The sequence below is a fragment of the Acinetobacter sp. V89_4 genome (assembly GCF_029967875.1).
Taxonomy (GTDB): domain Bacteria; phylum Pseudomonadota; class Gammaproteobacteria; order Pseudomonadales; family Moraxellaceae; genus Acinetobacter; species Acinetobacter oleivorans.
On record NZ_JASCAI010000001.1, the window covers coordinates 230,687 to 288,357 of the forward strand.

The window sequence follows — 57,671 nt, forward strand, 5'->3', positions numbered from 1 at the left end:
TTGATGGTTTGCTGGTCGAACTGGGTTTTTCTTACGAGTTAATAACCAGTAATCAAAAATAGGTCTTGCAAGTTGAGCAGCAGAACCACCATGACGACCATTTTCCCAAATCACGGCAATCGCAATTTCTGGCTTATCAGCTGGTGCAAATCCAACGAATAAACCATGGTCAAGTTGGCGTTCGCTCAGGGCTGCTTCATTGTAGCGTTTACCCTGTGCAATACTTTTAACCTGTGCAGTTCCTGTCTTTCCTGCAATTTGATAGAGAGGTGTACGAATGCCGCGACCAGTACCTGATTGAATTACATCAATCATTGCATCGCGCATTTGAATCCAGTCTTCATCTGTTCCGTTGAAGTTGATTTTGCCATCAGGTGCATTACGTACAGTAAATGGTTTTGCACCATGCGTTGCACGTAAAACATGAGGGGTGACATGAGAACCATGATTGGCTGTAATTGCAGTCGCCATAGCTAGTTGTAAAGGTGTAGCTGTAAATGCACCTTGACCAATACTCACAGAAATCGTTTCACCTTTCATCCATTTGGCTTTGCGAGTACGCATTTTCCATTCAGGATTTGGGTAAAGACCTTCACTTTCACTTGGTAGATCGACACCTGTTTTTTGACCGAACCCAAATTGACGCATCCATTGGTTCATTTGATCAATACCCATTTGATGGGCAAGAATATAAAAATAGGTGTCACATGACATAATGATGGCTTTATGCATGTTTACAATTCCATGACCAGTTTTTTTCCAGTCGCGGAACTTATGCGAATCGCCAGGTAAGTGGAAATAGCCTGGGTCAGAAATGGCTGTTGACCAGTTTACAATACCGTAGTGTAAACCACCCATTGCTTCCATTGGTTTAATGGTAGAACCTGGAGGATATGCACCTTGTACCGCACGGTTATAAAGCGGTTGATCTAAATTATCACGTAAAGAACTATAATCTTTATGGTTAATACCCGTCACAAATAAATTAGGGTTGAAGCTTGGACTAGATACTAAAGCCAGAATTTCACCAGTACGGGGGTCGATGGCAACAATGGCGCCACGACGGCCTGCGAGCTGTTGAGATGCAACAACCTGTAAACCATAATCTAAAGATAAATAGAGGTCATTGCCGCGAGTAGGATCTTTACGGCCTAAATGGCGCAATATGTTACTGTGAGCATCTGCTTCAACAGATTCGTAACCTGGTGTTCCGTGTAGCAAATCTTCATAACTTTTCTCAACGCCAATCTTTCCAATTAGGTTGGTTCCAGCATATAAATCTTTATCAATACTTTTTAATTCTTTATCGTTAATACGCCCTACATAACCAATCACATGAGCAAATAACTCACCGTGTGGATAGTAACGGGTCATCTGTGTTTCGATTCTTACGCCGGGAAATTTATATTTAGCTTCACTGAACTTGGCAATGTTAGCTTCGGTTAGATTAAGTTTAATTGCGACACGTTCAGTTTTTCGAGCTGTTTTTATACGACTTTTGAAACGGTCAATATCTTCTTGTGTTAAATCTAAAATAGGCTGTAGCTGCTCAACAACACCCTCCACATCTTCTACATCGGTTTTACTTAAAGTTGCTGTAAAAACTGGATAATTATCTGCTAGTAATACACCATTTCGATCATAGATATAACCACGAGCAGGTGGAAGTGGCTGCAAGCGAATTCGGTTTTTATCTGATGCGGTAGAAAATTCGTCGTAGTGAAAAATTTGCAGATAAGCGTATCTGCTAATCAGTACTAATAAGCAAACGATAACAAGACCTACGGCAAAAAAGATTCGTCCTCGATAAATGCGCTTTTCTTGCTGGATATCTTTTAAAGGAAAGTGCTGCTTCATAAGGATCGACTTAATGACATAGGGTGGAAAAATAGCTGCTTATTCTAACGCAAGAGCGTTTAAAATATTGCATAATTTTCAAAGTTTCCGTGCATTTCGATAAGATACGTTTTGACTTTGCAGACAACAAAATTGTAGATACTTGTATATAAGAAGCAAAATAATTCTGTTAAAGTCTCTCATTCAATAGAATAGGGTTGTTCTCACCATACGATTAGGGAAAATGGAGAAAATAATGAGAAAAATTTATCCCTTACTTGCAGTTCTGACGGTAAGCAGTTGGGCTCATGCTCAAGACTATTCGTTTCTTCCGGAAGCAAAATTAGTAGGACATACTGCATCTACGTGGAATGTGGGTGCCGGTTTTACACAAAAACTATTACATTTAAACGGCGAATGGGTAAACCCTTATGGTATCGCGTATGCCAAAGTTGGCGCATTTTTGAATGGTGACAAAACTGCTGGTGGCCAAGTCGGGTTTCGATATCCTTACTATCTTACCGGCACAGATAAAAATGGTTACTATATTGGTTTTTATGCTGGGCATCTCGATAGTAAAGAGGTCGATGGTGATTATAAATCCCGTTTAGGCGCTGGCGTCGATTTGGCCTATGTATTGTTGAATTCAGAAAGAATTAGTACTTTTAGTGTGGGTATTGGCGCGGCGGAAAAACTAACTGACCAGAACGGAGCAGTTGCTGCGGATACTAAACCACAGATTCAATTTTCTTATTCTCTAAGTTTTGGTTTATAAAACAAAGCAGTTTATCTTTAACTCGCCATAAGCAGAGCACAAATAAATACGAGAGTCTTACATGTTAGAGTACGTCAGCGGATTGTGGCAGACCTTTTTACACAGACCTGATTTTTGGGCCGTTTTGAGTATCATTCCAGTCACTGCCTTTGTTACATGGGCACACGTTTGGATGGCTTTGAAAATGGTGTTTTACCCAATTAAATTTTGGGGATTCCATTTAGGTCCATTACCCGTAGGTTGGCAAGGTATTGTGCCACGTAAAGCTGGACGTATCTCGGGTATTATTACCGACAATACATTATCTAAGTTAGGTTCATTGCGTGAATTTTTAGAGGCAATGGACCCTGAAGATATGGCACGCATTATTGGTGAGCAGGTTGGATTTGAACTTGAACATCTGATTGATGAAGTCATGATCGATCGTAATGCTGTTCTTTGGGAAAATTTACCTTATTCAATTAAACGCCGTATTTATGCACAGGCGCATAAACAATTACCCGGTGTATTAAGGGAATTAGTGACTGAGCTGACCATGAATGTCGAGTCACTGGTTAATATGCGTGAAATGGTGGTTAGCCAGATGGAAGGTGACCGCCGTTTAATGGTACGGATGTTCTTAAAAGTTGGGCAAAAAGAAATCAACTTTATTTGGCATATTAGTGCTTTAATTGGAATGTTCTTTGGTATTTTCCAAATGATTGTTTGGTTTGTCGTACCTTGGCACTGGACTGTACCGTTTTGGGCTTCAATTTGGGGCTTTTTAACGAACTGGATTGCGATCTGGATGGTATTTAATCCGATTGAACCACATTATATTCGTTACCCACAGATTTTTAGATTAACAAAAGATCGTAAGTTCCCTTGGATTGTACCCGTTCTTCGAATTGGGACTTATAATTTCCAAGGTGCTTTCATGAAGCGTCAAGAGGAAGTCTCTGATGTGTTTTCAAGCGTAGTAACAGAAGATTTAATTACGTTAAAATCGATTATGACCGAAATGATGTATGGGCCACGTAAAGATAAGACCCGCCGCATTGTGAAACGTCATATTAACGAAATTATGGAAACACCGTTAGTTCGTACATCTTTACAGCTTTCTTTAGGGCCAAGAGAGTACGCAAGATTAAAGACGGACTTGATTGATCGATCAATTGAAATTACGATGGGACCCGTATGTGACCCAGCGCTGAACGCAAGCCGGGCACAGAAGATTTTTCAAATGTTTAAAGAGCGTATTCGCGAACTGACACCAAAAGAGTTTCAGAATTTATTGCGTCCTGCATTTCAGGAGGATGAGTGGATTCTTATTGTACTAGGTGGGGTAACCGGATTTATTGCTGGTACAATACATTTGTTTGTGGCTTTCTTATAATTCGACGTCGGGCAGGATCTATTGAAGATTAACGAGACTTTTTCTGCCGGACTTCATATTCATTGTTTTAAATGAGGATGTTTTTTATGCGCATTATTTTACTCGGACCACCTGGAGCAGGCAAAGGGACTCAGGCTCAGTTGATCTGTAAGCGCTACAATGTCCCACAAATTTCAACCGGTGATATGCTCCGTGCTGCAATTCGTGAAGGTACTGAATTAGGTCTAAAAGCTAAAAGTGTAATGGAATCTGGTGGTTTGGTTTCAGATGAACTTATTATCGGTTTAGTAAAAGAACGTATTGCTCAGCCTGACTGTGTAAATGGCTGCATTTTCGATGGTTTCCCACGTACTATTCCACAAGCTGAAGCTTTGGAAAAAGAAGGGATTAACATTGATCACGTGATTGAAATTGATGTTCCTGACGAAGAAATCGTACAACGTCTTTCTGGTCGTCGTCAGCATCCAGCTTCTGGCCGTGTTTATCATACAGTTTACAATCCACCTAAAGTGGAAGGTAAAGATGATGAAACTGGTGAAGATCTTGTTCAACGTCCAGATGACCAAGAAGAAACAATCCGTAAACGTTTAGCTTCTTATCATACAGAAACTGAGCAATTGGTTGGATTCTATCAAAGCCGTGCTGCATCTGGTGAGAACGCACCGACTTATGACAAGCTTGATGGCTTGCGTACAATTGAAGATGTACAAAAAGATTTGTTCAACATCTTAGACAAATAATTTAATATTGTTTGTGATAATGAGCCCTCTTTGTGAGGGCTCATTTCTTTCATTCAGTGCAGGAGAACAATATGAAAATCATATTGATTTTGGTGATATTGCTAAGTCTGGCACTTGTCATATTTTTAACTTATCAGAGCTATAAAATGCTTAGACAGGTACAAAAACAAGCAAAAGAAGAGCGTAATGAGAAAAAACGTCTAAAGTAAGATTGACTGGGTATATTACCTATACCCAACCATATTTTTAAGCTTCAATATTTTTAATAGCAATTTGCTTTTGTGCACCAAATTCAAAGCGATCAGGCCAGTTGCAAACATCTGCAACTACACATTCAGCACATTTAGGTTTACGGGCAATACAACAATAACGACCGTGCAATATGAGCCAGTGATGTGAATCTAAAATAAATTCTTTAGGAATGACTTTAATTAAGCGGTGCTCAACTTCAAGTACATTTTTACCTACGGCTAAGCCAGTTCGATTTCCCACTCGGAAAATATGGGTATCGACAGCCATAGTCGGTTGTCCAAAAGCTGTATTTAAAACAACATTTGCGGTTTTACGTCCGACGCCTGGTAAAGCTTCTAAGTCTTTTCTGTTGCTTGGAACTTCTCCGTTAAATTGTTCCATTAAAATCTTACAAGTCTTAATCACATTTTCGGCTTTAGCGTTGTAAAGGCCAATTGTTTTAATATATTCCTTTAATCCATCTACGCCTAAGTTGTAGATTTTTTCGGCTGTATTAGCCACAGGGTAAAGTTTATCAGTTGCCTTATTCACACTCACGTCGGTTGCTTGAGCTGACAACATAACTGCAATGAGTAACTCAAAAGAAGATGAGTATTTTAACTCGGTTTGAGGAGAGGGCCGTTGTTCACGAAGGCGTTCAAAGAAAATTTGAATCTGCTTTTTCGTCATATTTTTGACAGCCATTCAGACCTCCTGTAATTGCATGAGTTGCTGTTGTAGTTCTTCGAGTTGAAGACGTTTTTTAGCATCTTCACGTACACCTAGCTGTTTTTCCAGTTTCTTAATTTGTGTACGAATTTTAGCTAACTCAATTGTAGTTTTAGCATCAGTTGGCACAGTCTCTTTAGGTTTCTCAATGATTTCAATTGAAGGTAATTCATCAAGTGCCTGAGAAAACTGCGCAAACAGTTGAGTATCTATTTCAGCACGTACCACAGGCCCTTTACGGTGGCTACGACGCTTTTCTTCACGCTGAATATGAGCGTAATAGCGTTGTCTTAAATCATTTTGTTCTGCGGTACGCTGTTGTTCATTTGGTAAGGCTTGAGTGTCTTCGACCAAATCAATGCAATCTACGGGACATGGTGGAATACATAACTCACAACCTGTACATAAGTCCGTCAAGATAGTGTGCATGAGCTTACCACTGCCAATAATAGCATCTACAGGACAAGCACTAATACATTTGGTGCAGCCAATGCATTCATCTTCACGAATAATTGCTTTCATGCGCTGCGGTCGGCTATCTGTTTGTACGGGCCATACGCTTCTTTCAGCAGTTAATGGAGAGCGATTTAATAGATTTGCGAGTGCATCAGCAACAGGTTGTCCACCTGGAACACATTTATTTGCTTCTTCACCTTCAGCAATCGACTTTGCGTAGGGTAGACATCCATCACGATGTCCACATAGACCACATTGTGTTTGTGGTAATAACGCATCAATCTCGCGTATGAGAGAAATAGATGAATTCATAGTGGGCAAATAGCTTGGTTAAAACGATGCGATAATGAAGAAAAAGCTAAGTAAGGTCAATGGATTTTAACGAATTTATCGGGTTTTTAATTGACCTAAAATGTCGCTAATTCTGCACAATAATAGATCAATAAAAGTGAAAAGTTAAATGACTATTTCTTATCTTTAAGTAGTTTTTCTAAAAATAAGTTTTTGATAATTAAGGTTAATAAAATAATTTAAAATAACTATTGTTAAAATTGATGGAAAGGGATTTAATATTTTGCTGCTAAATGATGCATTTAATAATGTATTGCACCAATTTAATTCATTACTATGCTGAGGACCGTGCATTGAAATATAACAACCTGAATGAATTCCTGAATTACGTGCAAGCGCGTGATCCGCATCAACCTGAGTTCTTACAAGCTGTCGAAGAAGTCATGACGAGTTTGTGGCCATTTATTGAAAAAAATCCGGAATATGCAGAGCAGGGTTTGTTAGAACGCTTAGTTGAACCTGAGCGTGTGATTCAATTTCGTGTTTCATGGATGGATGATCAAGGTCAGACTCAAGTTAACCGAGCTTTCCGTGTTCAATACAATTCAGCAATTGGTCCATTCAAAGGGGGAATGCGTTTCCACCCATCGGTCAATCTATCAATTTTAAAATTTTTAGGTTTTGAGCAGACTTTTAAAAACTCACTTACCACTTTACCAATGGGTGGGGGGAAAGGTGGTTCAGATTTTAACCCTAAAGGTAAATCTGATGCTGAAATTATGCGATTCTGTCAGGCATTAATCATTGAGCTTTATCGCCATTTAGGACCAAATACTGATATTCCTGCGGGAGATATTGGTGTGGGTGCACGTGAAGTCGGTTATATGGCAGGCATGATGAAAAAGCTGAGTAATGACACCGCTTGTGTCTTTACTGGTAAGGGAATTTCATTTGGTGGTAGCTTAATGCGCCCTGAAGCAACTGGCTATGGCACGGTTTATTTTGCAGAGGAAATGCTCAAAGCGCGTGGACAATCTTTTGCTGGTAAAACAGTATCTGTTTCTGGCTCTGGTAACGTTGCACAATATGCAGCAGAGAAGGCCATGTTCTTAGGGGCAAAAGTTGTTACTTTGTCTGACTCTAACGGCACGGTTTATGTAAAAAATGGTTTTACAGATGAGTTGCTTGTTGAAGTCATGAATCTTAAAAACGTTAAGCGTGGTCGTATTTCCGAGTTTGCTTCTACACATGGTTTTGAATATTTTGAAGGAAAAACGCCTTGGCATATTCCTGTGGATATTGCTTTACCATGTGCTACGCAAAATGAATTAACAGGTGAAGATGCTAAAACGCTTATTGCAAATGGTGTAATTTGTGTGGCTGAAGGCGCTAATATGCCATCTACACTTGAGGCAGTTGAACACTTCATCGAAGCTAAAATTTTGTATGCGCCAGGAAAAGCATCTAATGCGGGTGGGGTAGCAACATCTGGTTTAGAAATGTCTCAAAATGCAATTCGTTTAAGCTGGACACATGCTGAGGTCGATGAGCGTCTACATGCAATTATGAAAGACATTCATGCCAATTGCGTAAGATACGGTAGTAAAGAAGATGGTACTGTTAACTATGTTGATGGTGCCAATATTGCAGGTTTTGTAAAAGTGGCTGATGCAATGCTTGCTCAAGGTATTTTCTAAAAATAGAAATAAAAAATCCGATGCAAAAGCATCGGATTTTTTTAGTCTAAAAACTTATTTTTTAGGTTTTTTAACTAATTCTTGCTCAACAACCATATCTAATACATCAGCTTGACTAGATTGGTCTGCTGCTGGGTTTTTCACTTCAAAACGTTTTACACGTAAAATTACGCGTTGATCTGGATTGTGCTCAAAACCTTCAATTTGGCCATAATATAATGACCAGTTTTTGTCAGCGTAAGTTTTAACGCCTTTGTCATCATATTTAATTTCACGAACTTGCATACAAGTTTGTGGTGCAACACCAGTACATGATTTAGTTTGTGGAGCAACTTCTAGGAAAACAGTCTTTCCTTCAGATTGATATTTTGCTTCAGGTGTCATTTTACCAGTAAAGGTATATTTTTGACCTTGAGCATCAGATACCGTTAGTGTTGGTTGATCAACGTTTGTGGTATTGAGTTCAAACGGAACCGCACGTTTTTGGAAAAGGCTGCTAGAAAATTGTTCCTGTTTCATTAAAGCAGGTTCACACGCCATCATTGTTGACATTACATCAGCAGTTACGATGGTGTTGTTTTCAACTTTCCAAGTTGTTCCTTGGCGGTTACAACCCGTTGCGATCGATAAACGGTCGTTGGTAAAGTTAAGAACGATAGGTTTTTTTGTATTTTCAGGCTGATAAGACCAAGAGTAGTCTGTTAAAGCTTGAGTATTCACTGCTTTTTGACCTTGGAAAATATGCTTTTGACCAGTTTTGTCTGTCACGCTTAAAATCACCTGACCATTATTGTTGCTAATTTCGATTGGTAATTTTGCGTCACTAAAGATGCTATTCGACAATTGTTCTTGTTTCATTAAATCATCTTGGCAAGCCATCATTGTTGAAACAAGGTTAGAAGTAACAAGTTGGTTACCTTCAACTTTCCAAGTACCGCCTTGGCCATTACAACCTGTATTGATTGCTAATTTGCCATCTGCATTAAAGTTAAGGATAAGTGGTTTAGAAGCTTTTACATTTTGATAAGTCCAAGCATATTCACCTAAAGTGGCTGCAAGGTTTTGTTGTTGCTCAGATACAATTGGAGCAGGAGTATGGGTAACTGTTTGACACGCCATCAAAGAAAAAGGTAATAACGCAAGAATTAAATATTTAATTTTCATTTAAAAAAACTTCAAGTAAAAAAACAACAGCAATAAGCTTAAAACATTCTTAAAAAAAGAAAATGTAAACATTTGATTGTTTCGGTTTTTAAAATGTATAAGTTTGTAAGTTATTCTAATTTTCAACAAGAATGATGATATACCCCGCAAAACGGGGTATTTGCTAATAATTAATCAAAACGATAGATATCCATGCCTAGCGAGCCCATTGTGAAGCTGCTGTGAACAATCGTAAAACGATTGCCTGTACCCATAGCAAAAAACAACGGGGCAAAATGTTCAAGGGTCGGATGATTACGTTTTACATAGGGCAATGATTGCCAGTCTAGTACACCATCATAATCTTGATGGGTAAGTTTATTCACAACAGCATTTCTAAACGTTGAGGCCCATTCTGGAACTTTAGAGTTATCTCCTTGCCAAGATAACTCTGCAAGATTATGAGTGATACTACCTGAACCAATGAGTAAAATCTGTTTGTCACGTAAAGGCGCGAGTGTTTGTCCTATGCGATAAATTTCTTGTGCGCTTAAATTGGTTGGCAAAGAAATCTCGACGACAGGAATGTCAGCATCAGGATACATATGCAATAGAGGCATCCATACGCCATGGTCACGAGGACGCGTACTATTCGCATGTGCAACTAAATGAGCATCTGCCAGTAATTTTAAGATTTCTTCAGCAAGTTCTGGTTGCCCAGGGGCGCTGTAGCGAATTTCATATAACTCTTTAGGAAAGCCGCGGAAGTCATGCCATGTTTCAGGACGAGTCGAAATACTCACTTCAAGTGCTTTACTTTCCCAATGCGCAGACATCACAATGATTGCCTTTGGTGCTGGAAGATTAGCACCTAAGCGGTGTAGAGCAGGGCCTACTTGTTCTGGATCAAGTGCAAGCATGGGTGAACCATGTGAAATAAACAGTCCGGGAAGGGTTTGTAGTTCCATTGCATTACACCTGAGTTAAAAAGCAGAATAATAGTTATTATGCCAAAATCAGGACATGTTAAAAGTATCCTGATTTCAACGGATTGTTCCTAAAATGAAACGGTTGTTGTTTTTATGCACGGTGATAGGGATGATTATGATTAATAGTCATTGCCCGATACAGTTGCTCAATGAGTAAAACACGTACCAAAGGATGGGGCATTGTAAGTTTTGAAAGTGACCAATGCCATGCGGCAGCTTTACGTACTTGATCTGATAAACCATCTGGTCCACCAATAGCGAGTGCTACATCATTGCCTTCAAGCATCCACTGTTTCATGGTGTCAGCCAGTTTCTCTGTGCTGAGTTCTCGGCCACCAACCTCTAGAGCAATTAAAGTTTCATTTGGTTTTAAAGCATTTAGAATACTTTCACCTTCAATTTGACAATATTTTAAAATATCCGCTTCTGAATCATTCTTACCACGTTTGGCCATAGGAAGTTCAATGACTTGAGTTTGCACAAAAGGCTGAATACGTTTGAAGTAATCTTCAAAACCAGTGAGAACCCAAGCAGGCATTTTTTGACCAATGGTCAGAATACGAATTTTCATATTGTCTATTCATTTAAAACAGCTGGCGCATTATACCTGAGGAAGAGATAAGTTCGTGGTAGTAAAATAGGCATAAAAAACGCAGTCCAAAAAACGGTGTTGGACTGCGATCAAATGATCATCTGTCTGGAGTTCAGATGATCATAGAGAATAAAACAAGGCTATCTATAAAATAATAGATAACGAAGAATACTTAATTTAATTAAATACTCTTAATACCTATTATGAGGATGGTTGGATATTTTTCAATCAAATTGTGTAACAAAAAAAAGAGAGCCGAAGCTCTCTTTTTTCACACTTTAATTAGTGACGTGCTGCTTTTGAACCTTCCACCGGTTTTACAATCGGTGTTTTAGGTAAAGGCTTTGGCATCGAAACTAATGCTAAAGGTAAGATGTCATCAATACTTTTCACAGCTTTGATTTCTAAACCTTCTTTAACATTGGCTGGAATTTCTGCCAAATCACGAACGTTATCTTGTGGAATAAATACAAGTTTAATTCCACCACGGTGTGCTGCAAGAAGTTTTTCTTTTAAGCCACCAATACGCATTGCACGACCACCTAAGCTTGTTTCACCAGTCATTGCAATATCAGGACGAATCGCAATACCTGTAAATGCTGATACAAGCGCAGTTGTTAATGCTAAACCAGCAGATGGACCATCTTTTGGTGTTGCACCTTCTGGTAAGTGAACGTGTACATCAGTTTCTTCAAAACGAGAAGCTTCAATACCTAGTTCATCGGCACGCGTGCGTACTAAAGTCATTGCTGTAGTAATAGATTCTTTCATTACATCACCAAGTGAACCGGTTGTAATGAATTTACCTTTACCTTTGACAGCTGCAACTTCAATGGTAAGTAACTCACCACCTACAGATGTCCAAGCTAGACCATTTACGCGGCCTACTTGCGCTTCATCTTCTGCAATACCAAAGTCAAACTTGTGTGGACCTAAGTATTCTGGAAGATTGGCAGAAGTCACATCAAGTTGTAAGTTTTTAGACTTTTTACTTACTGCTTCTTTTACCACTTTACGCGCAATTTTAGACACTTCACGTTCTAAACTACGTACACCCGCTTCACGTGTATAGCGCTGAACAATATCACGAATCGCTTCTTCATGAATTGTTAACTCTTTTGCACGCAGACCATTATTCTTAATCGCTTTTGGAACAAGGTAACGTTCAGCAATGTTAACTTTTTCATCTTCGGTATAACCCGGTAGACGAATAACTTCCATACGGTCAAGCAATGCCTCAGGAATATTCATGCTGTTTGCAGTACAGATGAACATCACTTCAGATAGGTCAAGATCAAGATCTAAATAGTGATCGTTGAACTTACTGTTTTGTGATGGATCTAATACTTCAAGCAATGCAGAAGCAGGATCACCACGGTAGTCTTGTGCCATCTTGTCAATTTCGTCGAGTAAGAACAGTGGGTTCTTCACACCAACTTTTGTTAAAGACTGCACGATTTTACCTGGCATCGCACCAATATAAGTACGACGGTGACCACGAATTTCAGCTTCGTCACGTACGCCACCGAGTGCCATACGAACAAACTCACGACCTGTTGCTTTCGCGACAGACTCACCAAGCGAAGTTTTACCTACACCAGGAGGGCCTACTAAACATAGGATCGGGCCTTTGAGTTTTTTAACACGCGACTGAACAGCTAAGTATTCAACAATACGATCTTTAACGTCATCTAAGCCGTAGTGATCTGTATCAAGAATCTCTTGAGCTTTCGCAAGGTTAATGCTGACTTTGCTCGCTTTATTCCACGGTGTATCTAAAATTACTTCTAGATAGTTACGTACAACAGCCGCTTCACTAGATGCAGGTTGCATTGCTTTAAGCTTACGGAACTCAGCTTCAGCTTTTTTACGTACGTGTTCAGGTAAATCAGCTTCAGTAAGACGTTTTTCTATTTCAGCAACGTCATCTTCAGCGCCACCATTCATGTCAGAAAGTTCACGTTGAATGACTTTCATTTTTTCATTTAGAAAGTATTCACGTTGGTTTTTTTCCATTTGGCGTTTTACGCTGTCATGCAAAGTTTGTTCAATTTGCTGTTCGGCAGATTGATTAACCAAGTAGCTCATAAGTTCTTGCAAATGTGCTTCAAATTCATCGTGCTCTAAAAACTTCTGTTTAATTTCAATATTTAGAGGTACACGTGTTGCCACGAAGAACATAAGCTGTAGCAAGTCTTCAATTTTATTAGCAGCTGCAACGAGTTCACGTGCATTACGTAATTTTGCTTCAGCATATTGAGCAAATAAATTACGCAACTCTTGTAAACGAGTTTCTTGAGTAGCTTTATCTACGTTAATTGTCATTGGACTTAAGCTATGTTCAGCAGTCAAATGACTATCTTCATCGATAATTTTTTCAAGCTTAGAGCGCTGTAACCCTTCAATAAGTACTTTAATGCAGTTTTCATCATTCTCATGATTTACAACTTGAACAATCTTAGCGACAGTTCCGTACTGATAAAGGTTATCGTGATCAATATCTTCTGTAAGCGAATCTTTTTGCGCAACTACAAATACTAAATTGTCACTGTTACGAGCCACATCAACTGCATTGATCGATTTTTCACGACCCACGAATAACGCAATTTGCATGTGTGGGTAGACCACTACATCACGTAACGCTAAAAGTGGTAATACACTTGGAACCTGAGGCTCTAAGTCAGTTTTTTCATTCATAATAAGTTCAGACATGGGCACTCCTAATGAGTGACAACGAGGTTGCCATGTTTTTTATAGTGATGTGTATTTCAAAAATTACAAGGGCCTCTCTATAGAAAATGTGGAAAAAATGACTAATTTAGTCAACTTTTTTATTAAAATATTATGAATCAACGGATTAATTCTTAAGAAGAATAAAATTTTGTAGAAAGGATAGGTAATTTAGCTTAATAATTATGAAATATTCATATAGTAAAAAAGACGTTTGGATGGAAAATAACCATTTTCTTATGTCGTTTATCGGCATTGTATAATTAACAATAATGCAAAACTTATTTAATATTGAACATTAAATAGCCGTGTTACTATAAGTTGGTAAAACGGTCTGTCACGTAGAAGTAACCATCCTTAGGGTGGTTACTTTTATGATTTTAGGGGCATTAAAAACTTAAGACTAATTTTAATTTTCATATAGATATTATCTTTTAAAATAATAAATATGTTGAGGGGTGAGTAAAGCATCTAAGGGTTGATCCCAACTTTGACGTTTTAAAGTATGTTCAATAAATTGAAATTGATGCGCCATTCCCAAACGATAAGGTCTATGTTTTGCACTAGCCAATGTACGGTCATAATAGCCGCCACCCATACCAATACGCGTACCGTAGTGATCACAAGCTAAAAGTGGCATTAACAGTAAATCAAGTTTTGATACATGTTTTCCTCTTGTTGCCATGGGTTCTTTCATACCCAATGGATGATGGGAAAAACGTCGATTTAAATATTGGTTTCTAGATATTTTTACCCAAGCTAAATGTTGATTCATAGAACAAATCATAGGTAAATAAACTTGTTTATTTTTTTTAAAACATAATTTTATGATCAGATCTGTATGAACTTCTCCGAAGGCATGCAGATATAAACCAATTTTTTTTGATGAATGAAAAATAGCAAGACTGTTTAAATGATGCAGAACATTAAGCTGAGCTTTTTTTTGCTCTAAGGGGGACAAAGAGCGTCTTTTAGATCTTAAATTTTTTCTAATAAAACTAAGTTCATTCATGCGTAAATCTAACAAAGATTTGAGATCAGTCGAGCAAAATTATACCTATTTTTCTTAAGATTTATGGAAATAGAGAACTAATTAAGAAATAACATTAAATTTACTTGATGCGAGGTATGTTCTTTAGCGATAAAAAATTCTATTTCTTTACGTATTACCAGTATTTATTTACATTTAATCAGATAAGAATATTTAAAAGGATGAATGTGAAATTGTTAAGCCTATGAAGTTAAAAATTTTAACCATTACAATAAGCGCCGTATTGATGCTAGGCGGGTGTACAAAACAAACAGAACCTGAAGCTGCTGAAGTTGACTATAAAGCTCAATTTGAAGAGTCTGACCGTAAAATTGGAGAGTTTTTAGATCAACTGGATAATCCGAATACGCCACAAGAAGTTAAAGTCAAAATCTTGTGCCATGATTATCCTGAGGTTTATAAGACCCAATATATGCCTGCATTAATTAAAATTTCACCTAAACCTTATACCGAAGAAAAATTATTGTCAGATTTGAAGAGTGCAACTGATTACTACAAAGATGCCTTTGCGATTCGGTGTAACCAATAATTAATTGATGTTTTAACTCTCAAAAAATCCGATAAGTGTGAATTGATTGGCATTATTAAGTTGTGGTAAATTTCATTTTGTCTTTATAGTTGCTAATTTAGGGGGTTCTAGATATGGAAATCTTGAAATTCTTACAGAGTTTTAATACGGTTGGTACATACTTAACGATTGCTTCAACTGTTTTAGCTGGGCTTATTATTTATTTTTACGTGATTAATCCAGCGTGATCTTTTAAAAAGAAATAGTAAGAAATCTTCTATTTCTTTTTTTATAATTAAATTTTGTTATAAATTTCAAACTATAAAAATAAGGTAGGGTCATGAAGTTTAAATTATTTTTTCTTAGTTTTTTAGCTTTAGGATGTCATGCCGACAACAATGTAAGTGATCCTGATATTTGTAATGTAGTAAAAAAAGTCGCTTATACTGTCATGGAAGCACGTCAAAAAAAAGTTCCATCTCAAGACTTGCAACAGATAGCGAATGGTCTTGAAGACCCAAAAGCCAAACAACTTTACCAAGATTTAATTAATTCAGCTTACTCTGCCAAAGTATTTAGAACCAGTTTCTTTAAACGAAAGGCAATAGAAGACTTTCAAACAGGCTGGTATGAAGAGTGTCTGAGTAGAAATAAGAAATAATATTAGAGAAGGTGGAGTAGATTAATCAGCTAAGCTGCAATTTAATGTTTAAAAAGAAAATTTTAGACTGAAAGGTCTGTATGGAAAGCTAAATTAAAATAAATATTTTGAATTTTTCTTAAAGTTAAAACTGAATGCTCCGAAGATGCCGCTGCATGTGTCGTTACCCTGAACCCGATGAGTTCAAGGTGGACGCGACGTATACTTGCTGGGTTTCCTACACGAAGGTAGGCATACACTCTAAATATACAGAACACATCCATAAGTTTAAGTATCGGCAGGGGAATAGACCCGCTGGCGAACATCCCAGAGACAGTTTAAGTATAACCGATCTGACCATGTTGGCAATCACCTAAACCTCTGGAACTGTAAACTTAGTTTGCGTTTGATGAAGCTTTGTACATTAACAGGCATAAAGTAATTTCAATTACGCTTAATAGTGCCAATAAAAAACGCCTTGCATCTATTATTCATAGAGCAAGGCGTTTTTGTATGGATAATTTATTTAAACAATTTGTTCAACATCATCCAATATTGTTTGCAGTAAACGTTCACAATGAGTGTATTCTTGCAAAGACTTATTAAGGCTTAGTACTTCTTGAGTCAATTGTAGAGCAACCATAATGACTAGTTTGTTGTGCTCAACACGTGGAGCACTACGACGCATCTCATTAAATTTCTCATTGAGAAGTTCTGCTGCACGTTCAAGTTCATCTTTTTTGTCTAAAGTAGTCGCGAGTCTAAAGGTCTGCTCAATCAGCCTAAGCTCTACCATGACTTGTTCACTCATGATTGGGTCTCCTCACCAGTTTCAGCATTAGGATGGGCAAGCTGCTGAATTTCTTGAGCATGCTGATCTTGAGCAGTGCCTAAAATTCCTAAACGTTGAATAATCGCTTCAACTTTTGATTTAGCAAGCTCATTTTTTTGTAACAAACGATCACGATCTTGTTGTAAATCATGGAGCTCTTGTTGGGTTTGACGCTGGTGGGCTTGTAACTTTTCTTTTGCAACACGTAATTCATTGCGCTCGGCAAGAATTTCTTGAAAACGATTTTTTAAATCAGTCGTACTTTTTTCTAATCGGCTATAACGTTCAGCAAGTGTGTTAGCATCCTGATTCAACTGTTGAAATTGACCTTTTAACTGAGATAGTTGCTCAGTTACTGACTCAATTTCCTCTTGTTTTTTAGTGATAATACTATTTTTTTGCACAACTTGTGCGTGATGCTCTGTTTCAGCCAGTTCTTTAGCTTCTGAGAGTGCCGCATGTTCACTCTCTAAATGATGTAAGCGTGTTTTTAATACGCTAATATGCGCTTGTAGCCGCTGTAATTGTTCTAACATAACGAGGTCGCACAGAATTGCAATCAAAGGTAATATATACAAAGTATAGAGATTGGATAAACGAATGCAAGACGATATTTCAGGCTGGACAGATTGGAACGCTCATTTTGAAGGAATTGAAGAAATTTCAAGCCCTAGTGAGTTACATGGTCTATTAACAGGTATTGTTTGTGTGACAGAAGCGCCAACGCGTGAACAATGGTCACAAATTTTAACAACCCTTAATGTGCCAGAGTTAAGTGAAGATGCTCTAACGCTTTTAACTGATGAAGCAGAAGATGTTATTCATGCGTTATCTGAAGATGAATTAGATTATTTACCTATGCTTCCTGACGATGACCATCTACTTCAAGAGCGTGTACAAGCTTTATCAGATTGGTGTGCAGGCGTTGTATTAGGTTTTGGATTGGCATCGGGTCATATTCGTCCAGATGAACTTGAGTTGATTGAGAACCTTCAAGATATTGCAGCAGTCGAATTTGAAGACTCTGACAATGATGAAGAAGGTGAAAGCAGCTACGAAGAGTTATATGAATTTGTACGCTTAATCCCTGTAAGTTTGTCTATTGGCAGAAAAAAAATTACTGTAGCTGAAAGTTCTTTATTGAAAAAATTTCATGCAAAAAGTAAATCTGCTGCTGTAGACACAGAACAAAATATTGTAGAAATGTTTACTCCACATCGCCCAAGCTAATTGAGGCGATGTGTTATTGGTTGTATTTTATTTTTTGACTTTAAAATTCTAAATTAAGTAGATCATTATGAAATTGCCTCAAGCTGATTTTCGACATCGTAGAGACCGTCTGGCAGAAAAAATGGGTCCAAACAGCATTGCAATTATTGCAACACGTGAGGAAATGTACCGTAATCGTGATGCGGATTATAAATTCCGTGCCGATAGTAGTTTTTTCTATTTGACGGGCTTCGCTGAGCCTGAGGCAGTTGCTGTTATTGAAACCTTCGAAGATGAAGACTATAGCTATAGTCTTTTTTGCCGTGAACGTAATCGCGAGATGGAAATCTGGAATGGTTTCCGTGCCGGAGTTGATGGTGCAGTTGAAGACTACGATGCTGATGAAGCATATGTAATTGATTTACTTGATGAAGAAATTATTGAAAAATTATTAAATAAAGAGCGTCTTTATTATCGGATTGGGCACGATGCTGAGTTTGACGCGCGCGTGAGCCAGTGGATTAAAAAAGCAGATGCCGAGCACCGACATGAAAACGCTCCCGCTCAATTGCTACAGCTTGACCGTATTGTTGATGAAATGCGTTTAGTTAAGTCACCACAAGAACTTGAGCTAATGCAAATTGCTGCAAATATTAGTGCTGAAGCGCATACGCGTGCGATGCAAACGGTACACCCAGAAATGATGGAATATGCTCTTGAAGCTGAACTCAATTATATTTTTGGGAAAAATGGCTGTGTTCCGTCTTATAACAGTATTGTAGGCGGTGGAGCTAATGCTTGTGTTTTACATTATGTTGAAAATAACAAGCCACTCAAAGATGGTGATTTAGTCTTAATTGATGCTGCATGTGAATATGAATTCTATGCTTCGGATATTACCCGTACTTTTCCGGTCAATGGTAAATTTAGTGCTGAGCAAAAAGCATTATATGAAGTTGTATTGGCTGCCCAATATGCAGCGATTGACGCAGTTCGTATTGGTAATTCATATCGTGAACCTCATGAAATAGCAGTTAAAATTTTAACTGAGGGTTTAGTTAATTTAGGTTTGCTCAAAGGTGATGTTAACGAACTCATCGAAACCGAAGCATACCGTCAGTTTTATATGCACGGCACAGGTCATTGGCTAGGTATGGATGTACACGATGTCGGGTCTTACAAAAAAGGTGAAGACTGGCGTCAATATGAAGAGGGTATGGTGATTACAGTTGAACCTGGTTTATACATTGCACCAGATGATGAAACTGTAGATGAAAAATGGCGTGGTATTGGTATTCGTATTGAAGATGATGTGGTCGCAACCTCGAAAGGACCACGAGTTTTAACTGCTAATGTGGTTAAAGATATTGCAGATATTGAACATTTAATGGCGCAAGCTAAAGCATAATTAAACGTATTCGCCAAAGGAGCAAAACTCGATGCAACAACAAGTGATTATTGTAGGTGGGGGAATGGTGGGTTTGAGCCTTTCACTCATGCTTGCGAAGGCTAATATTGCGGTAAAGCTATTAGAAGCTGTGAAATACCCAAACTATGATGATCACAATGTTGCTCCTTACCATTCGAGTTTTGATGCGCGTAATACGGCTTTATCGCGTCGTAGCGTACAGATTTATCAGAAGCTAGGGTTATGGGATGCATTACAGCAATATGCGACCCCAATTTTGCAAGTCCACATTACTGAGCAAGGTAGTTTTGGTAAAGCACGTTTAATTGCAGAACAAGAGAAAGTCGAAAGCTTTGGTCAGGTAATTGAAAATGCTTGGCTTGGGCGTGTGCTTTTAACTCAAGTGCGTCAACAACCTTTGATTGAACTCATTGATGGTGTACAGGTTACCGCTTTAACTCAAGATGCCGAGCAAGTACATATTGAAGCTTTGCGTGGTGAGGAAACCTTAAAACTTGAGTCAAAATTATTAATTGCGGCTGATGGACGCGATTCTTTTTGTCGTCAGGCAATTGGTGTGGGTGTTGATGTTCACGACTATGATCAGGTTGCAATTGTGACTACGGTTCAGACATCAAAACCTCATGAACAGGTAGGTTTTGAACGGTTTAGCGCATTAGGTCCTTTAGCCTTATTACCTTTACCAGGTGAGTACCGCCGCTCAGTGGTGTGGCCTGTTAAAAAAGGCACCGAAAATGAATGGTTGGGCGATGAAAATGACCAGCATTTCTTAAGTGCTTTACAACAAACTTACGGTGACCGAGCAGGTAAATTTGAAAAAACGGGTAAACGTTTTAGTTATTCGCTTTCGCAAGTGCTTGCACATAAACAAGCTGTTGGTCGCGTTATTCTAATGGGCAATGCAGCGCATACAATTCATCCGGTTGCAGGGCAAGGTTTTAATTTATGCCTACGTGATGCAGATGTTTTAGTACGTTATTTAGTGAACCAATTAACTACTTCTGATGATTTAGGTAACCCTGATAACTTACTTGCCTATGAGCAAGCTCGTTTATCAGATCAGCAGCGCGTAATTAAGTTCTGTGACACTGTAGTTCGTGGTTTTAGTAACCAAAATCCATTATTAAAATTAATTCGTAATACAGGATTAATTGCGTTTGATGTCATTCCAGGTGTAAAACCATTGGTGGCTAACTATGCAATGGGGTTAAAAGCATGAGTGAAGTGTTGGATGTCGTCATTGTTGGTGGTGGATTGGTTGGTGGTTTAACTGCTTTATTACTTGCGCAAGGCGGGGTACAACCCACAGTGCTTGATGCAGCTCCTGTGCTTGATGTTGAGAAAACATTAAGCGTGATGAATCCACGTGTTTTAGCACTTAGCCAAGCGACCATTCATTTGCTTAAAACGGTAAATGTTTGGGATGATCTTGCACGCCAAATGCCTTATACAGGCATGCAGGTCTGGAATCTTAATGGCTATGGTGAAATTAATTTTGGTCAAGACTCTGCACGTCAGCCTTTAGCTGAGCAAGCCTTGGGTTCAATGGTGGAACCCAGTGTACTGAACGTTGCTATTCAGCAAAAAATGTTGCAGCAGCTTACAGATTACCGTACTCAAGTGCGTGTTACGCGTATTGAGCAGGGTGTTGGATGTTGGCATATTCAATTAGCAGATGGTACTACACTTAAAACTAAACTGCTTATTGGTGCAGATGGTGCGAATTCATTTGTGCGCGAACAGGCTTTTATTGACCTTGATGTACTAGATTACAAACAAGCAGCCATTAGCTGTGCAATCAGAACAGCAAAGCCTCATCATTATGTTGCCCGCCAAATTTTCCTACCTACAGGACCTTTGGCATATTTACCAATGGCAAGTCTTGAAGAAACGGAAAATGGATATTGGCAATCGATTGTCTGGACACTACCAGATGATTATGCCGATGAATATTCAGCTTTAAACGATACCGCCTTTATGCAGCTTTTAACTCAAGAAAGCCAACACATGTTGGGTGAGGTGTTAGAGGTTCGTTCAAGAGCACAATTTCCACTCAAAGCTCGTGCTGCAAAACAATATGTAAAAGCAGGTTTAGCTTTGATTGGTGATGCGGCACATGTGATTCATCCACTTGCTGGGCAAGGGGTAAATATTGGCTGTCTTGATGCCGCAGTACTGTGTGATGTTTTGCTTCACGATTTAAACCGTGGTGTATGGGCACATGAGCAAACTTTATTGCGCTATGAACATCACCGTAAAGGTCAGAATGATGCAATGATGCATAGCATGTCGGCAATTGGTTGGCTTGAAAGCAGTGAGTTATTTCCAGTCGTGTGGGCTCGCAATATGGGGCTTAAGCAAGTTGAGCTGACACCGGTTTTAAAAGACCGATTTATGCAACAAGCAAATGGTTTAGGGGCTTTACAAAGTACCCGCTATAAGCATTAAAATATTTACTGGGTCTATACTCTACTGAGTGAATTAAATACCAGTAGATATTTTTTGAACAATCATTTATATATCATTACCAATTTGGTCATAAAAGATACGGAATTGACCAAATTGGCTCTTTGCTAAATGCAAAGAGGTTGCTAAATTTCTGAGGTCTTGGGACCATAGCAATGATGCAATAAAATCATTCTGGGGAGTGTGAAATGTCAGATATCAATGATTATGAAGATGCAGAAGATTCTGCTGTAGATGAAGATGAAGCGAAAGCAGCCGAAAGCGGTGCAGCTGATGAAGAAGCAGGCAGTTTGAGTGATACAGACCTTGCCGAAGCAGAAACGCTGACTGTAACGGCTAAACAGAAACAGCGCCAAGCGTTGGAAGATGAAGTTGCCGCATTTTTAGCTCGAGGTGGTAGAATTACCGAAGTTCCTCCTGATGAACATAGCGACCATTAATCTTAAAAAAGCATCACATGAGTGGTGCTTTTTTATTTGTATGAATTTATCAAAATAGGTTTAAGGCGAGCTTTGTAGTTCTTTTAAAATTCCACACTCATCCACTGTTCGATTGGTAGAGCAGTGCTGTTTTAAATCAATTAAAGATTCTTTTAAAAGTAATAATCGTTCAATTTTTTCAGTTACTTCATTTAAGTATTTATCTACTAAATTATCAATTTTCGTACATGCCTGTTTAGGTTGAGTTTTCATTTCTTTTAACGTTTTAATATCACTGAGTGATATATCTAATTCGCGGCAATGCTTAATAAACAATAGATCGTTGAGGGTCTGCTCGGTATAAACACGATAATTATTTTCTGAACGTTGAATACGGTCCAACACACCTACTTTTTCGTAATAACGGATCGTATCAATTGGAACATCCGCTTTTTTTGATAATTGACCAATAGAAAGACTCATAAGGCTTGACTCTGGAGCTACTCAAGGGTTTTTAATCACTATAAAAGAGTTCTTGAGGAAATAAAATGGCTGGATGTGGTTGTGCTTCAACATGTTCTCCTTCAAAGAAAGTGAGTCCACGTTTTAGAAAAGCGTTATGGATTGCTCTTGTGATCAATGCTTTGATGTTTGTGGTAGAAATATTGGGCGGTTATAAGGCTCAATCTGTTTCGCTATGGGCCGATGCATTAGATTTTGCCGGAGATGCAGCAAATTATGCATTATCTTTAGTTGTGCTTTCGATGAGTTTATATTGGCGCGCAACAGCTGCATTACTTAAAGGAATAACGATGGCCGCTTTCGGTATTTTTGTTATTGCAAAAGTGGTTTGGTCTTATTTTTATGGTGTTTCACCTGAACCAATGGTCATGGGAGCAATTGGCGTGATGGCTTTAATTGCTAACGTTTCAGTCGCACTTATGCTCTATGCGTACCGTGATGGAGATGCCAATATGCGTTCTGTTTGGTTGTGTAGCAGAAACGATTCTATTGCCAATATTGCTGTGATTTTAGCGGCCGTTGGCGTATTTGGAACAGGTAGTGTATTTCCAGATTTATTTGTTGCCTTTGTAATTGCGTACTTGGGTGTGTCTTCTGGTTACGCTGTCATAAAACAGTCTCAGCAAGAAAGAAAACAGTCAAAACTGGTGTTGGGTTCTCAAGCATAATTTTGACCGCATAAAAAGTACCATTCGGACATGGTACTTTTTACTGTTTGAATGCATTAGATGAGAAGCGATATTGCGATACTCCACATAACACAACCAATAATGAAATCTAAGATTTTCCATGCTTTAGGATTGATAAATAATGGTTTTAATAATCTTGCGCCATAACCTAAACTGAAAAAGAAAATCCAAGATGCAACAATGCTGCCTAAAGCAAAACTAATTTTGTCTTCTAGCTGAGTTGCAACTGAACCAATCAGAACAATGGTATCTAAATAGACATGTGGGTTAAGCCAAGTAAAGGCAAGACAGGTCACTAGTGCTTGAGTTAAAGTCTGTTTCTGGCTGCTATCAAGCTCCATACTCTGGGTGGTTTTTAAGGCAGCATAGAATGCTTTCGCACCGTAGACCAATAAAAACGTTGCCCCTAAATATTTAGCGACCGTAATTAAGATGGGTGATGCTGTCATGATTTCGGCAAAACCTAATACACCAAAAGCGATTAAAATCGAGTCGGACAGCGCACAAATTAAACATAGCCAAAATACGTATTGCTGTTTGAGTCCTTGTTTTAGAACAAAAGCATTTTGAGCTCCAATTGCTACAATAAGCCCGCTACCAATACCGAATCCTTTAAAAAATATACTAAGAGAGAACATAACAATAAGGTGGAAAAATCAGATGTGGGAATTATCTGACTTTTTCTTAAGAAATAAGTAAAATTAAGAATATTTAGGTTTGGCTAAAAAATATTTAGGTTCTATATGTTAGATAGCAAACAGTGTGAAGCTTTTCTTGCAGTAGCAGAAGTGGGTAGTTTTGATGCAGCAGGTGAACATTTATATATTACGCCCTCGGCAGTGTCCTTACGTGTGCAAGCTTTGGAAAAGTATTTAGGCCAAATTTTAATTATCCGTGGGCGCCCATGTGTACTCACACAAGCAGGGCAAACATTATTGCAACATTTACGTCATACGAGATTAATGGAGCAAAACTTATTACAAGGTTTGATGGGGAAATCATCTGAATCGGAATTCTATAAAATTGCTCTAGCGTCCAATGCAGATTCGCTAGCGACTTGGCTTTTACCGAGCATTCAGCAAACACTTTTTAAAGAAAAAATAGTCTTAGAACTAAAAATTGATGATCAATCGCATACGCATACTTTATTAGAAACAGGACAAGTCAACGCATGTATCTCGGCAGAAGAGCAGGTCATGTCAGGCTGTTTAGCTCAACCACTTGGGAAAATGCGTTATAAAATGTTGGCTTCTGCTGAATTTGCAGCTGACTGGTTTAAATATGGCGTAAACCGCGAAACTTTAAGAAATGCACCAGCTGTAATTTTCAACCATAAAGATCTTATGCATTCAGAGGTATTACTGAAATATTATGGTTTGCCTTTGCAGAGTTATCCTTATAGTTTTATTCCTGCTACAGATGCCTTTGTGAAAGCGATTCAATTAGGTTTGGGATATGGCATGGTACCCGAGCTTCAGGTTCAATCTTTGTTAACCAATGGAACTTTAGTGGATGTTATACCTGAGGCTGAGCTCGACATTCCGTTATATTGGCACCATTGGAAAAGGCAGTCTAAACAGTTAGATGCACTAGCAGAGACTATTGTGGAGTCAGCAAAACATATATTGAGATAGATTTTACACATTTCTTTTTAAATGACGATTGGAAATATGCTGAATATAAAACTCTATATCATGTGCTGAGTAACCTAAAAGTTGTCCAATTCTTCGTTCAAGCTCTATGCGTTTTTCAAAATTAGTTTCTTTAAATAAAGTTTCAATACACATCATGAGTTCATTTAAATCTGCTAAAGCTGCATCTTTATAGATCAGCATAATTGAAAAGGGTAAAGGTAGAGAAGTTTCAATATCTTTACTCAGCATTGATAAAGTACCTCGTTCGAGATGCTTTAAAAAACTGACAGGTAATAGATCGTAAAATAGAGCTATAGGTTTTTTGCCTGAAAGTAATAATTCTAGCTCTTGTCCTTCATGAGGACCAAGTTTGCCCATTTGTTCAGTCACATTAGTACTCTTATTCTTATATTTTATTATGCAAAATTAACAGATAGTGATGACAAAGAGTCTGTGTCATCACCATATCTAATTAAAAAAATTAAGATTGTGTTAACTCGAGCGCACGTTGATAAGCGACTTTCTTCTTAATTCCTGTTAAATCGGCAGCGAGTTGAGATGCTGCTTTAACAGATAAGTCTTGAAGTAAACGCTTTAAAAGTTCATCTAGTTTTTCTTGTTCTAGATCTGTTTTTGCAGCTGCACCACCCACAACCACTACAATTTCACCTTTTTCTTGGTTGTGGTCGTTTTCAATGAAGCTGACCAAATCTTTTAAGGTCATTTTTTTGATGGTTTCAAAGGTTTTGGTAATTTCACGTGCAAACCCTACTGGACGGTCTTCACCAAATACCTGAGCCATATCTTTAATAGACTCTAAAATACGATGGGGTGCTTCATAGAAAATTAAGGTCTGGGTTTCATTCTTAAGTTTTTCTAATTGAGAAATACGTTGTGAAGCTCTAGATGGTAAAAATCCTTCAAAGCTAAAACGATCACTCGGTAAACCTACTGCACTTAAAGCAGCAATAGCAGCACATGCGCCTGGCACTGGAACAACTTTAATACCGTTCTCTTGAGCAGCACGGACTAATTTAAAGCCTGGATCACTGATGAGTGGTGTACCTGCATCGCTAATTAAAGCAACGCTATCGCCCGCAAGTAATTTTTGAACTAACTGCTCAATTTTATTGCTTTCATTGTGGTCATGGCATGCAGTAAGTTGAGTCGATATATTATAGTGCTTAAATAATTGTGCTGATTGGCGAGTATCTTCGGCAGCTACAATAGAAACTGATTTTAAAATATCAATTGCACGGAAAGTCATATCATCTAAGTGCCCGATTGGGGTGGCTACAACAAATAACTGAGCACTCATTTGGTCTTACTCCGTACAGATAAACAATTTTAATCGGGTAGTTTACCCGAAATTATGATTTGGGCGTGAACAATGTCTGCTAGCTTGGGCTTTTCGAAAATGATCTGATTTTCATTTGTTCGATTTAGTTCTGATATGTCAGATGAATTTCAGAAAATAACTTACGTATAAAAACATCTAGAGATGCTTTTCATTGGGGAAAATAAAAATGTTATTAGCGCAGCAGTTGGGGAAATGGGCAGAGCAAACTGCTTTAAACCTTTTACAAGCACAAAACTATGTATGGGTCACAAGTAATTACCATTCACGCCGTGGTGAAGTGGATTTAATCGTCAAAAGAGGGCAAGAGTTAGTTTTTGTTGAAGTAAAAGCACGCACTATAGGAAATTATGGACAAGCTTGTGAAATGGTAACGTGGACAAAACAAAAGAAAATTATCAAAACTGCGATGCGTTTTTTACAGCGCTATCCATCTTATCAGGATTTTTATTGTCGTTTTGATGTGATTTGTTTTGATTTTCCACAGAAAATTGCAAAAACAGTACAGCATGACTTTTCAAAATTCCATTATGATCTGCAATGGATCGAAAATGCATTTACTTTGGATTAAGAGTTCATTACTCTTTTGAGCAAATTTAAGTCTGATGCTTTATGATCAAGCCAAGAAATTGATAGGAGTCTGGTGGAGTGTTAAACCGTATTGCTGTAACAATGCTTTGTGTCGCAAGTTTATCAGGTTGCGCAAGTTTTATTTCTGGTGGAACAGGCACAGCTCCAGTGGGCACAGATAGCGGTGTCCGCAGTCTAGGCCAAGTATTCATTGACTCTTCAATTAAACGTACAGCCAATATCAACATTTATAAACTTGATCAACGTTTCAAGCAGTCACGTATTAATATCGAAAGCTTCCATAGTACAGTTTTATTAACTGGCCAAGTGCCAGACCCGTACTTGAAACAATTGGCAGAAGACAATCTTAAAGCCATGAGTGATGTGAAAGCTGTACATAACTATATTACGGTGGGTAACAAAGTTAGCTATAACACCATCATGCAAGATGCGGGTGTAACAGCAAATACGCGTGCTCTTTTAATGAAGGCACCTGTAGTTTCTGATAGTAAGGTTCTGGTACATACCGAAGACGGTGTACTTTATGTAATGGGACGTTTAAATACAGCTGAAATTAATGATTTAAATAACGTCTTACAAAACGTCGGTAACGTTACCAAAATTGTCACTTTAATTGATAACGTTGATTTGGCGCCTGCACCAGCTGCAAGTACGGGTAGTGCAACAACTACACCGATTATTAATAACGTCATTGCTCAACCAACAGTTCAAACACCTGTTGCAATTGATCCTGACCAAACAGATCCTGCTTCGACTGCACAGTAATATATGAATCTGATTGAACAACTACAAAGCAAAATTGAACAGGCGCGAACTCTCTATAAAGAGTTCCGCCTGTATGATTTGGGGAGTTTTGCTTTAAACCGCTTTACGCCAAAAGATGGTTTTGAACAGGTTCCAAATGTTCGTTATGGCCTAAAGCCTCGCCACCGTTTGGATGTTTACCGGTCTGTTAAAAAGCTAACTCATCAGCCTCTCATTGTTTTTGTGCATGGCGGGGCTTGGCAACATGGTAATAAACGAGATTATCTTTTTATTGGTGAGACATTTGCCAAAGAAGGTTATGACGTTGCTGTTATTAACTACCAGTTAGCACCTAAAAATATTTTCCCAAGTTTTGTTGATGACTTAACTCAGGCATTGAATTATTTGCATCAAAATCAGGGAAAACTGGAAATTTCTACAGAAAATATTGTACTTATGGGGCATTCGGCAGGGGCATTTAATGTGATGTCTGCTGTTTATCACCCTGATTCAACTAAAATTGAGTGTTTAGGGAAAATTAAGGCAATAATCGGTTTAGCTGGCCCATATCATTTTGACTATAAAGGTGATCCACTGGCCGAAGATGCTTTTGATCAAAGCACCTCTTATAAAGAAGTCATGCCATATTATTTCGTTAATCAAAATAATATTAAACATTACCTTTTAATGGCTGAAAACGATCAGATTGTAAAAAAACACAATACTTTAGATATGGATCAAGCGCTTAGAGAGAAGGGTAATCACAGCCATATCGCCGTGATTCCTAAAACTGGACATATTACAATTTTGGCCAGCCTTTCTAGTTTTATTAGTCATTATTTCAGGACTAAAAGAACGATCTTACATTTTCTTGAAGAAGTGTTTTAAACGATATTCTCGTTTAAAACACAACAGATTACCCAGCTTGGGTAATCTGCATAATCATTGAATGAGCAATACTACCTTTAAATGGAATTTCAGGTAATTGATCAATTTTGAAGAATTGTGCATCTGCAATTTCTTCTTCTTGCAGCTTAATTTCACCAGACTCATATTCTGCTCGAAACGCAACCATAAGGTTACTCGGGAAAGGCCAAGGCTGACTTGACATATATTGAATATTTTTGAGTCTTAGGCCTACTTCTTCAAAAGCTTCACGTTGTACCGCTTCTTCAAGCGTCTCACCAACTTCAACAAAACCTGCAATCAAACCATACATATTGGTTTTATTGTGGACTGACTTCGCCAGCAAGATTTCATCATCACCTCGAGTAATGACGGTAATTATGCATGGGTTTACGCGAGGATATTGATGATAGCGACAAGATGGGCACACCATTGCATATTCAGTTGGATGAACTTCTGTCGGGTGTCCGCAGTGACTACAAAACTTATGATTGCGTCGCCATTCAAGTAACTGTACAGCACGGCTCGCTTGCAAAAACTGTTCTTTCGACCAACTTGTAATGAGTTGGCGAATTGGAACCAGTTGTAAGCCTTCTGGTATAGCTTCCTCAGCAAGCAAGTCACGTGCAATGACCTGCTCATCATGAGTGAAAAGTAAATCACTTGCTAACTTTTCGACTTTGGGTAGTTGAAGGTTTTGATCAACCAGTAATTGTTGATGATGGAAAATATAAGCAAGTGATAATTCAGACATTAAGCTGCCTTTTTTTGAAGTTGTTGACTACTCGACAATGCTACATTAAACATGGATTGTAGAACAGGTTGTTTATTTTTTAAATTGTCAACCAACATGTCAAGGCCTGCTAATACGTTAAAAATACAGTGAATTTGGTCTGTATTAAACGGCTGGTTTTGTTCAAGTTGTTGTTGAACAAATTGAGCAGTTTGAAGTAAAGCATCTTGTTGAATTGTGCTTCCTAGAAATTCGGCTGCGCCAGCTAGCTCTTTTAATGAACCTGCAATTGCTTCAATATTTTGTGTCTGATCATTTGCATACAACGTAAGACTCTGACAAATGAAATCAATTAAATTTTTTGTCTCGGTGAGTAAGGCTTGATGTGCCTCATCAAGGCGATCTAAAGAAATATTTGTATTGTTCACATTAAGCTGTAAACGACTAGACGTATATTGGCGTACCAAAATACCAATTGAGTTCATGGCAGACAAAATGCTGTCCATAAGCTGCTGAGCATAGTTTTCATTACTTAATATATTGAGCTGACTTAAACTATTTGCCTGTTGAGATAGTTCAGATGCAGCTTCATCAAGATTAAGCAGTTTAAATGTATAGGCTAATTGCAAAAGGCTCGTTTGTAATTGTTGTGCTTTTTCAGTCGACATATTTTGATAGTTATATTCAATATCGTTACGCACTTTGTTCATTTCGCTCAATATTAATTGGCTGACTGTGTGCATGGTGTCAAAGTCAGGCCCATAAAGATGACGGCTTAAAACGAGCAATTGAGTGTCTGTAGGTATTTCTTCACCGATATGGAGTTGGTTGCGAATATGGTGAGCAACCTCATCTTCTTGAGCGATAACTATACTTAAAATATCTGCAAGTGCAGCCAAATCAGGCTTAAAAGTTTCAGGACTTGTTAAAAACTGACCAATATAACTTTCAATATTAATGAGTACACGTAGGCGTGAATCATTTAAAAGCAGGTTATCAATATGGCCGAAAGCATAATTTACGAGTTGCCAATATTGTTGGCTTGGCTGATGGTTTGCCATGCTGACCAAATAGGTACCAATAAGTTTAAAAGCTTGAAAATTATGATTAGCTTCTGTCTTGTTTAAAAATTGATGTAGAGATAGCTTATAGAGTTGATGAATAAACTGAGTTGTTTCATTAATCAATACTTCTGGTAATGGGAGTTCAAGTGCAGTATTTGCAAGTAAAGGAGCAATCGCTTGTCCAGAAGATGTCAGTGGTTTATTTAAAGCTAATTCTAAATTGTTTAATGTATTAAGAAGAAACTGAGGTACTTGTAATTCACGCAAACAGATAAACTCAATATACCGTTTTACCATGGTCGTGCCTTCACTCAGTGCAACCACATCATTGGTGTTAATTTGTGTTGGCTTCGCAATAATTTTTTGCATCAGCTCAGTTGAATATTGAGTGATTTTTGCAAGATAGGGGATATCAATTAAACGGAGGACTTGAGTGCATTGCTTAAATTGTTCTAATGCATCATCAATACCGAAAGGGAGTGTTTGTTCTTCAATTAAAGTACTTACTGCGCCTTCAACCAGTTTTATTGAACGATCAATTTCATGTTTAATGATGAGTAAAGCTGTTGGATCGAAATGAATCGAAGTATGCTCAGACATAAACGTTCCCCTTTGCAAAAAAATCAATTGTTATATTCGTAGTGCTCAGTAATTTGAGCTAAAAATCTATGTGACTAATATAACTTAACTTACAAAGGGGAAAAGCTAAAAACGCTAAAGAATCAAAAATTTATTTTGCAAAAAGGCAAGGTTCTCCATGCTTTTTCTCAAATTCTTTGACCCAAGTCTCATGTCTATTTAGCTCTTCTTCGGAAGGAAGAATAACTGGTAGTTCAATTTGAACTCTGGTTTTATTTGCTGTGTTCAGGCTATTTTCACTTTGAGATAAGGCATCTATATCAAAAGAAACTTGCCCACCTGTCATTGCTAGGTAAACATCTGAAAGAATTTCAGCATCGAGTAATGCACCGTGGAAAGTACGGTCACGTGCTGGAATTTCATAACGTCTTACAAGGGCGTCAAGCGAGTTTTTTTGTCCGGGATGTTTGCTTTTCGCTAAAGCTAGAGTATCTGTTACCTCACATACTTCGGAAAGCGCAGGAAGGCCTGCGCGTCTAAACTCCATATCAAGGAAGTTCATATCGAAGGTTGCGTTATGGGCAATAATCTCTGCGCCTTTTAGATAATCAAAAAGCGTATCGGCAATTTCTGCATAGAGCGGTTTATCTTTTAAGAAATTATCACTGATACCATGGATATTTTCTGAGTCACCCACTGGTTTTTGCGGGTTAATATAAATATGAATTGAGCTACCGGTAAGTTTCCGGTTAATCATTTCAATAGCGCCCACCTCAATAATTCGGTCGCCATCTTGGAAATAAAAACCAGTGGTTTCCGTATCGAGAATCAGTTGTCGAGGCCCTTGTAATTGTAGTTTGGCTTCGGTCACAACAATTTGAGGATGAATATTATTAACGGGTTGCTTACTTTCTGGCTCAGCAGCTTCAACTTCAATAACTTCTTCTTCCACAATAATCATCTCAACTTCTTCGGGCTGTTCAAGATCAATATTATCTTCTTCGGCTACTTCTGCCATATCAAACCCAAAAGGGTCATCAAGCAACCAATCCTCTTCAGGCTTTTTTATATCTTGCAGGGCAGTCGCTTGAACTGTTTTTTTTTGAAGTGCGGTTTGATCGGCTCCGATATTTGCAAGCTCATCGGCCATTTCGTTGCCTGCATGTCCAGCATGGCCTTTAATCCAGTTCCACTCAATATTTCTACCTGCACATACAGCATCTAATTTTTGCCAAAGGTCAGGATTTTTTACATCTTTCCAGTTTTTCTTTTTCCAGCCATGAATCCATTCAGTAATGCCTTGCTTCACATAATTTGAATCTGTCCAGATAATTAAGTGAGCATCGGGTGGGCAAAATGAAACACCCTCAATCGCAGCAGTAAGCTCCATACGGTTATTGGTTGTCTCAGGTTCACCGCCAAATAATTTATGCTCACCCTGCTCGGTAATGACATATGCGCCCCAACCACCTAAACCCGGATTGCCACGACATGCACCATCAACATACAGTGTGATTGTTTGAGACATAAATCGAAACCTAAACTAAAAGAAAAAGAACTGAATATGGTGTATTGTATACGCAAAAAGTTCGGTTCCATCGTTACAAAGCAAGGTTTTTTTAATTTCTTGTAACATTTCCATGCAAATGACATCAAATTATTGCCTTGTCTATCTTGCACGCTTTACTACAATGGCATCGAAGACCTAGGGTTTGTGGCCAGACCCCAAAAAAATATTACGCGAGTTGTTTGGAAGTTTTTATGTATAAACCAACCACATTTGTGTGGCAGCCATCTGCGGCATCATTGTTCAAAATTACCGTACTTAGCTCTGCTTTAGCTGCGTTGGGTATTACAACAGGCTGTTCATCGACTCCGCAATCTGCAAAAACCTCAAAATCGAAACAGGTCAGTGGTGCAGGTTATTTAGATGCGAGTAGTCTTGACTCTTTGGAAGACTTACTTTCAGCAACCGATATGCGCGCTGTAGAAGGCGATCGTCTGCTTATTTTGAAGCATGGTGATGTCTGGAAGCGTATGTCTGTTGGTTTCAAAATGGACTTGAATCATTGGGATTCACGTATTGAAGCTCAGCGTAGCTGGTTTATTTCTCGTCAGCCTTACCTTGATCGCTTGAGTGCTCGTGCCAGTCGTTATTTGTACCATACTGTGAAAGAAGCTGAACGCCGTGGCTTACCGACAGAACTTGCATTATTACCTGTAATTGAAAGTTCTTATGACCCAGCTGCAACAAGTAGTGCAGCGGCAGCGGGGCTATGGCAGTTTATTCCAAGTACTGGTCGTATTTATGGCTTAAAGCAAACGGGTATGTATGATGGGCGCCGAGATGTGGTTGAATCGACTCGCGCAGCTTATGAGTTTTTAGGAAGCCTCTATAACCAATTTGGTTCTTGGGAACTTGCATTAGCTGCCTATAATGCTGGCCCTGGACGTATTCAGCAAGCGATTAACCGCAACCAAGCTGCTGGTTTGCCAACCGATTATTGGTCATTAAAATTGCCTCAAGAGACAATGAACTATGTTCCACGTTTCTTAGCTGTTGCTCAAATTATTAAAAATCCAAAGGCTTATGGTGTAGAATTACCGCCTATTGCAAATAGACCCCATTTCCGTGAAGTGACTTTATCAGCACCTTTAACGTTAAATGAAATTGCTTCTACAGCAGGATTAAGTCGTGCAGAACTTTATGCATTAAACCCAGGATATCGTGGTGAAGCAGTAGACCCTGCGAGTCCAATGCGTATTTTGATTCCAGCAGATTTAAGTCCTTCAATTGATAATAAATTAAAAGGCAAAAAAACGAGTGGTAGCTCAGGTTGGTGGGCAAATGCAACTTCACCGTCTACACCGACAACTGTTAGTCCTTCTACTACAGTGACAACAAGAACAACACCAACAACACAAGTTCAGCCAGTTAAACCTTCTTCACCAGTGAAGAATACTTCAACGATTTCAAAATCTACACCACGTGGTTCAGATGCGTTAGCTGCCTTTGCAGCATCAGCGGATGTACCAAGTGCGCCGCGTATTCCTGTAGCTGTGACCAATGCAGCTAACATTACGAAGCCTGTTAAGATGGAGCCACCAATTTCAGCTGCAGAGCGTGAGAAGATTTTAGCGGCAGTACGAGCTGAAGGTGAGAAAGAAACAGTTCAACAAGCTTTAGAGCCGCAACCCACACAAGCTGAAAAAGATCAAGTCGTTGCTGAATTAAAAGCAATCGCGCCTAAAGGAACCGAAATTGTCGATCCGTATGATGGCAAAATTAGGTTAACCGCAATTCAGACGAGCCAGTCAGTTGCAGAGCAACAAGGTAAAGAGGTCAGTAGAGGTTTTGCTTATCCAAAAACTTTAGCTGAAGACGTGACTGTAGCTAACTCTGAAGACGGACAGCGCAATAAAGATAAACCTTACATCAAGACTGATACTGATGTAGTGGTTGTACAGCCTAAAGGTAAGCGTAGTACTTATACCGTTTTACCGGGTGATACGTTGGCCGTTATTGCAATGAAAAATGGCGTAAACTGGCGCGATGTTGCGAAGTGGAACCAGATTGACCCTGAAAAGACGTTATATGTAGGTTCAACGCTTTACCTCTATGATGCTAAACCACAAGAAACTCAAACAACATCTAAAAGTACAGCTAAACCAGATGTATATGTAGTTGAAGCTAACGACAGTTTAAGCGGTGTTGCTAATCAGTTTAATTTGTCAGTAAGACAATTGGCTGAATATAACGATTTATCAGTAACAGATGGTCTATTTGTTGGGCAAAAACTACTGTTAAAAGAGCCGAAGAATAGTCGCTCAAGTGCTAAAGTCGAGCCGAAAGCAGTTCAAGCAAATGCAAAGCGTATAGCAACGAAAAGTTATACTGTGAAGCGCGGTGAATACCTTAAATTAATTGCAGATCGTTATGCGCTCTCTAATCAAGAACTTGCTGAATTAACGCCAGGTTTATCTGCGGGTAGTAACTTGATGGTTGGCCAAAAAATTAATGTGCCTACACAAGATATTTCTGTAGATGAAGTTGCTGAAACTAAAACTTCTAGTAAATCTGAGAAGGCTGCTGCTAATATTTCTTATAAAACAGAAGGCTATAAAATACAGCGCGGTGATACTTTATCGAGTATTGCAACGAAATCAAAAATTAGCCTAGCTGAGTTAGCCGAGTTAAATAACTTAAAAGCAAATAGCCATGTACAGCTTGGTCAAACGATAAAAGTACCAGCAGGGTTAAGTGTTCCAGAACAATACGTTGTAAAGTCGGGTGATAGTTTAAATGCGATTGCGAGTAAATATAACTTGCAAACAGGTTATTTGGCTGACTTAAATGGTTTGTCTCGTACTGCTGGGTTACGTGCTGGTCAACGTTTAAAACTCACAGGTACAGTTGAAGAAGAAGCACCAACTAAGCCTTCTAAAAATACTAAAGAAGAAACACCCGAAACTTATACAGTCAAATCTGGTGATAGCTTAGGTAATATCGCTAACCGTTATCACTTACAGTTGGACTATCTTGCTTCATTAAATGGTCTTTCACGTACCAGTAGCGTTCGTGTAGGGCAACGTTTAAAGCTAACAGGTGATGTACCTACAGTAGAAACAGCTAAAGTAGATACTAAGTCTTCAACTAAAACAGTTGCGGCTGGTAAAAACACTGAAAGATATACTGTGAAATCTGGCGAGTCTTTAAATAGTATTGCGAGCCGTGCAGGCATTTCAGTGCGTGAACTTGCTGAAATGAATGCATTAAAAGCGAGTGCTAATTTACAGCGTGGCCAAAATATTGTAATTCCAAAAACTGTTGTGGAATACAAAGTGAAGCGTGGTGATACATTAATTGGCCTTGCTAGCAAATATGGTTTAGAAACCAATTTCTTGGCTGAGCTAAATAATTTGACACCTTCTACTCAGCTTCGCATTGGTGATGTTATTAAAGTGCCTAATTTATAAAATAATTAGCAACTTATGCATAAATCATCTTTTCAACTGAGCCTGCTAGTCGGGCTCAGTGTCGTTTCACATACAGTTTTTTCTGCACAGCAAACCACTTCATATATAGCGATTCATTCCAAACCTAAATATTTAGGAATGAAGGCTATGCCATATGCAAACCCGAATGCCCCTAAAGGTGGTCTGTTAAGTCAGGCCGCTCAAGGAACTTTTGATAACCTCAATAGTATGAATGGTAAGGGGAATGCTACGGAGGGAGTTAATTATCTTTTTGATACTTTAATGACTCAATCGTTAGATGAGGTCGGAGTTTTATATCCGCTTTTAGCTGAGAAAGTGAGTTATGACCCAGAAAAAACGCAGTCTGTTACTTTCTATTTAAATCCTAAAGCGCGTTTTAGTAATGGACAGCCAGTCACTGCGGAAGATGTTAAATTTAGTTTTGATGCCTATCAGACGAAGTCTAATTTAGGTTTACAGATGTACCTTGCTGATTTGGCAAAAACAGAAGTCATCAATGCTCATCAAGTAAAGTTTAGTTTTAAGTCTAACCATAATCCTAAAATGCCATTCATTTTGGCAACCTTACCGATTTATTCAAAAGCGGATTGGCAAAAAAAAGATTTTAGCCGAATTACCCTACAGCCGATTGTTGGTTCGGGGCCATATGTAGTTGAACGAGTTGATGCAGGTAGAAGCATTAGTTATAAAAGAAACCCAAATTATTGGGCAAAAGATTTGTCTATTAACAAGGGACGTTATAATTTTGACCGATTAAAATATGTCTATTATCGAAATTGGGATATTGCTTTTGAAGGATTTAAATCTGGGCAATACACTTTGCATGAAGAAACTAATCCTAAAAAATGGGTAACAGATTATCGTTTTCCTGCCGTAAAAGAAGGGCTGGTTACTCAATATAAATTTCGTCACCATAACCCGATTGCCACCGAAAGCTATGTGTTTAACACTAGGCGAAAACCTTTAAATGATATCCGTTTTAGACAAGCCTTAACCTATGCCTATGACTTTGAATGGCAAAATAAAGCTTTGTTTTATGGTCAATATCAACGTCTTCAAAGTTATTTTGAAAATAGTGAATTAGCAGCAACAGGTCGACCTTCAAAAACTGAATTAGACTTGTTAAAACCGTTATTGCCTAAGTTATCTCCACTCATGCAACAAGGTGTTTTAGCAAACTGGAAATATCCAGTGTCGGATGCAAGTGGGTTCAATCGTCAGAACTTGTTAACTGCACGGCAATTACTCATACAGGCTGGCTATAAAGTTAAAGAAGGGCAGCTATTTACACCAGAAGGAAAAAAAGTTCAGCTTGAGTTTTTAATTCAGCAAGATGGTAAACAACGAACACTTTTACCTTTTATTCGTAACCTAAAAAAGTTAGGCATTGCAGTTAATTTGCGTCAGGTCGATGCTCCGCAATATTTAGAAAGGACTCGTCGTTACGATTTTGATATGACCACAATGAATCTGCCGCAATCTCTAAACCCGGGCAATGAACAAACACAGTTTTGGGGAAGTATCGCCGCAGCGCAGGATGGAAATTACAATTATGCGGGTATTCGCAACCCCGTAATTGATCAAGTGACTTCAAAACTTGTTGCAAGTAAAAGCCGTGAACAACAGATTATTTATACTCGCATTCTCGATCGGTTGCTGAGAGCTGGTTATTATCAAATTCCGACCTATGGTAAAGGTGAAAACTGGTATGCTTATTGGAATATGTATCAACAACCTAAAATTAAACCAGCACTTTCTTCTGGAATAGAATATTGGTGGAGTGATGCAAATAAAGCCAAAAAAGTTGCCAAATATTTACATCAACAATAAAAAGCACCTGCCATAAAGGAAATCCTGTTATATGGGTTCATATATTCTCAAGCGACTTCTTTTAATGATTCCCACATTGTTTGTCATTTTATTGATTAACTTTGTGGTTGTGCAAATTGCACCGGGTGGGCCAGTTGAGCAAGCAATACATCAGGCACAAAGCGATTTGGGAATTGGTCGTGCATTGAGTGCAGAAACTTATTATCAGGGTGCTCAAGGTTTAAGCCCTGAAATGGTTGAGCAAATTAAGGCTCAGTACGGCTTTGATCGTTCTGCCCCTGAACGATTTTTTCTAATGTTAAAAGGCTATTTAACTTTAGATTTTGGACAAAGTTTCTTTAAAGATAAACCAGTCGTGCAATTGTTGTGGGAAAAAATACCTGTTTCTATTTCGCTTGGGCTGGTGAGCACTTTTCTGATTTATTTAATTTCTATTCCACTTGGGATTAAGAAAGCAAGACAGCAAGGTTCATGGTTTGATCGGTCCACCTCGTTAGCTCTTGTGGTGGGATATGCTGTACCGAGTTTTGTATTTGCCATTTTGTTAGTTGTTTTTTTTGCAGGCGGCTCTTATTTTCAATGGTTTCCATTACAAAATTTAGTATCAGATAACTTTCATCAACTTAGTCTTTGGGGCAAAGTTACCGATTATTTATGGCATATGACTTTGCCACTGATTACCATGGTATTAGGCGGTTTTGCCAGTTTAACCTATTTAACTAAATACTCATTTTTAGAAGAACTCAATAAACCCTACGTTTTGGCAGCCTATGCAAAAGGGTTGAATGGCCAACAGGTCTTATATAAGCATGTTTTTCGTAATGCCATTTTAGTTGTGCTCGCAGGATTACCAGAAGTGTTAGCGGGCATTTTCTTTGTGGGTAACCTGTTTGTAGAAATTATTTTTCATTTAGATGGGGTGGGTTTGTTGGGCTTTGAAGCAATTGTCCAGCGTGACTATCCTGTCATTTTTGGGGTTTTATTTTTCTTTACTTTATTTAGCCTAATTTTACGTCTCATATGTGATGTGTTGTACCAATGGATTGATCCACGAATTCACTTTGATGCACAAGGAGGCAAGTAATGTCTCTGATTGTGCGTACACGATTACAGCGTTTTAGACAGCATAAATTGGGCTGGGCCAGCTTCATTTTATTTAATCTGATTTTGATTTTGTCATTAGCGGCGGAGTTGATTGCTAACGATAAACCGCTGTTAGTGAAGTATGAAGATTCTTACTATTTACCTGTGTTAAAAACTTATCCTGAAACTGCGTTTGGTGGGGTGTTTGAAACAGAAGCTGATTATAAAGACCCCGCCGTACAAGCGCTTATTGAGGCTAAAGGATGGGCAGTTTGGCCGCTTATTCAATTTTCATATCAAACTCCCAATTTAGACTTGGCCGTTCCTGTACCGTCACCACCCTCCAAGCAAAACTGGTTGGGAACAGATGATCAGGGAAGGGATGTTTTTGCCCGCATTCTTTATGGCTTAAGAGTATCGTTACTTTTCGGTTTAGCCTTAACATTTTGTTCTGCTTTATTTGGAATTACCGTAGGTGCCATTCAAGGTTACTATGGCGGTTGGGTAGATTTATTAGGACAACGTTTGGTTGAGGTCTGGAATGGCTTACCCATGCTTTTTATGGTCATGATTTTAGTCAGTATGTTTGTTCCAAATGTATATTGGCTCTTTTTCATTATGTTGTTTTTTGGCTGGACCGTTTTGGTGGGTATTGTTAGAGCAGAATTTTTAAAAGCTCGCCAGCTTGATTATGTTCGTGCAGCCCAAGTTTTGGGAGTGACCGATCGCGCTATTATTTTTAGGCATATTTTGCCCAATGCGATCAGTTCGAGTTTGTCTCAGTTACCTTTTATTTTAACCACTAATATTAGTGCGTTAACCGCTCTTGATTTTTTAGGGTATGGGCTGCCACCCGATGCAGCTTCATTAGGCGAGTTATTGTTGCAAGGTAAAAATAATTTAGATGCGCCATGGCTAGCAATTTCAGGCTTTTTTAGTCTGGCTATTGTTCTTTCACTTTTAATTTATATTGGGGAGGCGGCCCGTGATGCGTTTGACCCAAGAAAATAATTTAAATACCGCCTCAACGTTATTGAAGGTAGAACATCTTTCAATTCAAACCAAAGACCAAAAGATTTTATTGGAAGATCTAAATTTTTACTTAAGTGAAGGTGAAACACTCGCTATTGTGGGCGAGAGTGGTTCAGGTAAATCGATGAGTTGCTTAGCAATAATGGGATTGCTGCAAGAAAAATTAGAAGTAACAGGTCAGGTCTGGATTGGCTCACAAAACATGCTTGGGTTAGATGAGAGAGCTCAATCATATTTACGTGGTCGACAAATCGCTATGATTTTTCAAGAACCTGCTACTGCGTTAAATCCGCTACATCGGGTTGAAAAAATTGTAGGAGAAAGTCTTCTTTTATCAGGTTTTTCAAAACTTGAAGTTCGACAACAAATAGTTGAGCTACTAAAAGATGTGGGAATTGTTGAACCCGAACAAATTTTAAAACGCTATCCACATGAGCTCTCTGGTGGACAAAAACAACGTGTCATGATCGCGATGACATTGGCACTTCAGCCTAAAGTTTTGATTGCTGATGAGCCTACGACTGCGTTAGATGTGGTCTTACAGATACAGATTTTAGAGCTATTAAAATCTTTACAAGCAAAATATGGAATGGCACTTATTTTAATTAGCCATGACCTAAATTTAGTACATCGCTATGCTGAGAAACTGATTGTATTGCAAAGTGGGCGTGTAGTAGAGCAAGGTGAACTGAGCCAAATCTTTGCAAGCCCTAAAACAAGTTATACAGCACAATTATTAGATCATGATTTGGGAAGTTTAGAGTCTAGACCCGCTCAGCAGAACGTTTTATCAGTTCGACAGCTCAGCGTGCAATTCCCGATAAGAAAAGGAATTTTAAATTGCATTCAAGGATATTTCACTGCAATAGAAGATTTGAGTTTCGATCTTGCTCAAGGTGAATCACTTGGGGTGGTTGGTGAAAGTGGTGCAGGTAAGTCATCTTTAGCCCTTGCTTTGGTTCAGCTTATTCAGAGTAACGGGCAAATTGTTTTTCTAGGGCAAGATTTGAATCAGTTACAGCCAAAAGTGCTGCGGTTGATGAGATCAGATTTTCAACTTGTATTCCAAGACCCATTTGGCAGTTTAAACCCGCGTATGACAGTAGGGCAGATTATTGCTGAAGGATTAAAGCTAAAAGCTGTGAATGAAAAAGAGGTAATCCAGCAAGTTGAATCTGCCTTGATAAAAGTTGAGTTGGCTAAAGATTTTCAACATCGTTATCCTCATGAGCTTTCAGGTGGCCAACGTCAACGTGTGGCCTTAGCTAGAGCTTTGGTGGTTCAGCCGAAACTTTTAATTTTGGATGAGCCTACATCGGCCTTAGATCGGACCACGCAAAAAGCCATGATTAAGTTGTTGCGACAATTACAGCAAACTGAGCAGTTAAGTTATATTTTTATTAGTCATGATCTAAATATAGTGAAATCACTGTGCCATAAAGTGATGGTATTACGTGATGCTAAAGTTGTTGAATATCAGGAAACTGAACTTCTATTTTCTAAACCGAAAACTGAATATACCAGACAGTTAATTAGAGCATCTCTTTAAGATATTTTATTTTAATTATTTGTTTTTTAATAGAATAAATTTAATTTTTAACTTATGCAAAAAGTTGCATATTTTTATATTCTTTAAAATTGACATGTGCTATTGTCAGTTATCGATTATGTCTTGACACACCGAATAACTCATTTAAATTAGAGTAATTGCTCTATAATTCAAAAAAAGAGGTTAACCATGAACCAGATTGCTCAACCCATCACAATTCGTAATACCACCTTTAAAAACCGAATTATTAAAGGTGCGATGAGTGAGGCGCTTGCAAATTATGAAGGCCAACCAAATGATTTACATTTGGGCTTATATGGTGCTTGGGCAAAAGGTGAACTTGGCTGTGCTATTACGGGCAATGTCATGGTAAATGCTGGAGCAAAAAATGAACCAGGTGTTGTGGTTATTGAAACTGAACGTGACCTTGATCGCTTAAAAGAGTGGGCGGCCTTAGGTAAAAAATATGGCATGGTGCAATTGATTCAATTGTCGCACCCAGGTCGTCAGTGTCCAAAAGGTTTAAATAAAGAAACCGTTGCACCATCGGCAGTACCTTTTAGCCCAGCTTTAGCAACCATGTTTGGAACGCCACGTGAACTTACTCATGATGAAATTCTAGATATTATTAATCGTTTTGCGAAAGCAGCTCAGATCTGTGAAAAAGCAGGTTTCGAAGGCGTGCAATTGCACGGCGCACATGGTTATTTAATTAGTCAGTTTTTATCGCCATTAACCAATAAGCGCACAGATCAATGGGGCGGTTCAGTTGAAAATCGTAGCCGTTTTTTATTAGAGGTTTATAAAGCGGTACGTGAAGCAACCTCAGAAAATTTTATTATTTCCGTGAAGCTTAACTCGGCTGACTTCCAGCGTGGCGGTATTAGCGAAGAAGATGTGATTTCAGTGTTTAAAGCAGTAGATGAAGCTGGTATCGATTTAATTGAAATTTCAGGCGGTACTTACGAGGCACCAGCAATGGCTGGAGCTAAGGCGGATAAGCGTAAAGCAAGCACGATTGCGCGTGAAGCATACTTTTTAGATTTTGCTGAGAAAATCCGCCAGCATGTTAAATGTAAGCTCATGGTAACAGGTGGGTTCCGTACTGTAGCGGGCATGAATGCTGCACTCGCAAGTGGCGCATGTGACTTTATTGGTATTGCTCGCCCATTTGCCGTGGAAACCGATTTAACAGAACGTTTAATTGCAGGGCAAGACGTGCGTTATGCCGTAAAACCGATTAAAACAGGTTTACCTTTTGTTGATAAAATGGCAATTATGGAAATTATTTGGTATGCCGCTCAATTTAAAACCATTGGCAAGGGTAAAAAACCAAATCCAAAACTTTCACCACTTGTGGTGTTTTTAAATTATGCCAAAGGCAATATTAAAGCGGTGATTCAAGGACAAGTGAATTCGCGTAAGTCTGCATAATTTCATTACCATGCAGTGGTCCAGTAAGCGTTAAATGTAGAAGCAGACCATTGGCCTTTAATTAAAGCATTGTTAAAGGCAGGTCTGTTTTCTATTTGGGCAAGATAACGGTGTATATGTTTAAACTGACTATAATTTTGTGAGCAAGCTAGTAATGGAAACCACATCAAAATATCAGCAATAGTAAACTGATCTCCGGCAAACCATGCATGTTGCTCTAAATGTTCATCAATCATTCTCATTTGTTGTTGTAGTGATTGATTGAGATAGCCTTGATCGAATCCATATTTTAAAAGTTTAGGAATGAAACGGATCGGAAAAGGTGTGCGCTCTGCAATTTGGTGAAAGATTTGTTTGAGTACTAAATCGGGAATGAATGTTACCTCACAATAATTTTTCCAATAATAAAAATTTAGGAGTTGTTGGTTTGATAGGCTGTTCGGTCCCAATTGTGGGTGTAAATGAGATAGGTAATCTAAAATTGCTGAGGTTTCGGCTAAGACTGAAGTCTTTTCTTGTTCAATAATTTCGAGAGTTGGAAATTTTGATAATTGATGAGGTGAGTTTTTATCTTTGCTTATAACTGAATGATCTTTAATAGTGAGCTCATAGTTGAGTTCTAATTCTTCTAAAAACCAAATGATACGTTGAGAGCGCGAATTTTTTAAGTGAAATAATCGAATTTGCATGTCATGTCTAAATTATAGTTTTGATCTATGTTGAGTATAGAACATAATTTAATTATAAAAATATTTATAAATCAGTAAATTATATTTTTTATATGAAAGTAGCTTAATAAAAAGCCACTGCCTTAAAAATGGAGTGGCTTTTTAGTGTTTGATATCCCTAACGAGATCTGACCTACAAGTTTGTCACCTTGAAGAGACTACCGTATATCAGATCTTTTTATAGTTCAGTTTAGAACGTATAGCTCATACCCAATTGAACCGTACGTGATTCACCCGGATAAGCATATAAATTGAAAGCACTTTCATCATAAACTTTATCAAAAATATTCTTCACATCTAAGTTAAGACGAACTTTTGGTGTCGCTTGATAGTAAGAAACCAAATCTGTAACCGCATAACCTTTCATGGTGTAAGTACTATTTGCTGTTTGTCCTGCACGCTTATCAATATATTTTTGATTAATTCCTAGACCTAAACCTTGTAAAGGGCCATCTTGGAACTCATAGATATTTAAAAGATTAAAACTATTCTTTGGAATATTGGCTAAAGCGGTTCCTTTTTTCAAAGTATTGTCTTTGCTGACTTCGGCATCTGTATAGGCATAGCCACCAATAATTTTCCAAGCCGGGGTAATTTGCCCTGCAACATTTAGCTCAATACCTTGGCTACGAACTTCGCCAGCAGCAACTTTATAGGCTGAATCTACAGGATCGAGTGTTAAGACATTTTCTTTTTTTGCATAAAAAATAGCAGAGTCAACCGACAACATATTGTTGAGTGCTTGCCATTTAAAGCCTAACTCGTAAGCCATGCCTTCTTCTGGGTCAAAACCTTCTCCATTACGGCTAGCACCAGTGTTTGGTTTAAAAGATTTTGCAGCATTGCTATAGATTGAAAAGTCATCACGAGCTTTAAAAACCAAACCTAAACGTGGAATAAATGCATTATGACTGGTATTCCAGTTTACCATATTCGGTAATAGGTTTTTGTAATCATGTTCGTAGTGCTCAAAACGTAAGCCGAATAGTGCACTTAAACGTTCATTTAAATCGATTTGGTCTTGTACAAAAAGGGCAGTTGTTTTTAAATTTTCGCGGTCATGGGTCGTAATATTTTTAAGCTCAGGTAGAGGTTGTCCTAAAACTGGATCATAAATATTGATCGGGTAATTATTTGACTTAGCATCTGAACGAATAATATATGACTTATAATCATATTTTTCATATTCAAGCCCAGTCACTAAAGTATGAGCTAGACCTAAAAGTTGGAAATTACCTGCTAGATTAATTTGGGCATCGGTATCTTGCCATTTTAATTCGCGATAATTGTAATTTCGGTTTAAAGTTTGGCCGTCATTTTGAATACCATTTGCCTCTACCGCATAGCCATACAATTTGCCGTTTAAATATTGCACACCAGCATTCAGCTTCCATTCATTTCCAAGGTCGTGCTCGACTCGTAATTGAGTCATATCGTTATCATTGTAAAGCCGGTTGTTGTATTTACCCGTTTCCCACAAATAAGTGTCTGGTGAGCTATTAAAAGATTTCTGTGTTAGATAGCGTGTATGACCACGATCAAGCGGATGCTGGTTTCTTAAAATATCGGCTTCAAAAGTAACTTTGGTTGCATCGGAAGCTTGCCATTGAATGACTGGTGCAATGCCATAACGTTTAGACTCGACATGATCACGATAACTATCGCCACCTTCTGCAATCACATTTAGACGATAACCAATGTTCTCTGCATTAGGTACAGTTCCTGTCGTGTCTACCGTGGTGCGGTATAAACCTTCACTGTTAAGCTGTGCGCCCAAAGTGGTTTGTTGCTCAGACTTTGGTGTTTTAGAAATTAAGTTAAACGTACCACCCGGGTCACCACGGCCATACAAGCTAGAAGAGGGACCACGTAAAACGTCTACGCGTTCAATCGTGTTGCTATCTGGAGCGTTCGGATAACCACGGTTAATTGGGAATCCATTACGGTAAAACTCACCGCTAGTGAAACCACGAAGGTTAAACCCTGTTAAGCCTTGACCCCCAAAGTTATTAGCACGAGTAACGCCGCCAGCTAAATCAAGCGCTTCGATTAAACGTGTTGCTCCAATATCTTCAATTACTTTTTGAGTCACCACACTGACAGATTGCGGTGTATCTTTTAATGCAACTTCACTACGTGTTGCACTACTTGAACTATCAACTTTGTAGGTTTGGTCAGCTGTCTGTTGGGCTTTAATTTTAATGGTAGCAAGCGTAGTTGAAGATTGATCTGTTTCTGCGAAAGCTGTTGAAATACAACAGAGTTGAGCAATGCTCAGGGAGAGGAGGCGAAGCTTAAGATCCATTTAAAACCTTGTTGATAATAAATATCAATATAAAAATAAGAATTATTATATTGTAAATCTATGTAAAGAAAATACTGGATCAGTGATATTTAAATATAAATGTATTTTATTTAGAAATAAGAGAGGTTAAAGCAATAAATAGAATGTTAAGAAAATAAAAAAGAAATTTTATAAGAATAGAATAATGGCGTCCCTACGGGGATTCGAACCCCGGTTACCGCCGTGAAAGGGCGATGTCCTAGGCCTCTAGACGATAGGGACGTTGAGGATGGCGGTATCTTAAGAAGCCGCCACCAAACTGTCAAGTAGGTAAGGAGACAGTTTGTTCAAAATATAGCAAAACAGTTCAGCAGTCTTCTGAGTATCGTATAAAGCAGAGTGTGCTTCTTTACCATCGAACTCAATTCCAGCTTGAATGCAGGCTTTAGCAAGGACGGTTTGTCCAAACATAACAGCACTTAAAGTAACTGTATCCATGACTGAAAAACTATGAAAAGGGTTCTGGTTTTTTGTGCTTGTACGTGCAATTGCAGCTTGAACAAAACCAAGATCAAAGTGAGCGTTATGACCGACCAATACTGCATGCGTACAGTGTTGCTGTTTGCGAACTTCATTGACTGATTTAAAAATACGGCGTAATGCAGTCCGTTCATCTTCAGCCATTGCTATACGCATTGGATTGAATGGATCAATACCAATAAAGTCTAGCGAACGACGGTCGAGGTTAGCCCCTTCAAACGGGTTAATGTGCGCATGAAATGCTGGACCAGGGACAAATTGTCCCTGAGCATCATACACAATTGGAATGCACGCAATTTCTAGCAATGCATCTGTCTGGGCATTAAAACCTGCCGTTTCAACGTCAACAACAACAGGTAAGAAGCCACGAAAACGTTGGCCAATGACCGGGACAGAGGTTTCTTGTGTCACACTTTTCTCCATTGCAGCGTTTTCCCGGCATGCAGCGGGATAATTTTTTGATCATCTAAATAATCAAAAGATTCTGGGACAAGGTTATCTTCTTTTACCAATGTAATGGTAGAAGTATTACGTGGTAGACCGTAGAAGTCTGCGCCAAAATGGCTAGCAAAACCTTCTAAGCGCTCTAGTTTACCCACTTGGTCAAATGCTTGGGCATAAAGCTCAATTGCATTAGGTGCACTATAACAGCCCGCACAGCCACACGCATTTTCTTTTGCATTTTGTGAGTGAGGAGCGCTATCTGTACCCAAGAAAAATTTAGGGTTACCACTCGTTGCAACTTCAAGCAAAGTTGTTTGATGTGTTTGGCGCTTTAAAATTGGCAAACAGTAAAAATGCGGTTTAATACCACCAACCAACATATCATTACGGTTAAATAATAAATGCTGAGGAGTGATTGTTGCCGCAACATTACGATCATGCTCTAAAACAAAATGAGCCGCATCGCTTGTTGTAATGTGTTCAAGTACCACTTTAAGTTTTGGAAACTGTTTTAAGAGTGGGTTGAGTACTTCGTCAAGGAAACGTTTTTCACGGTCAAAAATATCGACATGGTTATGAGTTACTTCACCATGAAGTAATAATGGAACTTGATGTTCTTCTAATTGTTCAATAACTGCATAAACCTTACGGATATCACTCACACCATTATCAGAATTGGTGGTTGCGCCCGCTGGGTAAAGTTTAATTGCATTTACATGTCCAGATTCTTTAATTTTACGAACTTCATCTGGTGAGGTGAAGTCAGTAAAATAAAGCACCATACGCGGGTCAAAATTGAGACCTTCTGGAACATGAGCAAGAATACGTTCACGGTAAGCCAGTGCTTCTTCCACAGTTTTTACAGGTGGAACAAGGTTTGGCATACAGATCGCACGAGCAAACTGTTTAGCCAAATCAGGTACAGTACGTTTTAATGCTAAACCATCACGTAAATGTGCATGCCAGTCATCTGGCTGGAGCAGGGTAATAGAGTCCAAGGCAGTTCAAACTTCGAAATAAAACAAATGATAATCGATAAAGTGTGAAAATGGTAACGAGAATTACGGACAAATGGCAAAATAAAGCGCAAGAGGCCTCAAAAAATAATGTTATATTTTGTTAATGTGTAAGAGGTAGGAATCGGGTAGTGGTAAATAGGGGAAATGTACAGGAATTACTCAAAGCAAAAGAAGAAATAGAATATCTGGTAACTTTACATACCCATCGTTATGCCAATACACCTTTGCCTCATCAATTAGAAAAAAAGTTCTGGTGTTTAAATCTTGAACGAACTAAACAAAATATCTCCAAATTTTTAGCAAGTGGCGTTCTCACCTACCTCATTTTTATTTTATTAGCGCTCCCTACAGACTACTTAGTGATTGGCGTACCTTACATTACTTGGGACTTTATTTACTGCTTACTGAGTGCAATTAATATTGCTTGTGCGCTACTGCTATTTTGGGTTTTTGCCAAGTTTAAAAAACTCACTGAATATTTTTATATTGCTGCGTGCGGGATTGTATTTTTTACCATTATTTTCAATGCAATGTTGCTGCTGAGTGTAGGAAATATCGCTCTAAAAAATCAGTCAATGTTGCTACTTTCTTTTTTATATATGCTCGGTTTTATTTTGAGCGGTATAAAGCCTCTACATATGCTTTATGTGGGTTTAACAGCAGCAATTTTTGTTTTTTCTTCATTGATTTTATTGCAAGCGAACTGTGACTATATTGCTTTGGGGCGCGCATTGTTTGGTAGCTGTATTTTAGGTTTTTCAATTAGTACGATGCTTACGTCTAGAGAAAGAAGTCTTTTTTTAAATAATCAGCTTGCTGAGCTTAATGAAAAGATTTTGCGTATTGAGGCATCTGAGTTGCTTCATTTAAGTCAGCAAGATGCACTCACTAAAATTTCTAATCGACGTACTTTCGATGAGATGTTCGACTTTTTTTACTATCGGGCAAAACAAGAGCAACGCCCATTGGCCGTTTTATTTATTGATATCGATTTTTTTAAGAACTATAACGATTTTTATGGGCACCAGATGGGGGACAAGGTCATCTCGTCTATTGCCTCTGCAATTAAGAATTCGATTCGTCATGTGGATTTTGTTGCCCGATATGGCGGAGAAGAGTTTGTGGTTCTTTTGCCAAAAACACCTGCTCAAGGTGCTTATGCTGTGGCTGCCAATATTTATAAAGCGATTGAGCGCCAAGCGATTCCTCATGCTGCATCTTTGGTCTCTACGCATGTAACGATTAGTTTGGGTTTTACTGTCTATACAGAAGGCTTAAAAGTCACACAGGAAAATTTAATTCATGCTGCCGATCAAGCTTTATATCGGGCTAAGCAGCTTGGGCGTAACCAGATTTATTATCAGCCTTTACAAGTCGCCGAAATTGCCTAAATAAATTATTAAAAATAAAAAGGCCACCTTAATAGGTGGCCTTTTTTTGACGCTATAAGAAAATTATTTTTTCTTACTGTCTAATTGAGGAATAGCAGAACCTTGACCGATTGAAAGTAAACCAGCATCTGTATAGATACCAAGTTTTGCACGTGTATCGGTAATGTCGAGGTTACGCATAGTCAACTGACCAATACGGTCCATAGGCGAGAACATTGAATCGCCTTTTTCCATTGTTAAGCGTTCAGCTTCGTACGTTAAGTTTGGAGATTCAGTGTTCATGATGGTGTAGTCATTACCACGACGAAGTTCAAGTGTAACTTCACCTGTAACAGCTTTAGCAACCCAACGCTGAGCCGTTTCACGCAACATAAGCGCTTGAGAGTCGAACCAACGACCTTGGTAAAGTAAACGACCTAAACGTAAACCGTTAATGCGGTATTGTTCGATTGTATCTTCGTTATGAATACCAGTAACCAAACGCTCGTAAGCAATATGAAGAAGAGCCATACCCGGTGCTTCATAAATACCACGAGATTTCGCTTCGATAATACGGTTTTCGATTTGGTCAGACATACCTAAACCATGACGACCACCAATACGGTTTGCTTCAAGAATAAGCTCAACTGGATTGTTAAAAGTTTGACCGTTTAACGCAACAGGTACACCTTCTTCAAAACGTACAGTTACTTCTTCTGGTTTGATTTCAACTTCTTCTTTCCAGAAAGCAACGCCCATAATTGGGTCAACGATTTTGATACCAGCATTTAAGTATTCAAGATCTTTTGCTTCGTGAGTTGCACCCAACATGTTTGAGTCAGTTGAATACGCTTTTTCTTTTGACATTTTATAGTCAAAACCGTTGTCGATCAGGAACTGTGACATTTCTGCACGACCACCGAGTTCATCGATGAAGTTTTGATCTAACCAAGGCTTATAAATTTTAAGATTCGGGTTGGTCAACAAACCATAACGATAGAAACGTTCAATATCGTTACCTTTATAAGTTGAACCGTCACCCCAGATGTTTACGTCATCTTCTTTCATTGCAGTAACTAACATTGTACCTGTTACTGCACGACCTAATGGAGTCGTATTGAAATAAGGAATACCACCTGTACTGATATGGAACGCACCACACTGAATTGCAGCAATACCTTCAAGCGCAAGTTGTAAGCGGCAGTCAATTAAGCGAGCTTTTACAGCGCCGTATTGTTCTGCTTTCTTTGGAATTGCATCGTAGTCATCTTCATCAGGCTGGCCTAAGTTTGCAGTATATGCATAAGGCTCTGCACCCTTTTGTTTCATCCATAATAAAGCAGCTGAAGTGTCTAGGCCTCCGGAGAAGGCAATCCCAACTTTTTTGCCTACTGGTACATGCTGCAAGATAGTTGCATTATCAGTCATTGCTAATCCTAACATTTATAAAAAAGACCCCGTTGAGGTGGTCTCGAGAATTCTGAATGGCGGCTATTGTAGCACTATTCATGGTGCTTTTTTTGGCAAAAAAATCATTAATTCACTTGTTCTGATTGGTATTTATTATTTGAAGAAAATATGGGATTGTCTTCTTTATATATAGATTGACCATAATCTCGAATAAAAAATAATTCTGGGTCATCCAAAATTATCAAAAAAGTATTAAAGTACTATGCAACAAGTTGCAAAAAATTATTGGGACGCAGCATGACAAGTTACGCCAATTTATTAAAACCATTACATTTAGGCTTTACCACCATTAAAAACCGTGTGGTGATGGGATCCATGCATACGGGACTTGAAGACCGTTTTTTTAACTACCCAAAACTGGCAGCTTATTTTGAAGAGCGTGCAAAAGGTGGGGTTGGCCTGATTGTGACAGGTGGTATTTCTCCGAACCGTCAGGGATGGTTGGCACCTGCGGGTGGAACCATGAACAGTCTCTTTGATGTTCCTCAGCACCGTTTGGTAACCCATGCTGTTCATAAACATGGCTCTAAAATCTTAATGCAGATTTTGCACGCTGGCCGATATGGTTACCAACCATTTGTTGTGTCTTCAACGGCAATTAAATCTCCAATTTCACCATTTAAACCGCGTCAGCTTTCTGAAAAAAATATTCTCAGCACAATAGAAGATTACGCTCAGTGCGCTGACATTGCCAAAAAAGCAGGTTATGACGGTGTCGAAATTATGGGCTCGGAAGGTTATTTAATTAACCAGTTTTTAAGTAGCCACGTTAACCAGCGTACTGACCGTTGGGGTGGTGAAATTGAAAACCGGATGCGTTTTCCAGTCGAGATTGTGAAAGCGATTCGTGCCAAAGTTGGTGAGAAGTTTATTATTTGTTTCCGCTTGTCTCTACTCGACCTTGTGCATGATGGGAACACCATGCAAGAAGTAGTTACTGTTGCAAAAGCTTTAGAAAAGGCAGGTGTGACTTTATTAAATACTGGCATTGGCTGGCATGAAGCGCGTGTACCGACCATTGTAACATCTGTGCCTCGAGCCGCTTTTGTCGATTACACGGCACATGTAAAACAACATATTTCTATTCCAATTATTGCGTCAAACCGTATTAACATGCCTGAAACTGCCGAAGAGATTTTGGCAACTGGCAAAGCTGATATGGTTCAAATGGCACGCCCTTTATTGGCCGATGCATTTTGGGTAAATAAGACTGCGACTAACCGTGTTGATGAAATTAATACCTGTATTGCTTGTAACCAAGCCTGTTTAGACCATGCTTTTAAAAATAAGCGCGTGTCTTGTTTAGTGAACCCACGTGCAGGCCATGAAACAGAACTGGTTTATTTAAAAACTAAGCAACCTAAACGTATTGCTGTTGTAGGCGGTGGTGTAGCAGGTATGTCCGCGGCAACTGTTGCGGCAAGCCGTGGCCATGCAGTAACGCTATTTGAAGCAACTTCAGATGTAGGTGGTCAATTTAACTTTGCCAAAGTTGTACCAGGTAAAGAAGAATTCCACGAAACGATTCGCTACTTCAAAGTACAACTCGAAAAAACAGGAGTGGATGTACGTTTAAATACTCGCGTGAATCGCGAGCAGCTTGAACGTGAAGGTTTTGATGAAGTAATTGTTGCAACAGGTGTAATCCCTCGCGCATTAAAAATTGAAGGAAGCAATGCGCCACAAGTTCTTTCTTATGCTCAAGTTTTAAAAGGTGCAGAAGTTGGGCAAAAAGTAGCAGTGATTGGTGCAGGCGGTATTGGTTTTGATGTATCTGAGTTTTTACTTAAACCTCCACATCAACCACAGCCTCAACCTTTAGCGGAGTGGCAACGTGAATGGGGTGTAGACCCAGATCCGAATTATGTTTCTGAAGGTGGTATGCAGCCACCAGTGGTTGAACCAGCAATACGCGAGATTTATTTACTACAACGTAAAACTACACCTCTCGGTATTGGCCTTGGCAAGACTTCAGGTTGGGTACACCGCGCACAGCTTAAAAAGCATGGCGTGCGTATGTTACGTGGTGTGCAATATAAAGCAGTCACTGATGAAGGGCTTTGGATTGAGCACAATGGTCAAGACCAGCTTTTACGCGTAGACACTGTTGTAGTGTGTGCAGGTCAAGAGTCGGTAAAAGACTTAATGCCAAAAGAAGGTGAATCGACTATAGCGAACTACCATATTATTGGTGGAGCAAAGCTCGCAGCAGAGCTAGATGCGAAGCGTGCGATCAAAGAAGGAGCAGAATTAGCTGCTCGATTGTAAAATTGATGAAACAATATGCACTTGAACACAAAGCGATGATATTTTTCTTGAATAAAATGAATAAGCTTTGTATTCTTACGCACATGGAAGCGTGGCAGAGCGGTTTAATGCACCGGTCTTGAAAACCGACGAGGGTGTGAGTCCTCCGTGAGTTCGAATCTCACCGCTTCCGCCAAATTCGAAAAGCCCCTGTTAAAAGCAGGGGCTTTTTTTATGTCTATATTTTCAATATTGATTAAATATAAATTGGTCAATATAAAACTTGAATATGACTCTCTTCAGCAAATAGTTCTCTTTAATGAATCTGTAATTGTTAGAAGAAAGATCGAAAGAAAACCTTCTTCTACCTATGAGTGATTCACTAGATTATTTTGAACAATGAAATTATCTATATGTAGTTAATGTAAGAGAAGAAGGGCTAATGATGGATTAATGAATAATCGGATAATTTGTAATCTTTTTATTATGAAAAAATTAATATTATAAATAACTGCATTCATCATATTTTTAGCAAAATTTTTTAGTTTTATTTAATGATTTTGTGATTTTAAGTGTATGAGTATCGAAGAAATTTTTAAAATTGATAATGTAAATTTTATTTATTAGCAAAAAAAATTATAAAAGTTAGCTAAATTTTATTTTTTTCGAATTATAAAATATGCAGCGATTTGCCAATGCTACCAATAAAATCTAAATGTTATATTTATTTTAGACTCTAGATCATTTGGTTTCTAAATTTTCCTTTATTTATTAGAATTTTGAACTATGAAGATATATTAATTTTTATTAAAAATCTGCTTTATAACTTTTATAGACTTATTTAATACTTAATGTTGTGAAGTTTTTACCTCCATGATCTAAAAGAGTTTTTAGAAGCAATATTATCTCCAAAATGGTTATTTTTGTTAAGTTTACGCAATAGCCATTTACCTGCCAAAAATATGTAAGTAATAGGATAAAAATGTTAGAAACTGATGTTTTAATTGTTGGAAGTGGTCCAGCTGGTTCTTCTGCTGCACTTATGTTAAGTAGTTATGGAATTAGAAATATCATAATAACTAAATATAGATGGCTGGCAAACAGCCCTCGTGCTCATTATATCAGTCAAAGAACTATGGAAATTGTTCGAGATTTAGGAATATCTGATGAAGTAATAGCAAAAGCAGCACCAAAAGAAGTTATGGGAGATGTTGTTTATTGCACATCTTTAACGGGTGATGAAATTGGACGCTTTCCTTATGGAATGAATCATCCAGAAAGAATGTCAGAGTATGCTAAAGCGAGCCCCTGTGAACAGTGTGATCTTCCTCAACAACTATTTGAACCTATTTTACTTTCAAATGCAGCATCACGAGGGAGTCATCCAAGATTTGATACGGAATACTTATCTCATGTACAAGATGAGAACGGCGTAACAGTCACTGTTTTAGACAGATTAACTAAACAAACATATTTAATCCGATGTAAGTATTTAATCGGAGCTGATGGTGCAAGTAGCCAAGTCGTAAAAGATTTAGATTTACCTATGGCAGGTAAAATGGGGAAAAGTGGCAGTATCAGCATTATTTTTAAAGCTGATTTAACCAAATACGTTTCACATCGACCTGGTTACCTCTGGTGGATTATACAACCTGGAGCAAACATTGGTGGGATCGGGTTAGGGTTGTTGCGTATGGTCAGACCTTGGAATGAATGGCAGATTGTTTGGGGGTATGACATTGAAAAAGAAGAACCCTCTCTTACCGATGATGAGGCAATTGCAATTTGCAAACAGCTTATTGGCGATAACGACATTGAAATAAACATAAGTAGTAAGTCGTTATGGACAGTAAATGAAATGTATGCAGAACAATACTCGAAAGGTCGAGTTTTCTGTATTGGCGATGCTGTCCATCGTCATCCTCCTTCGAATGGATTAGGTTCAAACTCATCTATACAAGACGCTTATAACTTATGTTGGAAATTAGCATTTGTATTAAATGGCAAAGCCGGTAGTGGTTTATTAGACAGTTTTAATGAAGAAAGAGCACCTGTTGGTGAGCGAATTGTTAAACGAGCAAATCAAAGTGTTAGAGAGTTCTCTACAATATTTTCTGCTTTAGAGTTAGATGGAAAGTACAGTACAGAGACGATGCAGGGAAGCATAAATGCCTTAAGCGAAGGTAATGAAAAAGGTGCTGTTAAACGCCGTGATTTAAGATCTGCAATTGAATATAAAGCTTATGAATTTGCTGCCTTAGGCGTAGAAACTAACGTAAGGTATCATTCATCTGCAATTGTTGGAGCAGAGTCTGCTATTGAAAATAAAATAGATTCTAGTAGAGATGAAGATCTTCATTATTATCCCTCATTTACCTCTGGTCATAAACTTCCTCATATATGGCTAGTCAAAAATTATAAAAAAATATCAACCTTAGACTTAATCGGAAATGGAAAGTTTACGCTTTTCTGTTGGCTACAAGGCGATAAATGGAAACTTGCTGTAGACAACCTGAATAAACAGCTCAACTTGGATATTAACGTTATACAGGTAGGTCCAAAAAGAGACGTTGAAGACTCTTATGGAGAACTGTCTCGCTCTTGGGGTAATGATGAAAATGCTTGCATCATGATCAGACCAGACGGCTATATTGCTTGGCAAAGCAACAAAATTGAATCGGCGGACAATGAGTTGCACAAAGCTATGTCATCAATACTTAGTTTGAATTAGGATTTCACCGATTCACCAAATTCGAAAAGCCTCTGTTAAAAGCAGGGGCTTTTTTTATGTGAATGTTTTAATGCTTAGAAACCTATATAAAAATTTGGGTTGAGTTGAGCAGATTTTGATTTCAGTTTAATTTTATATTTTGTAGTTAATCGCATCCTCATAATGGTCAATATCTTGTCATTGTTTGAAGAATTCTTTCGAGTCAACTATTGCTGCTATATGTATAATTATAGGCGGAATAGCTCCTTATAATATAAACCCCTTTGCATCACTAACTTGTAAAGTAAAATCGCCTGTTATGTACCAAATTTAAATTAAGAGATATGGATAATTCATGAATTTAATAAAACCTAGTAGTAAGTTCTTTCTTGCAATTTTTCTTATGATGAATCTTTCAAATACATATGCAGCAAAAATACAGGCTGTAGATGCTGAAGTACAAGAGAGTGCTGTAGATGTAATGGAAGCTGCTGGAGCAGAAGCTGTAGGTGGGCAAGAGGATATGTGCCGTTGCATCTGCTGTTTCTGAGGATGAAATGTACGGTGGGATTCAACAAGAATATGTCGTAAAAGGTTGTAAGGTAACAATCTACAACGATGGGCCTGTGAAAATGGTCAATGTAAAGACGGATCAACCATGTGATGCTCCACTTCCTAAAGACCATAAATTTTCTAGATAGACTCTGTGAGCCTATAAATTATTTTGAGTACCTTTAAAAAAGTTTTAGTACTTAGCAACTCATATGGAAATTTGGATTGAGTTAAGCAGATTGAGATTTCAGCTTAACTTTATATTTCATCGTGTCTTGGGACTGAATCCTCGTTTTCTACTATTTAATCTTTAGCATGTTGTTTTTTCTCAAAATCGTGAACCATTCGAATACGCTCTTCTGTTGCAGGATGAGAGGATAAAGTATCAAGCACAGCTGTAGATAGTTTATTCGCTGAAGATTCTTCTTGAGAAGTTGATGGGTTGGACTGATTTTTTTTATCGATACCTTCTTCTGTTGTATCGCTTAAGCGTTGTAAGAAATTTGCGAAGTGAGAGACTTCTATATGCTTCCTATCCATCAGTTGTAAAGCATATAAATCGGCTTCGGACTCAAATTTACGTGAGTAATTTGCACCTATCATAGCCGCAGGTAATGACGTAAATAAGTCTGAATTATCTCCGGTCATTGCAATGTATAATATACTTAGGCCTAAACTAGTTAACCCTTGTTGCAAACTATGGCGATAAACCAAATGGCCTTGTTCATGGGCTAATACGCCTAAAACTTCCTGATTAGTATGGGCCATTTTGATCAGTTCATCTGTGACGATAATTGTATTATTGGGTAGCGCTACAGCATTAGCCCCTAATTGATCGCCTTGACGGAAGACTAATTTGGCTGGTCTGTTTTCAGCAATAGTATTCAAATATTGTTTAGTAATTTGGTCTTTTTGAGTTTGTGTTAATTGGCTGGGTGTAGTCCAATTATTTAATACATAATTCTCGGCTTCATCACCTAGTTTCTTTAAAGTATTCTCAGGTAATTGAAAAGCAAGATAATGGGATGTAGCTGGAACACCCCATTTCACTAGACTGATCGCGAAAGTGATCACAAAAATTACACTAAAAAGAATAAGAGCTGGAGAACGTTCAAATTTCCAGATCGAATGTTGAACCTTTTTAGTTGTGTAATTAAACCATTCAGGTAATGCACTATGAAATTCAATCCGTGCATCATCAGATAATTCAATCACTGAGTGTAACTGTCCCAGCGCACCAATCAATTTCATATCAGTATATTGATAATGACGTTGTTGTTCTAATTGCTCGCCATACCGAATGAGAACTTCAGATTTAGATTGAGCTGAAATCTGAGCACGGTGAGGTTTAGACACTATGCCATCATAGAAAATGATATCTACTGCTTGGGACATAAATTATTAAACTCAGATTATTATAGAGA

The 57,671-nt window shown here is 38.3% G+C and carries 51 protein-coding genes, 2 tRNA genes, 1 other RNA gene and 1 pseudogene (2 of these 55 running past the window's edge); 29 read left to right on the forward strand and 26 right to left on the reverse strand.

What is annotated here, in order from left to right:
• Positions 1-1,857, reverse strand: partial view of a penicillin-binding protein 2 gene (mrdA, locus tag QLG01_RS01150; protein WP_199942551.1) — the 5' portion only. The gene continues 165 nt to the left of window position 1, outside the view; 1,857 of the gene's 2,022 nt are visible here — the first part of the coding sequence; its start codon is at positions 1,855-1,857; the stop codon falls past the left edge of the window.
• Positions 1,858-2,092: 235 nt separating this feature from the next.
• On the opposite strand from mrdA, the gene QLG01_RS01155 reads away from it, so the two are divergent.
• The 4 genes from QLG01_RS01155 to QLG01_RS19035 all read left to right on the forward strand — a co-directional run bounded on the left by QLG01_RS01155 (position 2,093) and on the right by QLG01_RS19035 (position 4,935).
• Positions 2,093-2,611, forward strand: coding sequence for a hypothetical protein (locus tag QLG01_RS01155; RefSeq protein ID WP_013198602.1), 519 nt, complete (start codon positions 2,093-2,095; stop codon positions 2,609-2,611).
• A gap of 61 nt (positions 2,612-2,672) precedes the next feature.
• The gene (locus tag QLG01_RS01160; protein WP_004793941.1) at positions 2,673-3,986 is read left to right on the forward strand and encodes a membrane protein; all 1,314 of its coding nucleotides are present in this window, start codon (positions 2,673-2,675) and stop codon (positions 3,984-3,986) included.
• 86 nt (positions 3,987-4,072) lie between these two features.
• Positions 4,073-4,726 (forward strand): adenylate kinase, encoded by a 654-nt coding sequence (adk, locus tag QLG01_RS01165; protein WP_005303386.1) that lies wholly within the window; start codon positions 4,073-4,075, stop codon positions 4,724-4,726.
• A 71-nt stretch (positions 4,727-4,797) separates the two neighbouring features.
• The gene (locus tag QLG01_RS19035; RefSeq protein WP_348994498.1) at positions 4,798-4,935 is read left to right on the forward strand and encodes a hypothetical protein; all 138 of its coding nucleotides are present in this window, start codon (positions 4,798-4,800) and stop codon (positions 4,933-4,935) included.
• Between the two features lie 37 nt (positions 4,936-4,972).
• Here the strand turns inward: QLG01_RS19035 and nth are convergent, their stop codons facing one another.
• Together nth and QLG01_RS01180 are read right to left on the reverse strand one after the other, a co-directional pair.
• Positions 4,973-5,662: an endonuclease III gene (gene nth, locus QLG01_RS01175; RefSeq protein WP_005048343.1), complete on the reverse strand. Its 690-nt coding sequence runs from the start codon at positions 5,660-5,662 to the stop codon at positions 4,973-4,975.
• Positions 5,663-6,454 (reverse strand): RnfABCDGE type electron transport complex subunit B, encoded by a 792-nt coding sequence (locus QLG01_RS01180; protein WP_282495643.1) that lies wholly within the window; start codon positions 6,452-6,454, stop codon positions 5,663-5,665. It lies immediately after the preceding gene.
• A 272-nt stretch (positions 6,455-6,726) separates the two neighbouring features.
• Between QLG01_RS01180 and gdhA the strand changes: the two genes are divergently transcribed.
• Positions 6,727-8,130, forward strand: a complete 1,404-nt coding sequence (gene gdhA, locus QLG01_RS01185) for an NADP-specific glutamate dehydrogenase (RefSeq protein ID WP_282495644.1) — start codon at positions 6,727-6,729, stop codon at positions 8,128-8,130.
• 54 nt (positions 8,131-8,184) lie between these two features.
• On the opposite strand, the gene QLG01_RS01190 is transcribed toward gdhA, so the two are convergent.
• The 5 genes from QLG01_RS01190 to QLG01_RS01210 form a co-directional block, all read right to left on the reverse strand.
• The gene (locus QLG01_RS01190) at positions 8,185-9,294 is read right to left on the reverse strand and encodes an META and DUF4377 domain-containing protein (RefSeq protein ID WP_005303394.1); all 1,110 of its coding nucleotides are present in this window, start codon (positions 9,292-9,294) and stop codon (positions 8,185-8,187) included.
• 170 nt (positions 9,295-9,464) lie between these two features.
• Complete coding sequence (locus QLG01_RS01195) at positions 9,465-10,241, reverse strand: class III extradiol ring-cleavage dioxygenase (protein ID WP_151963430.1); 777 nt, start codon at positions 10,239-10,241, stop codon at positions 9,465-9,467.
• A 112-nt stretch (positions 10,242-10,353) separates the two neighbouring features.
• A complete protein-coding gene (gene rlmH / locus QLG01_RS01200; protein ID WP_004793934.1) occupies positions 10,354-10,833 on the reverse strand; it encodes a 23S rRNA (pseudouridine(1915)-N(3))-methyltransferase RlmH in 480 nt (159 codons plus the stop codon).
• Positions 10,834-11,136: 303 nt separating this feature from the next.
• Positions 11,137-13,566 carry an endopeptidase La gene (gene lon, locus QLG01_RS01205; RefSeq protein WP_005303397.1) on the reverse strand — a complete coding sequence of 810 codons (2,430 nt, stop codon included), beginning with the start codon at positions 13,564-13,566 and terminating at the stop codon, positions 11,137-11,139.
• Between the two features lie 445 nt (positions 13,567-14,011).
• Entirely contained in the window at positions 14,012-14,596 is a 585-nt protein-coding gene (locus QLG01_RS01210; RefSeq protein ID WP_282495645.1) for a 5-formyltetrahydrofolate cyclo-ligase, read from the reverse strand.
• 223 nt (positions 14,597-14,819) lie between these two features.
• On the opposite strand from QLG01_RS01210, the gene QLG01_RS01215 reads away from it, so the two are divergent.
• From QLG01_RS01215 to QLG01_RS01225, 3 genes are all read left to right on the forward strand, one after another.
• Positions 14,820-15,164, forward strand: coding sequence for a hypothetical protein (locus tag QLG01_RS01215; RefSeq protein ID WP_005303401.1), 345 nt, complete (start codon positions 14,820-14,822; stop codon positions 15,162-15,164).
• A 113-nt stretch (positions 15,165-15,277) separates the two neighbouring features.
• The gene (locus QLG01_RS01220) at positions 15,278-15,391 is read left to right on the forward strand and encodes a hypothetical protein (protein ID WP_004793930.1); all 114 of its coding nucleotides are present in this window, start codon (positions 15,278-15,280) and stop codon (positions 15,389-15,391) included.
• Between the two features lie 92 nt (positions 15,392-15,483).
• Positions 15,484-15,804, forward strand: a complete 321-nt coding sequence (locus tag QLG01_RS01225) for a hypothetical protein (RefSeq protein ID WP_252060263.1) — start codon at positions 15,484-15,486, stop codon at positions 15,802-15,804.
• A gap of 132 nt (positions 15,805-15,936) precedes the next feature.
• Here QLG01_RS01225 and ssrS read toward each other — a convergent pair.
• The 3 genes from ssrS to QLG01_RS01240 all read right to left on the reverse strand — a co-directional run bounded on the left by ssrS (position 15,937) and on the right by QLG01_RS01240 (position 17,151).
• Positions 15,937-16,120: non-coding RNA, 6S RNA (ssrS, locus tag QLG01_RS01230), on the reverse strand.
• Between the two features lie 189 nt (positions 16,121-16,309).
• Complete coding sequence (locus tag QLG01_RS01235; RefSeq protein ID WP_003652859.1) at positions 16,310-16,594, reverse strand: cell division protein ZapA; 285 nt, start codon at positions 16,592-16,594, stop codon at positions 16,310-16,312.
• Complete coding sequence (locus QLG01_RS01240) at positions 16,591-17,151, reverse strand: hypothetical protein (protein ID WP_003652857.1); 561 nt, start codon at positions 17,149-17,151, stop codon at positions 16,591-16,593. The genes QLG01_RS01235 and QLG01_RS01240 overlap by 4 nt, the downstream gene beginning before the upstream one ends.
• Before the next feature lie 64 nt (positions 17,152-17,215).
• Here QLG01_RS01240 and QLG01_RS01245 point away from each other — a divergent pair, with 64 nt between their 5' ends.
• The 5 genes from QLG01_RS01245 (at position 17,216) to QLG01_RS01265 (ending at position 22,159) form a co-directional block, all read left to right on the forward strand.
• Positions 17,216-17,845 (forward strand): UPF0149 family protein, encoded by a 630-nt coding sequence (locus QLG01_RS01245; RefSeq protein ID WP_013198594.1) that lies wholly within the window; start codon positions 17,216-17,218, stop codon positions 17,843-17,845.
• Between the two features lie 67 nt (positions 17,846-17,912).
• Positions 17,913-19,232 (forward strand): Xaa-Pro aminopeptidase, encoded by a 1,320-nt coding sequence (pepP, locus tag QLG01_RS01250; protein ID WP_151767175.1) that lies wholly within the window; start codon positions 17,913-17,915, stop codon positions 19,230-19,232.
• A 31-nt stretch (positions 19,233-19,263) separates the two neighbouring features.
• On the forward strand, positions 19,264-20,472 hold the full coding sequence (locus tag QLG01_RS01255; protein ID WP_282495646.1) for an FAD-dependent monooxygenase: 1,209 nt from the start codon (positions 19,264-19,266) through the stop codon (positions 20,470-20,472).
• The gene (locus QLG01_RS01260) at positions 20,469-21,701 is read left to right on the forward strand and encodes an FAD-dependent monooxygenase (RefSeq protein WP_282495647.1); all 1,233 of its coding nucleotides are present in this window, start codon (positions 20,469-20,471) and stop codon (positions 21,699-21,701) included. The genes QLG01_RS01255 and QLG01_RS01260 overlap by 4 nt, the downstream gene beginning before the upstream one ends.
• A 206-nt stretch (positions 21,702-21,907) precedes the next feature.
• The gene (locus QLG01_RS01265; RefSeq protein WP_005303414.1) at positions 21,908-22,159 is read left to right on the forward strand and encodes a hypothetical protein; all 252 of its coding nucleotides are present in this window, start codon (positions 21,908-21,910) and stop codon (positions 22,157-22,159) included.
• Positions 22,160-22,219: 60 nt separating this feature from the next.
• Here QLG01_RS01265 and QLG01_RS01270 read toward each other — a convergent pair whose 3' ends face one another.
• Positions 22,220-22,621, reverse strand: coding sequence for a MerR family transcriptional regulator (locus QLG01_RS01270; protein ID WP_282495648.1), 402 nt, complete (start codon positions 22,619-22,621; stop codon positions 22,220-22,222).
• 65 nt (positions 22,622-22,686) lie between these two features.
• Here QLG01_RS01270 and QLG01_RS01275 point away from each other — a divergent pair, with 65 nt between their 5' ends.
• Positions 22,687-23,328, forward strand: coding sequence for a cation diffusion facilitator family transporter (locus QLG01_RS01275; RefSeq protein ID WP_151767178.1), 642 nt, complete (start codon positions 22,687-22,689; stop codon positions 23,326-23,328).
• A gap of 56 nt (positions 23,329-23,384) precedes the next feature.
• Here QLG01_RS01275 and QLG01_RS01280 read toward each other — a convergent pair whose 3' ends face one another.
• Positions 23,385-23,987 (reverse strand): LysE/ArgO family amino acid transporter, encoded by a 603-nt coding sequence (locus QLG01_RS01280; protein ID WP_004793913.1) that lies wholly within the window; start codon positions 23,985-23,987, stop codon positions 23,385-23,387.
• Positions 23,988-24,092: 105 nt separating this feature from the next.
• Here QLG01_RS01280 and QLG01_RS01285 point away from each other — a divergent pair, with 105 nt between their 5' ends.
• Positions 24,093-24,983: a LysR family transcriptional regulator ArgP gene (locus tag QLG01_RS01285; RefSeq protein WP_267531008.1), complete on the forward strand. Its 891-nt coding sequence runs from the start codon at positions 24,093-24,095 to the stop codon at positions 24,981-24,983.
• A gap of 3 nt (positions 24,984-24,986) precedes the next feature.
• Here QLG01_RS01285 and QLG01_RS01290 read toward each other — a convergent pair whose 3' ends face one another.
• Both QLG01_RS01290 and rsmI read right to left on the reverse strand, forming a co-directional pair.
• Positions 24,987-25,373, reverse strand: coding sequence for a hemin receptor (locus QLG01_RS01290; protein WP_267531007.1), 387 nt, complete (start codon positions 25,371-25,373; stop codon positions 24,987-24,989).
• Between the two features lie 91 nt (positions 25,374-25,464).
• Complete coding sequence (gene rsmI, locus QLG01_RS01295; RefSeq protein WP_009390409.1) at positions 25,465-26,301, reverse strand: 16S rRNA (cytidine(1402)-2'-O)-methyltransferase; 837 nt, start codon at positions 26,299-26,301, stop codon at positions 25,465-25,467.
• Positions 26,302-26,509: 208 nt separating this feature from the next.
• Here rsmI and QLG01_RS01300 point away from each other — a divergent pair, with 208 nt between their 5' ends.
• From QLG01_RS01300 to QLG01_RS01310, 3 genes are all read left to right on the forward strand, one after another.
• Positions 26,510-26,911, forward strand: coding sequence for a YraN family protein (locus QLG01_RS01300; protein WP_003652834.1), 402 nt, complete (start codon positions 26,510-26,512; stop codon positions 26,909-26,911).
• 77 nt (positions 26,912-26,988) lie between these two features.
• Positions 26,989-27,696, forward strand: coding sequence for a BON domain-containing protein (locus QLG01_RS01305; RefSeq protein ID WP_282495649.1), 708 nt, complete (start codon positions 26,989-26,991; stop codon positions 27,694-27,696).
• Positions 27,697-27,699: 3 nt separating this feature from the next.
• A complete protein-coding gene (locus QLG01_RS01310; protein WP_004641862.1) occupies positions 27,700-28,563 on the forward strand; it encodes an alpha/beta hydrolase in 864 nt (287 codons plus the stop codon).
• A 28-nt stretch (positions 28,564-28,591) separates the two neighbouring features.
• Here QLG01_RS01310 and nudC read toward each other — a convergent pair whose 3' ends face one another.
• The 3 genes from nudC to dnaQ all read right to left on the reverse strand — a co-directional run bounded on the left by nudC (position 28,592) and on the right by dnaQ (position 32,485).
• Positions 28,592-29,335, reverse strand: a complete 744-nt coding sequence (gene nudC, locus QLG01_RS01315) for an NAD(+) diphosphatase (RefSeq protein WP_282495650.1) — start codon at positions 29,333-29,335, stop codon at positions 28,592-28,594.
• Positions 29,335-30,978, reverse strand: a complete 1,644-nt coding sequence (locus QLG01_RS01320; RefSeq protein WP_282495651.1) for a chemotaxis protein — start codon at positions 30,976-30,978, stop codon at positions 29,335-29,337. The genes nudC and QLG01_RS01320 overlap by 1 nt, the downstream gene beginning before the upstream one ends.
• A 130-nt stretch (positions 30,979-31,108) precedes the next feature.
• Entirely contained in the window at positions 31,109-32,485 is a 1,377-nt protein-coding gene (dnaQ, locus tag QLG01_RS01325) for a DNA polymerase III subunit epsilon (RefSeq protein WP_282495652.1), read from the reverse strand.
• 233 nt (positions 32,486-32,718) lie between these two features.
• On the opposite strand from dnaQ, the gene QLG01_RS01330 reads away from it, so the two are divergent.
• The 6 genes from QLG01_RS01330 to QLG01_RS01355 all read left to right on the forward strand — a co-directional run bounded on the left by QLG01_RS01330 (position 32,719) and on the right by QLG01_RS01355 (position 42,883).
• A complete protein-coding gene (locus tag QLG01_RS01330; RefSeq protein WP_282495653.1) occupies positions 32,719-35,934 on the forward strand; it encodes a LysM peptidoglycan-binding domain-containing protein in 3,216 nt (1,071 codons plus the stop codon).
• A 15-nt stretch (positions 35,935-35,949) separates the two neighbouring features.
• Positions 35,950-37,785 (forward strand): extracellular solute-binding protein, encoded by a 1,836-nt coding sequence (locus QLG01_RS01335; RefSeq protein WP_282495654.1) that lies wholly within the window; start codon positions 35,950-35,952, stop codon positions 37,783-37,785.
• A 31-nt stretch (positions 37,786-37,816) separates the two neighbouring features.
• On the forward strand, positions 37,817-38,869 hold the full coding sequence (locus tag QLG01_RS01340) for an ABC transporter permease subunit (RefSeq protein ID WP_282495655.1): 1,053 nt from the start codon (positions 37,817-37,819) through the stop codon (positions 38,867-38,869).
• On the forward strand, positions 38,869-39,879 hold the full coding sequence (locus tag QLG01_RS01345) for an ABC transporter permease (protein WP_199987024.1): 1,011 nt from the start codon (positions 38,869-38,871) through the stop codon (positions 39,877-39,879). Before QLG01_RS01340 ends, QLG01_RS01345 begins: the two co-directional genes overlap by 1 nt.
• Positions 39,854-41,449 (forward strand): dipeptide ABC transporter ATP-binding protein, encoded by a 1,596-nt coding sequence (locus QLG01_RS01350; protein ID WP_282495656.1) that lies wholly within the window; start codon positions 39,854-39,856, stop codon positions 41,447-41,449. The genes QLG01_RS01345 and QLG01_RS01350 overlap by 26 nt, the downstream gene beginning before the upstream one ends.
• Before the next feature lie 189 nt (positions 41,450-41,638).
• Entirely contained in the window at positions 41,639-42,883 is a 1,245-nt protein-coding gene (locus tag QLG01_RS01355; RefSeq protein WP_282495657.1) for an NADH:flavin oxidoreductase/NADH oxidase family protein, read from the forward strand.
• A gap of 5 nt (positions 42,884-42,888) precedes the next feature.
• Here the strand turns inward: QLG01_RS01355 and QLG01_RS01360 are convergent, their stop codons facing one another.
• The 5 genes from QLG01_RS01360 to pyrC form a co-directional block, all read right to left on the reverse strand.
• Positions 42,889-43,572 carry a glutathione binding-like protein gene (locus QLG01_RS01360; protein ID WP_282495658.1) on the reverse strand — a complete coding sequence of 228 codons (684 nt, stop codon included), beginning with the start codon at positions 43,570-43,572 and terminating at the stop codon, positions 42,889-42,891.
• Between the two features lie 229 nt (positions 43,573-43,801).
• On the reverse strand, positions 43,802-45,916 hold the full coding sequence (locus tag QLG01_RS01365; protein ID WP_282495659.1) for a TonB-dependent siderophore receptor: 2,115 nt from the start codon (positions 45,914-45,916) through the stop codon (positions 43,802-43,804).
• A gap of 185 nt (positions 45,917-46,101) precedes the next feature.
• Positions 46,102-46,177, reverse strand: a tRNA-Glu gene (locus tag QLG01_RS01370).
• 18 nt (positions 46,178-46,195) lie between these two features.
• Entirely contained in the window at positions 46,196-46,858 is a 663-nt protein-coding gene (rnt, locus tag QLG01_RS01375; RefSeq protein ID WP_002117536.1) for a ribonuclease T, read from the reverse strand.
• Positions 46,843-47,877 (reverse strand): dihydroorotase, encoded by a 1,035-nt coding sequence (gene pyrC, locus QLG01_RS01380; protein ID WP_004793881.1) that lies wholly within the window; start codon positions 47,875-47,877, stop codon positions 46,843-46,845. Before pyrC ends, rnt begins: the two co-directional genes overlap by 16 nt.
• Positions 47,878-48,026: 149 nt before the next feature.
• On the opposite strand from pyrC, the gene QLG01_RS01385 reads away from it, so the two are divergent.
• A complete protein-coding gene (locus QLG01_RS01385) occupies positions 48,027-49,289 on the forward strand; it encodes a diguanylate cyclase (RefSeq protein WP_005303451.1) in 1,263 nt (420 codons plus the stop codon).
• A 63-nt stretch (positions 49,290-49,352) separates the two neighbouring features.
• Here the strand turns inward: QLG01_RS01385 and argG are convergent, their stop codons facing one another.
• Positions 49,353-50,711 (reverse strand): argininosuccinate synthase, encoded by a 1,359-nt coding sequence (gene argG / locus QLG01_RS01390; RefSeq protein ID WP_282495660.1) that lies wholly within the window; start codon positions 50,709-50,711, stop codon positions 49,353-49,355.
• A 264-nt stretch (positions 50,712-50,975) separates the two neighbouring features.
• On the opposite strand from argG, the gene QLG01_RS01395 reads away from it, so the two are divergent.
• The 4 genes and pseudogenes from QLG01_RS01395 (at position 50,976) to QLG01_RS01410 (ending at position 56,396) form a co-directional block, all read left to right on the forward strand.
• Positions 50,976-53,006 (forward strand): NADPH-dependent 2,4-dienoyl-CoA reductase, encoded by a 2,031-nt coding sequence (locus tag QLG01_RS01395; RefSeq protein ID WP_111856122.1) that lies wholly within the window; start codon positions 50,976-50,978, stop codon positions 53,004-53,006.
• An 85-nt stretch (positions 53,007-53,091) separates the two neighbouring features.
• Positions 53,092-53,181, forward strand: a tRNA-Ser gene (locus QLG01_RS01400).
• A gap of 786 nt (positions 53,182-53,967) precedes the next feature.
• Positions 53,968-55,716: an FAD-dependent monooxygenase gene (locus QLG01_RS01405; RefSeq protein ID WP_282495661.1), complete on the forward strand. Its 1,749-nt coding sequence runs from the start codon at positions 53,968-53,970 to the stop codon at positions 55,714-55,716.
• A gap of 382 nt (positions 55,717-56,098) precedes the next feature.
• Positions 56,099-56,396: pseudogene (locus QLG01_RS01410) on the forward strand (hypothetical protein).
• 154 nt (positions 56,397-56,550) lie between these two features.
• On the opposite strand, the gene QLG01_RS01415 reads toward QLG01_RS01410, so the two are convergent.
• Together QLG01_RS01415 and QLG01_RS01420 are read right to left on the reverse strand one after the other, a co-directional pair.
• On the reverse strand, positions 56,551-57,642 hold the full coding sequence (locus tag QLG01_RS01415; RefSeq protein ID WP_282495662.1) for a M48 family metallopeptidase: 1,092 nt from the start codon (positions 57,640-57,642) through the stop codon (positions 56,551-56,553).
• A 20-nt stretch (positions 57,643-57,662) separates the two neighbouring features.
• Positions 57,663-57,671 carry the 3' end of a YjgN family protein gene (locus QLG01_RS01420; protein WP_282495663.1) on the reverse strand. The gene runs 1,080 nt beyond the window's last position, so the window shows 9 of its 1,089 coding nt (coding positions 1,081-1,089); its start codon lies off the right edge, out of view; it ends in the stop codon at positions 57,663-57,665.

Excerpts from the sequence above, each read along its gene's own strand:
- QLG01_RS01155 (WP_013198602.1), top strand. The coding sequence starts at position 2,093 with ATGAGAAAAATTTATCCCTTACTTGCAGTTCTGACGGTAAGCAGTTGG.
- QLG01_RS01160 (WP_004793941.1), top strand. The coding sequence starts at position 2,673 with ATGTTAGAGTACGTCAGCGGATTGTGGCAGACCTTTTTACACAGACCT.
- adk (WP_005303386.1), top strand. The coding sequence starts at position 4,073 with ATGCGCATTATTTTACTCGGACCACCTGGAGCAGGCAAAGGGACTCAG.
- QLG01_RS19035 (WP_348994498.1), top strand. The coding sequence starts at position 4,798 with ATGAAAATCATATTGATTTTGGTGATATTGCTAAGTCTGGCACTTGTC.
- nth (WP_005048343.1), bottom strand. The coding sequence starts at position 5,662 with ATGGCTGTCAAAAATATGACGAAAAAGCAGATTCAAATTTTCTTTGAA.
- QLG01_RS01180 (WP_282495643.1), bottom strand. The coding sequence starts at position 6,454 with ATGAATTCATCTATTTCTCTCATACGCGAGATTGATGCGTTATTACCA.
- gdhA (WP_282495644.1), top strand. The coding sequence starts at position 6,727 with ATGATGCATTTAATAATGTATTGCACCAATTTAATTCATTACTATGCT.
- QLG01_RS01190 (WP_005303394.1), bottom strand. The coding sequence starts at position 9,294 with ATGAAAATTAAATATTTAATTCTTGCGTTATTACCTTTTTCTTTGATG.
- QLG01_RS01195 (WP_151963430.1), bottom strand. The coding sequence starts at position 10,241 with ATGGAACTACAAACCCTTCCCGGACTGTTTATTTCACATGGTTCACCC.
- rlmH (WP_004793934.1), bottom strand. The coding sequence starts at position 10,833 with ATGAAAATTCGTATTCTGACCATTGGTCAAAAAATGCCTGCTTGGGTT.
- lon (WP_005303397.1), bottom strand. The coding sequence starts at position 13,566 with ATGTCTGAACTTATTATGAATGAAAAAACTGACTTAGAGCCTCAGGTT.
- QLG01_RS01210 (WP_282495645.1), bottom strand. The coding sequence starts at position 14,596 with ATGAATGAACTTAGTTTTATTAGAAAAAATTTAAGATCTAAAAGACGC.
- QLG01_RS01215 (WP_005303401.1), top strand. The coding sequence starts at position 14,820 with ATGAAGTTAAAAATTTTAACCATTACAATAAGCGCCGTATTGATGCTA.
- QLG01_RS01220 (WP_004793930.1), top strand. The coding sequence starts at position 15,278 with ATGGAAATCTTGAAATTCTTACAGAGTTTTAATACGGTTGGTACATAC.
- QLG01_RS01225 (WP_252060263.1), top strand. The coding sequence starts at position 15,484 with ATGAAGTTTAAATTATTTTTTCTTAGTTTTTTAGCTTTAGGATGTCAT.
- QLG01_RS01235 (WP_003652859.1), bottom strand. The coding sequence starts at position 16,594 with ATGAGTGAACAAGTCATGGTAGAGCTTAGGCTGATTGAGCAGACCTTT.
- QLG01_RS01240 (WP_003652857.1), bottom strand. The coding sequence starts at position 17,151 with ATGTTAGAACAATTACAGCGGCTACAAGCGCATATTAGCGTATTAAAA.
- QLG01_RS01245 (WP_013198594.1), top strand. The coding sequence starts at position 17,216 with ATGCAAGACGATATTTCAGGCTGGACAGATTGGAACGCTCATTTTGAA.
- pepP (WP_151767175.1), top strand. The coding sequence starts at position 17,913 with ATGAAATTGCCTCAAGCTGATTTTCGACATCGTAGAGACCGTCTGGCA.
- QLG01_RS01255 (WP_282495646.1), top strand. The coding sequence starts at position 19,264 with ATGCAACAACAAGTGATTATTGTAGGTGGGGGAATGGTGGGTTTGAGC.
- QLG01_RS01260 (WP_282495647.1), top strand. The coding sequence starts at position 20,469 with ATGAGTGAAGTGTTGGATGTCGTCATTGTTGGTGGTGGATTGGTTGGT.
- QLG01_RS01265 (WP_005303414.1), top strand. The coding sequence starts at position 21,908 with ATGTCAGATATCAATGATTATGAAGATGCAGAAGATTCTGCTGTAGAT.
- QLG01_RS01270 (WP_282495648.1), bottom strand. The coding sequence starts at position 22,621 with ATGAGTCTTTCTATTGGTCAATTATCAAAAAAAGCGGATGTTCCAATT.
- QLG01_RS01275 (WP_151767178.1), top strand. The coding sequence starts at position 22,687 with ATGGCTGGATGTGGTTGTGCTTCAACATGTTCTCCTTCAAAGAAAGTG.
- QLG01_RS01280 (WP_004793913.1), bottom strand. The coding sequence starts at position 23,987 with ATGTTCTCTCTTAGTATATTTTTTAAAGGATTCGGTATTGGTAGCGGG.
- QLG01_RS01285 (WP_267531008.1), top strand. The coding sequence starts at position 24,093 with ATGTTAGATAGCAAACAGTGTGAAGCTTTTCTTGCAGTAGCAGAAGTG.
- rsmI (WP_009390409.1), bottom strand. The coding sequence starts at position 26,301 with ATGAGTGCTCAGTTATTTGTTGTAGCCACCCCAATCGGGCACTTAGAT.
- QLG01_RS01300 (WP_003652834.1), top strand. The coding sequence starts at position 26,510 with ATGTTATTAGCGCAGCAGTTGGGGAAATGGGCAGAGCAAACTGCTTTA.
- QLG01_RS01310 (WP_004641862.1), top strand. The coding sequence starts at position 27,700 with ATGAATCTGATTGAACAACTACAAAGCAAAATTGAACAGGCGCGAACT.
- nudC (WP_282495650.1), bottom strand. The coding sequence starts at position 29,335 with ATGTCTGAATTATCACTTGCTTATATTTTCCATCATCAACAATTACTG.
- QLG01_RS01320 (WP_282495651.1), bottom strand. The coding sequence starts at position 30,978 with ATGTCTGAGCATACTTCGATTCATTTCGATCCAACAGCTTTACTCATC.
- dnaQ (WP_282495652.1), bottom strand. The coding sequence starts at position 32,485 with ATGTCTCAAACAATCACACTGTATGTTGATGGTGCATGTCGTGGCAAT.
- QLG01_RS01330 (WP_282495653.1), top strand. The coding sequence starts at position 32,719 with ATGTATAAACCAACCACATTTGTGTGGCAGCCATCTGCGGCATCATTG.
- QLG01_RS01335 (WP_282495654.1), top strand. The coding sequence starts at position 35,950 with ATGCATAAATCATCTTTTCAACTGAGCCTGCTAGTCGGGCTCAGTGTC.
- QLG01_RS01340 (WP_282495655.1), top strand. The coding sequence starts at position 37,817 with ATGGGTTCATATATTCTCAAGCGACTTCTTTTAATGATTCCCACATTG.
- QLG01_RS01345 (WP_199987024.1), top strand. The coding sequence starts at position 38,869 with ATGTCTCTGATTGTGCGTACACGATTACAGCGTTTTAGACAGCATAAA.
- QLG01_RS01355 (WP_282495657.1), top strand. The coding sequence starts at position 41,639 with ATGAACCAGATTGCTCAACCCATCACAATTCGTAATACCACCTTTAAA.
- QLG01_RS01360 (WP_282495658.1), bottom strand. The coding sequence starts at position 43,572 with ATGCAAATTCGATTATTTCACTTAAAAAATTCGCGCTCTCAACGTATC.
- QLG01_RS01365 (WP_282495659.1), bottom strand. The coding sequence starts at position 45,916 with ATGGATCTTAAGCTTCGCCTCCTCTCCCTGAGCATTGCTCAACTCTGT.
- rnt (WP_002117536.1), bottom strand. The coding sequence starts at position 46,858 with ATGGAGAAAAGTGTGACACAAGAAACCTCTGTCCCGGTCATTGGCCAA.
- argG (WP_282495660.1), bottom strand. The coding sequence starts at position 50,711 with ATGTTAGGATTAGCAATGACTGATAATGCAACTATCTTGCAGCATGTA.
- QLG01_RS01395 (WP_111856122.1), top strand. The coding sequence starts at position 50,976 with ATGACAAGTTACGCCAATTTATTAAAACCATTACATTTAGGCTTTACC.
- QLG01_RS01405 (WP_282495661.1), top strand. The coding sequence starts at position 53,968 with ATGTTAGAAACTGATGTTTTAATTGTTGGAAGTGGTCCAGCTGGTTCT.
- QLG01_RS01415 (WP_282495662.1), bottom strand. The coding sequence starts at position 57,642 with ATGTCCCAAGCAGTAGATATCATTTTCTATGATGGCATAGTGTCTAAA.